Origin of the sequence: Capnocytophaga sp. oral taxon 338 str. F0234, from assembly GCF_000192225.1 — a bacterium.
Classification (GTDB): domain Bacteria; phylum Bacteroidota; class Bacteroidia; order Flavobacteriales; family Flavobacteriaceae; genus Capnocytophaga.
This window is the reverse complement of record NZ_GL872413.1, coordinates 1,205,627-1,263,297: the sequence shown is the minus strand read 5'-3', so window position 1 is coordinate 1,263,297 and position 57,671 is coordinate 1,205,627. Positions and strand designations below refer to the sequence as shown.

Annotated in this window: 52 protein-coding genes and 2 tRNA genes (2 of these 54 running past the window's edge); 38 read left to right on the top strand and 16 right to left on the bottom strand. The window is 33.4% G+C overall.

The window, feature by feature from the left end:
• The 4 genes from lpdA to HMPREF9071_RS05765 form a co-directional block, all read left to right on the top strand.
• On the top strand, positions 1-1,157 hold the 3' portion of the coding sequence (lpdA, locus tag HMPREF9071_RS05780) for a dihydrolipoyl dehydrogenase (RefSeq protein ID WP_009745657.1). Its footprint begins 241 nt before the window's first position; 1,157 of the gene's 1,398 nt are visible here — the last part of the coding sequence; the start codon falls outside the window, past its left edge; the stop codon is at positions 1,155-1,157.
• A gap of 123 nt (positions 1,158-1,280) precedes the next feature.
• Entirely contained in the window at positions 1,281-2,159 is an 879-nt protein-coding gene (gene folD / locus HMPREF9071_RS05775) for a bifunctional methylenetetrahydrofolate dehydrogenase/methenyltetrahydrofolate cyclohydrolase FolD (RefSeq protein ID WP_009745656.1), read from the top strand.
• A 4-nt stretch (positions 2,160-2,163) separates the two neighbouring features.
• Positions 2,164-2,616, top strand: coding sequence for a 6-carboxytetrahydropterin synthase (locus tag HMPREF9071_RS05770; protein WP_040358358.1), 453 nt, complete (start codon positions 2,164-2,166; stop codon positions 2,614-2,616).
• A 17-nt stretch (positions 2,617-2,633) separates the two neighbouring features.
• Complete coding sequence (locus tag HMPREF9071_RS05765) at positions 2,634-3,395, top strand: type III pantothenate kinase (RefSeq protein ID WP_009745654.1); 762 nt, start codon at positions 2,634-2,636, stop codon at positions 3,393-3,395.
• Positions 3,396-3,478: 83 nt separating this feature from the next.
• Here HMPREF9071_RS05765 and uvrC read toward each other — a convergent pair whose 3' ends face one another.
• The gene (gene uvrC / locus HMPREF9071_RS05760) at positions 3,479-5,284 is read right to left on the bottom strand and encodes an excinuclease ABC subunit UvrC (RefSeq protein ID WP_040358044.1); all 1,806 of its coding nucleotides are present in this window, start codon (positions 5,282-5,284) and stop codon (positions 3,479-3,481) included.
• A 136-nt stretch (positions 5,285-5,420) separates the two neighbouring features.
• On the opposite strand from uvrC, the gene bioD reads away from it, so the two are divergent.
• From bioD to rpsT, 6 genes are all read left to right on the top strand, one after another.
• Positions 5,421-6,035: a dethiobiotin synthase gene (bioD, locus tag HMPREF9071_RS05755; RefSeq protein ID WP_040358043.1), complete on the top strand. Its 615-nt coding sequence runs from the start codon at positions 5,421-5,423 to the stop codon at positions 6,033-6,035.
• 238 nt (positions 6,036-6,273) lie between these two features.
• Positions 6,274-7,767, top strand: coding sequence for a LysM peptidoglycan-binding domain-containing protein (locus tag HMPREF9071_RS05750; RefSeq protein ID WP_009745651.1), 1,494 nt, complete (start codon positions 6,274-6,276; stop codon positions 7,765-7,767).
• A gap of 54 nt (positions 7,768-7,821) precedes the next feature.
• On the top strand, positions 7,822-9,456 hold the full coding sequence (locus HMPREF9071_RS05745) for an MBOAT family protein (RefSeq protein WP_173301496.1): 1,635 nt from the start codon (positions 7,822-7,824) through the stop codon (positions 9,454-9,456).
• Positions 9,457-9,612: 156 nt separating this feature from the next.
• Positions 9,613-9,684: transfer RNA gene (locus tag HMPREF9071_RS05740), tRNA-Glu, on the top strand.
• A gap of 22 nt (positions 9,685-9,706) precedes the next feature.
• Positions 9,707-9,778, top strand: a tRNA-Glu gene (locus HMPREF9071_RS05735).
• 42 nt (positions 9,779-9,820) lie between these two features.
• The gene (gene rpsT, locus HMPREF9071_RS05730) at positions 9,821-10,078 is read left to right on the top strand and encodes a 30S ribosomal protein S20 (protein ID WP_009745649.1); all 258 of its coding nucleotides are present in this window, start codon (positions 9,821-9,823) and stop codon (positions 10,076-10,078) included.
• A 91-nt stretch (positions 10,079-10,169) separates the two neighbouring features.
• Here rpsT and ppk1 read toward each other — a convergent pair whose 3' ends face one another.
• The 7 genes from ppk1 to HMPREF9071_RS05695 all read right to left on the bottom strand — a co-directional run bounded on the left by ppk1 (position 10,170) and on the right by HMPREF9071_RS05695 (position 18,206).
• On the bottom strand, positions 10,170-12,191 hold the full coding sequence (ppk1, locus tag HMPREF9071_RS05725; RefSeq protein ID WP_009745648.1) for a polyphosphate kinase 1: 2,022 nt from the start codon (positions 12,189-12,191) through the stop codon (positions 10,170-10,172).
• 9 nt (positions 12,192-12,200) lie between these two features.
• Positions 12,201-14,030 carry a BatD family protein gene (locus tag HMPREF9071_RS05720; RefSeq protein ID WP_009745647.1) on the bottom strand — a complete coding sequence of 610 codons (1,830 nt, stop codon included), beginning with the start codon at positions 14,028-14,030 and terminating at the stop codon, positions 12,201-12,203.
• A gap of 52 nt (positions 14,031-14,082) precedes the next feature.
• The gene (locus HMPREF9071_RS05715) at positions 14,083-15,054 is read right to left on the bottom strand and encodes a tetratricopeptide repeat protein (RefSeq protein WP_009745646.1); all 972 of its coding nucleotides are present in this window, start codon (positions 15,052-15,054) and stop codon (positions 14,083-14,085) included.
• 215 nt (positions 15,055-15,269) lie between these two features.
• Entirely contained in the window at positions 15,270-16,139 is an 870-nt protein-coding gene (locus HMPREF9071_RS05710) for a hypothetical protein (protein WP_009745645.1), read from the bottom strand.
• 332 nt (positions 16,140-16,471) lie between these two features.
• Positions 16,472-16,816: a preprotein translocase subunit SecG gene (gene secG / locus HMPREF9071_RS05705; protein ID WP_009745644.1), complete on the bottom strand. Its 345-nt coding sequence runs from the start codon at positions 16,814-16,816 to the stop codon at positions 16,472-16,474.
• An 11-nt stretch (positions 16,817-16,827) separates the two neighbouring features.
• Entirely contained in the window at positions 16,828-17,712 is an 885-nt protein-coding gene (locus HMPREF9071_RS05700; RefSeq protein WP_009745643.1) for a hypothetical protein, read from the bottom strand.
• Entirely contained in the window at positions 17,712-18,206 is a 495-nt protein-coding gene (locus tag HMPREF9071_RS05695) for an LptE family protein (protein ID WP_009745642.1), read from the bottom strand. The genes HMPREF9071_RS05700 and HMPREF9071_RS05695 overlap by 1 nt, the downstream gene beginning before the upstream one ends.
• An 86-nt stretch (positions 18,207-18,292) precedes the next feature.
• On the opposite strand from HMPREF9071_RS05695, the gene HMPREF9071_RS05690 reads away from it, so the two are divergent.
• From HMPREF9071_RS05690 to uvrB, 22 genes are all read left to right on the top strand, one after another.
• Positions 18,293-18,994 carry a hypothetical protein gene (locus HMPREF9071_RS05690; protein ID WP_009745641.1) on the top strand — a complete coding sequence of 234 codons (702 nt, stop codon included), beginning with the start codon at positions 18,293-18,295 and terminating at the stop codon, positions 18,992-18,994.
• 14 nt (positions 18,995-19,008) lie between these two features.
• Entirely contained in the window at positions 19,009-20,256 is a 1,248-nt protein-coding gene (gene mtr / locus HMPREF9071_RS05685) for a tryptophan permease (RefSeq protein ID WP_040358042.1), read from the top strand.
• 54 nt (positions 20,257-20,310) lie between these two features.
• Positions 20,311-21,027, top strand: a complete 717-nt coding sequence (locus tag HMPREF9071_RS05680; RefSeq protein WP_009745639.1) for an aromatic amino acid transport family protein — start codon at positions 20,311-20,313, stop codon at positions 21,025-21,027.
• 226 nt (positions 21,028-21,253) lie between these two features.
• On the top strand, positions 21,254-21,715 hold the full coding sequence (locus HMPREF9071_RS05675) for a hypothetical protein (protein WP_009745638.1): 462 nt from the start codon (positions 21,254-21,256) through the stop codon (positions 21,713-21,715).
• A gap of 503 nt (positions 21,716-22,218) precedes the next feature.
• The gene (locus HMPREF9071_RS05665; protein ID WP_009745636.1) at positions 22,219-22,725 is read left to right on the top strand and encodes a hypothetical protein; all 507 of its coding nucleotides are present in this window, start codon (positions 22,219-22,221) and stop codon (positions 22,723-22,725) included.
• A gap of 411 nt (positions 22,726-23,136) precedes the next feature.
• On the top strand, positions 23,137-23,847 hold the full coding sequence (locus tag HMPREF9071_RS05655; RefSeq protein ID WP_009745634.1) for a DUF6261 family protein: 711 nt from the start codon (positions 23,137-23,139) through the stop codon (positions 23,845-23,847).
• A gap of 42 nt (positions 23,848-23,889) precedes the next feature.
• Positions 23,890-25,650, top strand: coding sequence for an ABC transporter ATP-binding protein (locus tag HMPREF9071_RS05650; RefSeq protein ID WP_009745633.1), 1,761 nt, complete (start codon positions 23,890-23,892; stop codon positions 25,648-25,650).
• Positions 25,651-25,761: 111 nt separating this feature from the next.
• The gene (pfkA, locus tag HMPREF9071_RS05645; protein WP_009745632.1) at positions 25,762-26,748 is read left to right on the top strand and encodes a 6-phosphofructokinase; all 987 of its coding nucleotides are present in this window, start codon (positions 25,762-25,764) and stop codon (positions 26,746-26,748) included.
• 82 nt (positions 26,749-26,830) lie between these two features.
• Positions 26,831-28,150, top strand: a complete 1,320-nt coding sequence (locus tag HMPREF9071_RS05640; RefSeq protein ID WP_009745631.1) for a UDP-glucose/GDP-mannose dehydrogenase family protein — start codon at positions 26,831-26,833, stop codon at positions 28,148-28,150.
• Between the two features lie 15 nt (positions 28,151-28,165).
• Positions 28,166-29,023, top strand: coding sequence for an NAD-dependent epimerase/dehydratase family protein (locus HMPREF9071_RS05635; RefSeq protein WP_009745630.1), 858 nt, complete (start codon positions 28,166-28,168; stop codon positions 29,021-29,023).
• Positions 29,023-30,126: a UDP-galactopyranose mutase gene (glf, locus tag HMPREF9071_RS05630; RefSeq protein ID WP_009745629.1), complete on the top strand. Its 1,104-nt coding sequence runs from the start codon at positions 29,023-29,025 to the stop codon at positions 30,124-30,126. Before HMPREF9071_RS05635 ends, glf begins: the two co-directional genes overlap by 1 nt.
• A gap of 4 nt (positions 30,127-30,130) precedes the next feature.
• Positions 30,131-31,360, top strand: coding sequence for an oligosaccharide flippase family protein (locus HMPREF9071_RS05625; RefSeq protein WP_009745628.1), 1,230 nt, complete (start codon positions 30,131-30,133; stop codon positions 31,358-31,360).
• Entirely contained in the window at positions 31,357-32,367 is a 1,011-nt protein-coding gene (locus HMPREF9071_RS05620; RefSeq protein WP_009745627.1) for a glycosyltransferase family 2 protein, read from the top strand. The genes HMPREF9071_RS05625 and HMPREF9071_RS05620 overlap by 4 nt, the downstream gene beginning before the upstream one ends.
• A 2-nt stretch (positions 32,368-32,369) precedes the next feature.
• The gene (gene wzy, locus HMPREF9071_RS05615) at positions 32,370-33,563 is read left to right on the top strand and encodes an oligosaccharide repeat unit polymerase (RefSeq protein WP_009745626.1); all 1,194 of its coding nucleotides are present in this window, start codon (positions 32,370-32,372) and stop codon (positions 33,561-33,563) included.
• Positions 33,560-34,720 (top strand): glycosyltransferase family 1 protein, encoded by a 1,161-nt coding sequence (locus HMPREF9071_RS05610; protein ID WP_009745625.1) that lies wholly within the window; start codon positions 33,560-33,562, stop codon positions 34,718-34,720. Before wzy ends, HMPREF9071_RS05610 begins: the two co-directional genes overlap by 4 nt.
• A 5-nt stretch (positions 34,721-34,725) precedes the next feature.
• A complete protein-coding gene (locus HMPREF9071_RS05605; protein WP_009745624.1) occupies positions 34,726-35,703 on the top strand; it encodes a glycosyltransferase family 2 protein in 978 nt (325 codons plus the stop codon).
• 16 nt (positions 35,704-35,719) lie between these two features.
• Complete coding sequence (locus HMPREF9071_RS05600; RefSeq protein WP_009745623.1) at positions 35,720-36,478, top strand: glycosyltransferase family 2 protein; 759 nt, start codon at positions 35,720-35,722, stop codon at positions 36,476-36,478.
• A 1-nt stretch (position 36,479) separates the two neighbouring features.
• The gene (locus tag HMPREF9071_RS05595; RefSeq protein ID WP_009745622.1) at positions 36,480-37,724 is read left to right on the top strand and encodes an NAD(P)/FAD-dependent oxidoreductase; all 1,245 of its coding nucleotides are present in this window, start codon (positions 36,480-36,482) and stop codon (positions 37,722-37,724) included.
• A 33-nt stretch (positions 37,725-37,757) separates the two neighbouring features.
• Positions 37,758-38,303, top strand: coding sequence for a hypothetical protein (locus tag HMPREF9071_RS05590; protein ID WP_009745621.1), 546 nt, complete (start codon positions 37,758-37,760; stop codon positions 38,301-38,303).
• Between the two features lie 25 nt (positions 38,304-38,328).
• The gene (locus HMPREF9071_RS05585; protein ID WP_009745620.1) at positions 38,329-39,498 is read left to right on the top strand and encodes a metallophosphoesterase; all 1,170 of its coding nucleotides are present in this window, start codon (positions 38,329-38,331) and stop codon (positions 39,496-39,498) included.
• Between the two features lie 88 nt (positions 39,499-39,586).
• Positions 39,587-40,660, top strand: a complete 1,074-nt coding sequence (locus HMPREF9071_RS05580) for a GDP-L-fucose synthase (protein WP_009745619.1) — start codon at positions 39,587-39,589, stop codon at positions 40,658-40,660.
• Positions 40,657-42,660, top strand: a complete 2,004-nt coding sequence (uvrB, locus tag HMPREF9071_RS05575) for an excinuclease ABC subunit UvrB (RefSeq protein ID WP_009745618.1) — start codon at positions 40,657-40,659, stop codon at positions 42,658-42,660. The genes HMPREF9071_RS05580 and uvrB overlap by 4 nt, the downstream gene beginning before the upstream one ends.
• On the opposite strand, the gene aroC is transcribed toward uvrB, so the two are convergent.
• The 8 genes from aroC to prmA form a co-directional block, all read right to left on the bottom strand.
• Complete coding sequence (aroC, locus tag HMPREF9071_RS05570) at positions 42,642-43,715, bottom strand: chorismate synthase (RefSeq protein ID WP_009745617.1); 1,074 nt, start codon at positions 43,713-43,715, stop codon at positions 42,642-42,644. The genes uvrB and aroC overlap by 19 nt on opposite strands.
• A gap of 4 nt (positions 43,716-43,719) precedes the next feature.
• Positions 43,720-44,328 carry a YigZ family protein gene (locus HMPREF9071_RS05565; protein ID WP_009745616.1) on the bottom strand — a complete coding sequence of 203 codons (609 nt, stop codon included), beginning with the start codon at positions 44,326-44,328 and terminating at the stop codon, positions 43,720-43,722.
• Positions 44,329-44,396: 68 nt separating this feature from the next.
• A complete protein-coding gene (mnmE, locus tag HMPREF9071_RS05560; protein ID WP_009745615.1) occupies positions 44,397-45,824 on the bottom strand; it encodes a tRNA uridine-5-carboxymethylaminomethyl(34) synthesis GTPase MnmE in 1,428 nt (475 codons plus the stop codon).
• Between the two features lie 23 nt (positions 45,825-45,847).
• The gene (locus HMPREF9071_RS05555) at positions 45,848-47,077 is read right to left on the bottom strand and encodes a hypothetical protein (protein ID WP_009745614.1); all 1,230 of its coding nucleotides are present in this window, start codon (positions 47,075-47,077) and stop codon (positions 45,848-45,850) included.
• A gap of 690 nt (positions 47,078-47,767) precedes the next feature.
• Entirely contained in the window at positions 47,768-48,022 is a 255-nt protein-coding gene (locus HMPREF9071_RS05540; RefSeq protein ID WP_009745611.1) for a hypothetical protein, read from the bottom strand.
• A 5-nt stretch (positions 48,023-48,027) separates the two neighbouring features.
• On the bottom strand, positions 48,028-49,269 hold the full coding sequence (locus HMPREF9071_RS05535; protein WP_040358039.1) for a hypothetical protein: 1,242 nt from the start codon (positions 49,267-49,269) through the stop codon (positions 48,028-48,030).
• A gap of 52 nt (positions 49,270-49,321) precedes the next feature.
• Entirely contained in the window at positions 49,322-50,404 is a 1,083-nt protein-coding gene (ribD, locus tag HMPREF9071_RS05530) for a bifunctional diaminohydroxyphosphoribosylaminopyrimidine deaminase/5-amino-6-(5-phosphoribosylamino)uracil reductase RibD (RefSeq protein ID WP_009745609.1), read from the bottom strand.
• Complete coding sequence (gene prmA / locus HMPREF9071_RS05525; protein ID WP_040358347.1) at positions 50,401-51,231, bottom strand: 50S ribosomal protein L11 methyltransferase; 831 nt, start codon at positions 51,229-51,231, stop codon at positions 50,401-50,403. The genes ribD and prmA overlap by 4 nt, the downstream gene beginning before the upstream one ends.
• Positions 51,232-51,635: 404 nt before the next feature.
• On the opposite strand from prmA, the gene HMPREF9071_RS05520 reads away from it, so the two are divergent.
• The 6 genes in view from HMPREF9071_RS05520 to HMPREF9071_RS05495 are tightly spaced (at most 52 nt apart) and all read left to right on the top strand, a layout consistent with a single transcriptional unit that may run on beyond the window.
• On the top strand, positions 51,636-52,103 hold the full coding sequence (locus HMPREF9071_RS05520) for a hypothetical protein (RefSeq protein ID WP_009745607.1): 468 nt from the start codon (positions 51,636-51,638) through the stop codon (positions 52,101-52,103).
• Between the two features lie 25 nt (positions 52,104-52,128).
• The gene (gene rpoN, locus HMPREF9071_RS05515) at positions 52,129-53,598 is read left to right on the top strand and encodes an RNA polymerase factor sigma-54 (RefSeq protein WP_009745606.1); all 1,470 of its coding nucleotides are present in this window, start codon (positions 52,129-52,131) and stop codon (positions 53,596-53,598) included.
• Positions 53,599-53,650: 52 nt separating this feature from the next.
• Positions 53,651-55,396 carry an ABC transporter ATP-binding protein gene (locus tag HMPREF9071_RS05510; protein ID WP_009745605.1) on the top strand — a complete coding sequence of 582 codons (1,746 nt, stop codon included), beginning with the start codon at positions 53,651-53,653 and terminating at the stop codon, positions 55,394-55,396.
• 27 nt (positions 55,397-55,423) lie between these two features.
• Positions 55,424-55,972: a hypothetical protein gene (locus tag HMPREF9071_RS05505; protein WP_009745604.1), complete on the top strand. Its 549-nt coding sequence runs from the start codon at positions 55,424-55,426 to the stop codon at positions 55,970-55,972.
• Between the two features lie 20 nt (positions 55,973-55,992).
• Complete coding sequence (locus HMPREF9071_RS05500; protein WP_009745603.1) at positions 55,993-56,460, top strand: hypothetical protein; 468 nt, start codon at positions 55,993-55,995, stop codon at positions 56,458-56,460.
• A 47-nt stretch (positions 56,461-56,507) separates the two neighbouring features.
• Positions 56,508-57,671: the 5' portion of a glycoside hydrolase family 97 protein gene (locus HMPREF9071_RS05495; protein ID WP_009745602.1), read on the top strand. 954 nt of this gene lie beyond the right edge of the window; the window shows 1,164 of its 2,118 coding nt (coding positions 1-1,164); its start codon is at positions 56,508-56,510; the stop codon falls past the right edge of the window.

Below are 57,671 nucleotides of genomic sequence, written 5' to 3'. Positions count from 1 at the left end.
TCTCTGCCATTGTAAAGCGTAGCCGCGATGTAGCCGGCACTATGAGCAAAGGAGTACAATTCCTTATGAAAAAAAATAAAATTGAAGTCATCAATGGATATGGTACCCTAAAACCTGGCAAGAAGGTAGAAGTGAAGGACAAGGATGGCAAAGTAACTGAATATAGTGCAGACCATATTATTATTGCCACTGGTGCACGCTCTCGTGAATTACCGGCTCTTCCTCAAGATGGTAAGAAAATTATTGGCTACCGCCAAGCTCTTACCCTCCCTGAACAACCTAAGAAAATGATTATTGTAGGAAGTGGTGCTATAGGAATCGAATTTGCATATTTCTACCATTCTATAGGCACAGAAGTGACTGTAGTAGAGTTCATGCCTAATATTGTTCCTGTGGAAGATGAAGAAATCTCTAAACAATTAGAAAAGAGTTTCAAAAAACTTGGTATTAATATCATGACTTCCTCTGAAGTAACTAAAGTAGATACCAAAGGAAAAGGGGTTAAGGCATTTGTAAAAACCGCTAAAGGAGAAGAGGTGCTTGAAGCAGATATTCTTCTCTCCGCTGTAGGTATCAAAACCAATATTGAAAATATCGGATTAGAAGCTGTAGGTATTAAAACTGACCGTGATAAAATCCAAGTAAATGAGTTCTACCAAACCAATGTTCCTGGCTATTATGCCATCGGGGATGTAGTCCCTGGACAAGCCTTAGCTCACGTAGCTTCTGCCGAAGGTATCCTCTGTGTAGAAAAGATCAAAGGCTTACATGTAGAACCTATTAACTATGGTAACATTCCTGGCTGTACTTATTGTACTCCTGAAATTGCTTCTGTAGGACTTACCGAAAAACAAGCTAAAGAAAAAGGCTATGATATTAAAGTAGGTAAGTTCCCATTCACTGCCTCTGGTAAAGCCAATGCTGCTGGAGCTACAGAAGGATTTATAAAAGTCATTTTCGATGCTAAATATGGTGAATGGCTCGGCTGTCACATGATTGGTGCAGGAGTTACCGATATGATTGCAGAAGCTGTAGTCGCTCGTAAGTTGGAGACTACTGCTCATGAAATCCTTAAGGCAGTACACCCTCACCCTACCATGAGTGAAGGTGTAAAAGAGGCTGTAGCAGCTGCTTATGGAGAAGCTATTGACATTTAATCTTTACTAAGACAATGTTTTGTTTTAGTCAATAACTTGTTATACAAATGTAGGGATGAATATCCATTCGTTCCTACATTGCTTATATAAAAAATATCTTCTACACTCAATCTTAAAAACCCAATGATATTATTAGATGGTAAAAAGACCTCTTCGCTTGTACAAGAAACCATTGCCAAAGAAGTAAATATTCTCAAAAAGAAGGGCTATAGAGTTCCACACTTAGCCGCTATCTTAGTAGGGGATAATGGAGCAAGCATGACTTATGTGAATAATAAGGTTACTGCCTGTCAGAAAGTAGGTTTCACATCTTCTGTATTGGAGATGCCTAAGAATATATCTCAAGAAGAACTTCTCAAACAAATCCATAGGCTCAATGAAGATGATTCTGTAGATGGTTTTATTGTGCAACTCCCATTACCTAAGCATATTCATGAGCAGGAAATACTCTTAGCTATAAATCCTGACAAGGATGCCGATGGTTTCCATCCTACTAATTTTGGTCGTATGGCTTTAGGATTAAAATCTTTCATTCCAGCTACTCCTTACGGTATCTTAGAACTTCTTAGCCAATACCATATCCCTACTGATGGAAAAGATGTAGTAATAATAGGTCGTTCGGACATTGTAGGGCGCCCTATAAGTATCCTTCTTTCACAAAAGCCTTGGAATGCTACTGTAACCCTTACCCATAGTCATACCCAGAACTTATCTGAACTTACTAAGAAAGCGGATATCATCATTGCTGCCTTAGGAATACCCAAATTCTTAAAGGCAGACATGGTCAAAGAAGGAGCCGCTATTATTGATGTAGGCATTACTCGTATAGCTGATACAACCACTAAAAAAGGGTTTCGTATTGTGGGTGATGTTGATTTTGAATACGTAAAGGAAAAAGTAAGCTATATTACTCCTGTCCCTGGAGGAGTAGGTCCCATGACCATTGCTATGCTTATGAAGAATACCCTCAATGCTTACAAAAGAAAATATAAAATTCAATAACACTATGACTAAAATTTGTATCACAAAGAAATTTGAATTTGAAGCTGGACATGCTCTCTATGGTTATGATGGTAAGTGCAAGAATATTCATGGACATAGTTATAAACTGTGGGTTACAGTGATTGGAAGTCCTATAGAGAACCCTGAACATGTAAAAAATGGTATGGTTATTGATTTTGGAGATATTAAGGATATTGTCAATGAATATATTATCAAAGAATCTGACCATACAATCTTCTTCAACGGAAATAGTCCACACCACAAATTAGCCGAAGAACTAAAAGCAGAAGGACATAGGGTAGTACTTCTCCCCTATCAGCCTACTAGCGAAATGCTTATTATAGATTTTGCCAAACGCTTGCAAGTTCACCTACCTAACTATATATCACTCTATAGCCTTCGTTTACAAGAAACCGAAAGCTCCTTCGCTGAGTGGTATGCATCTGATAATCCCTAATTCACTAAATTTGTAACATGTTATTAGCTGTCAATATTGGTAATTCTAACATCCGTTTTGCGGTAGTTGAGAGTAAAGAAATACATCTTTCTTGGACAATTGCTACCAAGCCTTATCGTACTGCAGGAGAGTTCTATATGAGTTTCCAAACCTATAAAGAACAGTACAAGAATGCTTTTGGAAAAATTAACAAAATTGTAATAGGTTCCGTAGTTCCTCAGCAAACGCAAGTCATTGCAAAAATGCTTCAGAAAACCTTTTCTATAAAACCTTTTATCGTTAATCGTGATACTCCCAGTGCCGTTAGCCATCATTCCAACCAAATGGGGACTGACCTTTATGCCAATGCAGTAGCCGCTCATTACCTGTACACAGAAAAGAAGAAAATTATCATAGATTTTGGTACTGCCCTCACCCTCACAGGAGTTAACGAAAGTGGGGAAATGTTAGGAGTAATCATTGCTCCTGGGGTAGTTACTTCCTTACAATCTCTAGTTAATAATACCGCTCAACTTCCTTATATAGAACTTAATGAACCTAAATCCGTTCTAGGTATGGATACGGAAACCTGTATGCAAAGCGGAATCATTTATGGCTATACTGCTATGGTAGAGGGACTCATTGAACGAATTAAACATACCTATGAAAGTGATTTCTTAGTTATCTCTACAGGAGGAGTAGGACATGTATTCAGTAGGCTAACTTCCAAAATCCAAATAGACGATAAATATCACACTATCAAAGGATTATCCATACTTTACAATCTGCACAAAAAATAATCCTCTCCCAGTTTCTCCCCGAAGGAGAAGAACTATTTAAGGACGAATTACTCACTCAGAGAACAATTATATCACATACTCCATTATTGTAGACTTTGCCCTGCGGGGTGGAAATACTCCCAGACTTTTTGAGTTCTTGACAGACCTATACAGGCAATTATTTCCTCTTTTGGAGCTTCTTTGAGACGCTTTACCGACTTAAAGTGTTTTAGTAATGCTTCTTGTGTCTGTTTACCTACTCCGCTAATCTGTTCCAATTCGGAATGAATAGCACTAGCACTACGCTTTTGCCTATGAAAAGTAATCCCAAAACGATGTGCCTCATTACGCAAGTGCTGAATTACCTTAAGTGTTTCTGATTTTTTGTCCAAATACAGAGGAACAGAGTCACCTGGATAAAAGATTTCTTCCAAGCGCTTAGCTATTCCCACAATGGCTATTTTACCTCTTAAGTCCAAAAGTTCAAGAGCCTTAAGAGCAGCACTTAATTGTCCCTTCCCTCCATCTATAATAATAAGTTGAGGCAAAGGTTCTTCCTCATCCAACAAACGACGATAACGACGATAGACCACCTCCTCCATAGAAGCAAAGTCATTAGGTCCTTCTACAGTCTTTATATTGAAATGGCGATAATCCTTTTTGCTAGGTTTAGCATTCTTGAACACCACACATGCCGCTACTGGATTAGTTCCCTGAATATTAGAATTATCAAAACATTCTATATGAGCTGGGGGCTCAGAAAGGTGCAAATCCCGTTGCATTTGAGTAAGTAAGCGATTCGTATGCCTTTCAGGGTCAGTAATTTTTACCTGCTTAAACTTTTCCTGACGGTAGGCTTGTGCATTTCGTTCAGAAAGTTGTAGAAGTTGAAATTTTTCCCCTGCCTTAGGTATAGTAAGTTGTTCAGAAAGTTCCATACTCAGAGGAAAAGGTACAATAAGTTCCTTTGAATTGGACTTAAAACGTTCTCTGAGCTCTACAATTCCTAATTCGAGTAGTTCTTGATCGGTTTCTTCTAATTTTTTCTTCACTTCTAAGGTATGTCCACGTACAATAGCCCCATGGGCAACCTGTAAAAAATTAATATAAGCATATTCCTCATCTGAAACAATGGAAAATACATCTACATTATGGATTTTAGTACTCACTATCGTGGATTTTGATTGGTAATTTTCCAAACTCTCCAATTTAAGTTTAATCTCCTGTGCCTCTTCAAAACGAAATGCTTGAGCATGCTTAAGCATCTCTTCCTTAAAATAAGTAATAACTTCTTTAAGATTTCCCTTAAGTATCTCTTTGATTTGTTGAATATTATGATTATACTCTTCTTCTGTTTGTAAACCCTCACAGGGTCCTTTACAGTTTTTGATATGATATTCAAGACAAACCTTGTACTTTCCTTTGTCTATATTCTCTTGAGAGAGATCTAATCTACAATTGCGCAAAGGATATAGGTCTTTGATTAAGTCCAAAAGAGTACGTACTATTTTTAAATTTGTATAAGGTCCATAATAAGTACCTCCATCCTTATATACTTTTCGAGTAAAAAATACTCGGGGAAAACGCTCATTGGAAATGCATATCCATGGATAACTCTTTCCATCCTTGAGAAGAATATTATAACGTGGTTGATACTTCTTAATTAAATTATTTTCTAACAATAAAGCATCATTCTCAGTAGCTACTACAATATGTTCTATACGTACAATTTTGCTTACCAATACCCGTGTTTTAGGAGAATCATGTTCTTTATTGAAATAAGAAGATACACGTTTTTTAAGATTCTTTGCCTTACCTACATAAATAATAGTATCCGTATTATCAAAAAATTGATATACACCAGGATTATCAGGGAGCGTTTGCACTTGAAGGCTTATATCAGTCATCATCAGTTATTACTTTTTCAAAATGCAAAGATAAAAATTTTACACGGGTGGAAAGATAATTTTTTCAACTTATTTGGTGGCCTTAAAAAGATATTTTTGTAATTTTGCAGACTGGAAGAGTTGTTTCAAAAATACAAAAATGAATCACACTTATTTTATCACAGGTATCTCTACTGAAGTAGGAAAAACTATCACTTCAGCCATAGTAGTGGAAGCCCTTGAGGCAGATTATTGGAAACCTATACAATCGGGTGATAAACATGCATCCGATACTATGAAAGTACAGTCCTTAATTTCCAACTCACAAACACATTTTTTCCCTTCCAGCTATGAATTTGAGTACCCTGCTAGCCCACATCTCTCAGCACAAATGGAAGGAGTTACCATTAAAATGGAAAACATTATTCGCCCCACAACTTCTCATTCTTTAGTAATAGAAGCAGCGGGAGGACTTTTTGTTCCTCTTAATGACCATAATATTATGATGGACTTGATTAAGCCTTCCGATAGAGTAATCCTAGTCTCTCGCCACTATTTAGGAAGTATTAACCATACTCTTCTCTCTTTAGAAGCTTTAAAAAGCAGAGGACTCTCTGTATATGGAATTATTTTCAGTGGAAATGAGAATCCTTCTACTGAATCATGGATAGCCTCCTATGCAAATACACCTATCTTGGGAAGAATAGAGGAAGAACCTAATTTTGATAAAGAAACTATAAAAAAATATGCCCAATTATTCAAACCTGAACTTTAAAAGAATGAAGATGTTATAAACAATAGAAAGATTATTGTTAGTAACTATTTTTAAGCTAAATAAGTGTAACACTATCTCTTTGATTAAAAAATAATTAGACTCTGTATTTATCAATAGTGAGAAATACAAACTAAATCTTAAAAAGAACATTACATAGTTAAATAAAGTATAAAAATCATATATTTGCACAATTTTTGCGAGTAGAATAATCTTTGACTACAACAACAACACTAAAATAATGAAAAGAAAAACAAAACTTTTAAGAGCTATTGGTCTTACAATGGCATTGGTTACTACCATGTTATTGCATTCTAAAATGAGCCATTTCTCTATAGATTCTTCTATGAATACTCCTAATGAGAAGAACATTGATGCTAAGGAAGAGGAAGCTCCTAAAGAATATGAGAATATATACAACCCAAAAGCACTAGAACCTTTCTTTGAGAAATTAAATGCCTTAGATATACGCAAGGATAGAAAGCTAAATATTGTCCATATTGGAGATTCACATATTCAAGGCGATGCAATGACCAATCAAGTACGCCAACGCTTCCAGTCTCAATTTGGGAATGGTGGTTTGGGGATTGTTTTCCCTTATTCACTGATGCGCACTAATGGAGAACACAATGTCCGCTTCTCCTCAAATATCACTTGGGATAGCCAAAAGAATACTAGTAAAACAGATACTGATGCTATAGGAATTACAGGGTATTCTTTGCTTACTAATAATAAAAACTTTGTTATAGAACTTAATTTAAAAAACAAGGATTATTCCTTCAATACTTTAAGAATACTTACCCCAAATAATAAACATTTGTTTGATTTGGCTACCAGTAGAACAGGTATTTCTATAAAGCCTATAAAAACACCCCCTACACAAATAACCCACAAAACACTCTCTCATAAAGTACAAAAGGGAGAAACGCTCTATGCTTTATCTAGAAAATATAAAACTACAGAGAGTAAAATACAATCTCTCAACCACCTAAAAGGGACAACTATCCGTGAAGGAGCTATATTGAAAATTCCTACTGAAGAGAAAATAGTGAGTAACTATCCTACCTCTCAACCCGTAAACTTAGACAGTTTTGATATTCTCTCCAATAGTGAATCCTCTTATGGATATACATATAATAATTTAGAAGGGCTTAATAAAATATATTTAACTCCTAATACAGAGAACAATACATTTGCTCTTAATGGCATTATTCTAGAGAATGATCAAAATGGAGTTATCTATCATACTATTGGAGTGAATGGCGCTCGCTTCTCTGATTATAACAGATGTAATCTGTTCTTTGAACAAATACAAGCTTTACATCCTGATTTAATCATTGTTTCCTTAGGTACTAATGAGACTTTTGGAAAACTCTCTGCTGAGAATTACGATAAGCAGGTGGAGATTTTTATTGAGCAAATTCGTTCCCATTATGGTGATTGTCCTATTTTACTAACCTCACCTCCTCCTTCCTTATTTAAAAAGAAATTACCTAATCCCTTATGTGAGCAATATACTAATATTCTAATTGATAATTCTGTAAAAGTAAACTATGGAGTATTTGATCTCTATAACTTACTTGGAGGAAGTCAAGCTATGTCTCAGCTTATTGCTCAAAATCTAATCGCTAATGACCGTGTACACTATACTCATGAAGGATATATAGAACAAGGAGGAATGCTTTTTGATGCCCTTATGAGTAACTACTTAAAATATAAAAATCAGCAAAAATAACCTATTCCTTTGAAGATAGAAGATTTGTACCTTTGGGTACTTGAGAATTGCTCCATGGAGCATATTAAAAATTGGTTTATTTATGATAAAAATCATCCTTTGCTATTTAATAGCAGTCTATTTTTGGGGATGTTTTTGGTCTTTTACCTAGTATATATCCTTACCAAAAAGCATACTCACTTCCGCACAGTGTATGTAGTACTATTTTCTCTTTTCTTCTATTATAAGGCTGGAGGGAATTACTTTATATTATTACTCATTTCTTCCCTATTGAATTACTTTTTCGCAGGACAAATACATAAAAGTAATCATAAGGGAACACAAAGATTCTTTTTAATACTTAGCTCTGTTGTGAATCTTGGTATATTAGGGTACTTCAAATACACTAATTTTCTTATAGATAGCTTTAATAATCTTTTTCATGGTAGCTTTGCCTTCAAGGATATAGTTCTGCCTATAGGTATCTCCTTCTATACTTTTCAAACTATGAGCTACACTATAGATGTATATAGGAAAGAAATAGAACCCGCTAAATCTCTCTTAGATTTTACTTTCTTTGTAAGTTTTTTTCCTCAATTGGTAGCTGGTCCTATTGTGAGAGCTAAGGATTTTATTCCTCAAATTTATAAAAAAATAACTCTCACTAAGGAAGAGACTTCTCTTGCTTTATTCCTCATTATTGGAGGGCTTCTCAAGAAAGCCATTATCTCGGATTATATATCCATCAACTTTGTTGATAGGATATTTGATGCTCCTAATAGTTATACATCCTTTGAGAATTTAATGGCTGTATATGGGTATTCTTTACAGATTTATTGTGATTTTTCTGGGTACTCGGACATGGCAATTGGACTGGCTCTTCTGATGGGATTCACCCTTCCTGTGAATTTCCGTACCCCTTATCAGTCAAAGAATATTACTGAATTCTGGCGTCGTTGGCATATTTCACTTTCCACATGGCTTAAGGACTACTTATACATTCCTTTAGGAGGAAATCGCAAGGGTTCCTTTTGGGGATATTTTTTCTCCTCCTTATTTTTCATAGCTACAATTTATTGGGCTTTTCTTCATGGGGAAGAAAGTCTTATTCCTTTATTAGCTGTCTTAGGAATCATCATTCTTTTTGAACTTTCCATTTTACTTTCTCCAGATAAGGCAAAATCCTTAAGAAGTCATTTTAATCAGTTAACCACTATGCTCTTAGGAGGGCTCTGGCATGGAGCCAATTTACGCTTTATTATATGGGGTGCTTTGCATGGATTAGCATTATCTTTTCATAAATCTTTTAAAGAAATCTTTCCTGAAAAAGAATCTGAAAAGAAAACCGTAATCAAACGATTATTCTCCATTATATCTATCATTATTACCTTCCATTTTGTTGCTTTCTGTTGGATATTCTTCCGTGCGAAGGATTTTTCTATTGCCATGACTATCATTGAAAATATCAAGCATCTTACTTTTGTTCCTCAACAATGGCTAACAATTATTGAAGGATATCAGAATATATTCATACTATTAGTTATAGGTTTTGTATGGCATTTTTTTCCTGAAAAATGGAATCTTTTTATGCGAAAAACTTTTCAAAAATCCCCTTTACTTTTTAAGGCTCTCATTCTTGCTTTTGTCTTTTGGATAGTATTTGCTACTGCATCTGCGGGTCCTCAGCCCTTTATCTACTTCCAATTCTAGGAAAACAAAAATTGTTTTTACTTGTAAAATATTTGTAATCATACAATTGTATTTTTTCACATAAAAAAAATATATATTTTTGTGCAAACCTATTGCAGATTAAAAAATTTATTGTACTTTTGCACTCGCAATTGAGCAATATTTTAAAGGTTCAATGGTCCGTTCGTCTAGGGGTTAGGACGCAAGGTTTTCATCCTTGTAACAGGGGTTCGATTCCCCTACGGACTACTTAATTATGTTTTCATTTGCAGGTCCGTTCGTCTAGGGGTTAGGACGCAAGGTTTTCATCCTTGTAACAGGGGTTCGATTCCCCTACGGACTACTCTATTTTTTACTAAATACCACTTTTTAATTAAGATAAGAAATGGCAAATCATAAGTCAGCAATTAAGAGAATCAGAAGAAATGAGGCTGCACGCCTTAGAAATCGTTATCAACATAAAACAACTCGTAACGCTATTAAACGCTTGCGTACTACTACTGATGTAGCTGTTGCAAGAGAATTGTTACCTACTGTAGTTTCTATGATTGATAAATTGGCAAAAAGAAATATTATCCACAAAAATAAAGCGGGTAATCTTAAAAGTAGCCTAATGAAGCATGTGAATTCATTAGTAGCTTAAGATAGGAATCATTTGCTCATAGTGAAATATTTAAAATTACTACTATTTAAAGAGGCTCTCACAGAAGCCTCTTTAATGCTTTAGTATATTCTCAAATCCCCTTATAATAAGAGTATATTTTTTCCTGTGAAGATTTTTCATTCTTACAGCGTGAGCGATAAGTATTATTCTGTTCCTTATCAATAATACGCGCTTTGACACTCTCCTCCCATGCCAAGTGAAAAGTATCCCATAATTGCTTTTGAATATTTTTCTGATAAATAGGACAAGAGACCTCTACCCTATTATTAAGGTTCCGAGACATCCAATCTGCTGAAGAAATATAATAAATAGGTTGTCCATTATTTCCAAAAATATATAGTCGAGAGTGTTCTAAAAATCTATCAACAATACTAATTACTTCTATATTTTCACTTAATCCCTTTACCTTAGGAAGTAAACAACATACTCCACGAACAATCATTTGTATTTTCACCCCAGCCTGACTGGCTTCATAAAGCTTTTCTATCATCTCAAAACTAGTAATTCCATTCATTTTCAACTTCAAAAAAGCTTCCTTTCCTTCTTTAGCTAATCTAATCTCTTGATCTATAAGATTCAAGAAAGAATTCTTTGTATAATGTGGAGAAACTAATAAATGCTTATATTGAAATACTTGAAAAGGAGTGTCAAAAAACTCAAATACCCGATTTACATCTGCTAATATTTCTTGATTAGCAGTGAAAAGAGTATAATCCGTATATATCTTTGCTGAAGTTTCATTAAAATTTCCTGTACTAATAAAACCATAACGATAAATCTCTCCATTTTCTTCTCTTTCTATTACTCCTATTTTACTATGTACTTTTAACCCCCGTATTCCAAATATTATCTGTACACCTTCTCTCTGTAGTAATTCAGCATATTGTATATTAGCTGTTTCATCAAATCTTGCTTGAAGTTCTATTTGAACTGTTACTTGTTTCCCATTCTTCACAGCATTAATCAAGGAACTAATTACTTGTGATTGTTTTGCTAATCGATAAATAGTAATCTTAATTGATTTCACTTTGGGATCAAGGGCAGCTTCTCTTAAAAAGCGAATAAGGTATGAAAAACTATGATAAGGTGTATTTTGCAAATAATCCCGCTCAGCTATTTGAGATAAAAGACTTTTTTCCACTCTAAAATTTTTAATAGGACAAGCTGTGAAAGGAAGATATAAAAGATCTTTATGACCGCAATCAGGAAAGTTCATATAATCACGGCGATTATGATAACGTCCTCCTGCAATAACACTATCTGTAGGCTGTATTCCCATCCTTTCTTTTAAGAACTGTAGCATGTTATTATCTATAAGCTTATCATAGATAAAGCGTACAGGTTCTGCCCTTTTACGTCCCTCTACACTATTAGAAATTTTTTCAACAAAACTCTTATTAAGGTCGGTATCCAAATCTAACTCTGCATTACGTGTAATCTTGATCATATAAGCAGAAATATCCTTACAAGGGAAAATATAGAAATGAGTAGTTAAACAAAATCGTATAACATCATCTAGCAATATGATATAAGTACATTCATTAATAGAAGGCAATACAATGAAGCGTTCTAATGTTTTAGGAAGTTCTATAAGAGCATATTGTTTCTTAAGTTTATCCATACCTTCTGAAGGAAGCAACATGCGAACCGCCAAGTAAGCTACATCATCCTTAAGGGTAGGAATAGCCTCTACCTCATTAAGAATAATAGTAAAGAGAGCAGGACTGATTGTATTAATAAAATAATCTCTCACATAATCAATATGCTCAGGTAAGATTTCCTTCTCATTAATTATATAAATATTTTCTTTTTTCAACTCTTGAGTAATGGATTCAAGAATATCAAGACTCTTTTGTTGAAGTATATTTACTTGATTATTAATCTGCTCTAAAAGAATACTTCTTTCATTATGCTTAATAACGGCATAACGTACTCTAAAGAATTCATCTAAATTGTTAGAAAAAATTCCCACAAACCGCAAACGTTCTATCAAAGGATTCCTATGGTCGGCTGCTTCCTGCAATACACGTTCATTAAAAGAAAGCCAACTAAGATCTCTGTTAAGCATAAAAGAATTTCTTTTCCGTTTCATTTTATATCTTTATAATTGTTTGTCTAATAAGGCAATAATACTTACTGCTTGCTCATAATCATTATTTATATCTGCTTGTGTATAAGGTGAATACCTTGCTTTTTCACAATTAGATAGTAATTGTAAGAAATCTTCTACTATCTTATCATCTACCTCTCTATCCATTAATAGATCCTGAATTTTATCCTTACTAAGCTCTGTTGTTTCTATATGTAACTTAGCCTTAAGATAAGTATGCAATCCCCTTTCCAGTGCTTCATAGAAGGCATCTTTATCATGTAGATTTCTTTTTGCTGCGGAAAGATATTTCTTAGCCAAACGATTAGTCTTACGAATTCTATTCTCTTGAGAATCCATATTCCGCTTATGATAAATATAGCTAAACAAAATTGCCAATGGTATCAAAAGTAAAGGTAAAAGCCAAAGTAAATAGAATGATATAGAACCAAAGAAAATGTGTTTAGCTATGGGAAGTAATTTTGTATTCGTCATCAAAGGTTGGAACTGTCCTTGCTGTATTTGACCATACATACTTCCCTCCTCCTGAGCTTTGTATTCTTCTCCATTGAGTACTTCAATAGTAAAGCCATCAGCCGTAACTGTTTCATATTTTTGTGTATCAGGATTAAAAAAGGTAAAACTCAATGGAGGTATGGGGAATTTTCCTTTGTACTGAGGTACAATTGTATAACTATGAGTTATATCCCCACTCATTCCTGATAAGGAATTATTTAAATGTTCTATTTCTTTTGGTTCATATACTTCTAAGGCAGGAGGAAAAGCCAATTTAGGCATATCAAAAAGCCTGAAATTTCCCTTCCCTGATATAATAACCTCTCCTATAGAAGTTTCTTTAGCATTCATTTTTTGAGTAGGAAAATTTATTGATAAAGAAAATTTTCCTACAGCTCCTGAAAAGTTAGCAGGCTTTCCTTCTTCTGGTAAAGGGAGAACATTTATTTTTGTAGAAACTGTTTGAAGAGTCCTACTACGAGTTACATAGGAACGATTCCCAAAAAAATCTACCTGATTGGAAGGAAGTTGTAGTACGAATGAAATAGAGAGAGGATCTATTGTTTGCTCTCCTGCTTGCTGAGGATATAATAATACTTGTTTTAGCGTCACACAGCGATAATGCTTTCCATTACGTACAACTTCAGTTACTTGCAATTTATCTAAAAGTTGTTGATTCCAAAAGTTTGCATAACGTGGCTCCTCTATATTTTCAAATCCTGCTATACCAAACTGAGAAGCTATATATAATTTATAAGTAATAGTAATTGGCTCATTAACATAAACTTGTCTTTTTGAGACTTCTGCTGTCATAAAAAGTTGTTCAGAAGTAGGTTCTATCACTTCTGCTGGCTGCGTATCTTCTGTTCCAAAGGGATCAAATCCAAAAGGGAAATTACCAAAAGGATTATTACCAAAAGGAGAAGTAGGAGGCGTTGTTTGTGCATTACGAGGATTAGCTACGGCATTAGTTACCTCTATAGTAATAGGCTTTGTCTTGTATTCCTTGCCATCAATAATCACAGATGCCGCTCCTATAGTAAGTCTTCCTTTCTTTTTAGGAAGAAGCATATATGTATAAGTCTTTGAAAAACTACGAACCCCATTTATCCAAGAATTGGATATCGATTGTGTAGGTCCTGTAACCTCAAAATTTTCAAAAGAAGGAGCTACAAAATTATCCCCTTCTTTATTCATTGTAAAATCTATGCGAAGACGTTCATTTTCTCCTAATGATTTACGAGAAGGTTCTGCCTTAAATGAGACTTCCTGCGCAAAAAATACCGTAGTTGAAAAAAATAATATATAAAATAAGAAATTACGCATAAATAACTAATTCTAAATGACATAAAGATCGGTCAGATAATTATCCAATTACTTACCAATCTTTTTTATTTGTACGAATAGGAGTTCCTTTTATCTTCTTAGCATTAAGTTTTTCTTGTGTTTTTTTCTCTTCATTATTTATAGCATTAAGAATACGATTTATTTGTTCTGAAGAAAGTTCTCCTTCTTGTTTACCATTATTAGATTGTGGTTGCCTATTATCCTGAGGAGTATCCTCATTTTTTGGATTATCTTGTGAATTATTCTTATCCTGTTCTGGACTTCCTTGATTTTTATCGTCCTTATCTTGGTTCTTATTATCTTTATTTTGATCCTTATTATCCTTATTTTGATTCTTATTATCTTTATTTTGATCCTTATTATCTTTATTTTGATCCTTATTATCTTTATTTTGATCCTTATTATCTTTATTTTGATCCTTATTATCTTTATTTTGATCCTTATTATCTTTATTTTGATCCTTATTATCTTTATTTTGATCCTTATTATCCTTGTTGTCCTTATTTTGGTTTTGCTGCTTTTTCAACATTTCTTTAGCAAGAGCAAAATTATATCGAGTCTCATCATCTGTAGAATCATTACGCAAAGCTTCCTTATAGTATTGTACAGCATCTTCATACCTCTTATCCTTCATAGCAAGATTTCCTAAATTATGAAAAGCCTTGTGCTTTTCTTCTTTATTTGCTTTTTTATTCACAGAGACTTCTCTATAATAATTAGCCGCTTCCTTATATGCTTCTTGAGAAAAAAGCACATCTCCCATGTTATATTGTGCTAATGCATTATTTTTATCTTTGGAAATTGACTTTCGGTAATCTACCTCTGATTGTAGCACTTTATGCGCCTTATGTGCCTTGTAGGCATCATAAGCATATTCTTGTGATTGTATTTCTGCTTTTCGAATTTTCTTTAATTCTTCTTTTGAGAACTCTTCAGAAGCATTTTTTTGAGCAAATACAAGTAGAGGTAAAAATATAAATATCTGTAAGTGTGCTTTTTTCATATCAAAAATAAATATTTAGTTCTTTGGCACAAAAGTACAACATTATTCTTACAAAAATTCTTTTTTGTCTTTATTTTAAGAATTTGAGTAGATATATACTACACATATTATTAAATAATTTTTTATTTTCTATTATTTTATGCAAAAGAGGCTACCCTCTTCGGACAGCCTCCCTTAAAATTCAAATATTATATCAAGTAAAATAATTTATACTTTTATGGATAATAAGTAATCTCTCTCTCTAAAAAACTCTTAGGAAATTGGTTGATATATTCTATACGTTCAATCCAGTTCCCATTATCATCAAATTTATATTCATAATATCGTTCTTCCAAAAACACTCCTTTTCCATCATAATATTTTATTTCTTTTTCATTTCCCTTATCATCATAAGTAATAACACTTTTTCGGGTAGGGATATTATTGCTATTATAAATTTCTATCTCGGAGATACGCCCCAACTTATCATACTTATAAGTGGTACAATTATCTACCTGAGTTTCAGAGCTAGTATATTGGCACATTTTAGCTAACTTTCCTGTTTTAGCATCATAGTCATAGGTATACTTAGAACCAAAAGATTTATCTTTCTTAATCCAAGTTTCATCAAGCATACGTCCTTTTGCATCATTTTTGTAAAGATAGGAATCATTGAGTTCTCCTGTAGGGCTATAGCTATTATATGCTGTCTTAAATCCTTTATTGTCATATACATAAAGGAATTTCATCTGCAACTTTCCATAAGAATTATAGAGATCTCGAGAAGTACGTTTACCTTTCTCATCATATCTATAGATGACTTTTTGACTAAGTTGTCCTACCTTATTGTAAGTATTATTTTCCTTTTTATATCCTTGTTCATCAAAAACAATAACTACATCTCCTTTCCAAAAATCTTGCTTATTTCCTTTAGTTATTTTACCAAAATAATCTACCAACTTATAGGGTGTGATTTTAAAAGTCTTTACTTTTCCATAAAGATTCATATCTTTTAAGTGATTTTGACTTTGTCGCAAAGATGTCGTTTGTGCAAATACACACTGTAATCCACCTATTATAAGTAATAGAAAAATTTTTACTTTCATTTTGTCTTCGTTTAATGGTATTAATTTCTTTGCAAAAATATATAATTTTTATTCGTTCATTAAAAATATTTTAGAAAAGTTATGAATATTCCATCAAATATTTTATTTATGATTTATTTATGAAAATAAATAAATTCTTTAATTATCATTAATATTAACAGAATACCCTTTGATAAGAAATTTTTCTAAAAGAGAAATCTTTTTTAACTAATAAAAACTACTAAATTTATATATTATTTTCTTTAATCAATCATAACTGAACAGACTATTTAAGAAAATAATATATTCACAATTAAAGAAATCTTTAATTATATTTATATCCAAATTAACATTTATTTCTTCTGTGTATCATTTTGTTGTTGCACTGGAGTAGTAGGAACTTGTTGTTGAGTAGGTACTGGTGCTTTCACATCATCAAAAATACTTGAACCTTGTGATTGATGGTTACCACTAAGAATTAAATTACTAATAAGCGAAAGAACAATTAGAGCTACTCCTAATGTCCACGTACTTGTATTTAAGAAATCTCCTGTCTTTTTTACCCCACCTATCACTTGTGCATTCCCACCAAAAGAAGAAGAGAGTCCTCCACTTTTAGGTTGTTGTACCATAATAACAAGTACTAATAAAAAGGATACCAATAAGATAACCCCCAAAACGATGTTAAATGTTAGCATAATTCTATAATTTATTTATTCTGTAATTTTCTAATAATTGCTATTTGATCAGCAAAATATGTACTCTTAGCTGGATTCTTTAGCATTAATATCTGATAGGCTTGAATAGCTTCCGCATATTTTCCTTGTTCCAGATATACTTTAGCCAAAGTCTCTGTCATGAATTGTCGTCCGATATCTTTCTTCTCCACAATTTCTATTGTAGGCTCGTAATCTTTACTTACTTCTATTTTCGGATTACTCTCTAGGAATTTATCTATTAAATCAAATTTTTTAGCTCTCGCATCCCCTTCTTCAAATACATTCTTATCCACAAAAGGTAATTCTATAGAAGCTGTCTTAGTGGCTTTCCTATCAATAGGTTTATATCGTGTAACCTCTAACCATTTAGCAAAAGAATGCTTATCTGTCCTCTGAAAATCAATAGGCTTTCCTAAATGGAGTGCTTCTTCCTGTGCTCGTGTTTGCTCGGAGGTAGGTATATATTCTCCTTCTATATCATTCTTAAACCTATCCTTGTCCTGCGGCGGAGGAATTGGATAAAATTCCTTTTTCTCAAACACATCCTCACTTACATAAGTGGTAAATTCTGATGGAATAACCTCATCCGCATAAGCCTTAGGCATATTACTTTTTTTGAAAAAATCTTTCTTCTCCTTGAAAGAAGAAGAGGTGATAAAATCAAATAACAATGTCCTATTCCCTATATGAGCAGCCGTAATCTTCAACTCTTTATTATATCGATAGCTCTCTTGAGCATATAATATTTTTAAATAAATTGCCTTTACTACCTGAAAATAAGGATACTCATGTATAATATTCTCCAGTTCATACACCTGCGAGAGTGTAATTTGGTTAGGATGTTTAAGTATATATGATAATTCTGTTGCTTTCATTACCAATTTGCCAAAGAGGCATTAAAAATATCCTGACCTATTCTCTCAAAAATAGCCTCAAAAGCACTACTTTTCACTGCGCTAAGCTGCGTGTTGGCAGGAAAATCATAGTAATGAGAGAACGACTTCTCAAAGTCTTTATCGGACTCCTTATTATTTGTAAAACGTACATTAATAGTCACCGTTAATCTGTTTTGGGCAGCTCTCTGTTCTGCATTGGCTGCCATAGGTGCAATAGTAAAGTTAATAATCTCCCCTTCATATACCAAATCTCCATTACTATTGGTCAGAGACAGATTCGTTTGATTATTTATTAGATCTTGTAAATAAAACGTAAAATCTCTATCCATCCCTGGTTCAATCAAAGGTGCTCTATTCTGAAAAAAATTCACCTGGAAAGTCTTTGCACTACCCGTACTCCCTCCTGTGAAATTATAGATCCCACAAGAAGAAAAATAAAAAAATAAACAGAGAATTACAATAATTCTTTTCAAAAGAAATTTTTCGGCAAAATTACAACTAAATTTTAAATAAAAAAAATTTTTTATATCTTTGCACTCAGAAATTATTCCTGATAAGCATGTCCAACAGTAAAATAGAAAATAATACTTCTGATATTGAACTCACACCTGAACTTAAGCGATTACAAAACACTTCTAACCCCTTAAAAATATTTAAGGAAATGAGCCTATTAGGAATTAACTCTGGAGTAAAATCTGTAAAAAATATATTATTCTTTACAACATTAAATCTCATTTTCTTTTTTGCAGGAATATATCTACTTTTTAATGGTTCTTTTACATATAAAAAACTATTTTTTTTACTTCTCATTGTAGGAATAGGCACTTTATTTGTATTTATTGCCTTCAAAAAGGTATTTGATTTGCTCAAGATAGAATATGCTTCTTATCTTTTTAATCAATTCCAATCTTATATTCACAGAATATTTGAAGGTGTTTTTCAAAAAGCAGAAAGTACTACTGAAAAAATTATCAGTAAAAAACAGATCAATGATACTTTTCAACACTTTCTACCTGAAATCCCTAAAGTTTTCCAAAAACCACTACTCTTTGTATTATCCTTTACTCCTATGGTAGGCTTTGTAGCAGATATATATGCCACTCCCACGCTTAATTCTCACCAGAGGAAAAGTGATGCCCTATATGAAAAAGTACAACTCTATATGCAAAACAGTGTAGAGGAAGAACGTCGTGGATATTGGGTTATTTGGGGACTGCTTATCAATGCACTCCTACAAGGACTTCTATTATATTGGTTATAATAAATCAGACTGAAATGACACAAAAAAAACTTCCCTCACTATTAGGTGGGGCTATGATTATTGCCGGTACTGCTATTGGAGCTGGGATGCTTGCCAATCCTACCTCCACTGCCGGAATATGGTTTGTAGGCTCAGTAATTATCCTTTTTTATACTTGGTTCTGTATGACCACTTCCGGACTTATGCTCTTGGAAGCCAATCTCCATTACCCCACAGGAGCAAGTTTTGATACCATTGTTACCGATTTACTTGGAAAGCGATGGAATTTTCTCAACGGACTTTCCGTGGCTTTTGTACTCTATATCTTAACGTATGCTTATATTACCTCTGGAGGAAGTATTACTGAAAATGCTATCAATAGCCTACAGAAAGAAATACAAATCTCTAAAAGTACAGGCTCTTTGCTTTTCTGCCTCGTATTAGCCCTTTTCGTATGGCTTTCTACGAAGGCTGTAGATAGGTTAAGTACTATTCTTATCGGAGGTATGATTATCGCTTTCTTCCTTTCAACGACCGGACTACTCTCTTCGGTAAATGGAAGCACATTATTGGATACTCAAAATGAAAATGCCCCTGCACATCTCCCTTACTTCCTTACAGCACTACCTGTATGTTTAGTTTCTTTCGGCTTTCACGGAAATGTCCCCAGCTTGGTCAAATACTATAACCGAAATAGTCGTCGAGTGATACAATCCATCTTTATTGGTACACTTTTAGCACTCTTTATCTATATACTATGGCAAATGGCTGTACAAGGAAATTTACCAAGAGAAAAATTTGCTCCTGTAATCGCCAAAGATGGTGATGTAGCAACTCTCTTAGAGGTCTTAGATAAATACATATCCATTCAATATATAGGTATCGCTCTGAGTTTCTTCGCTTATATGGCTATTGCCAGTTCTTTCTTAGGGGTTACTTTAGGACTCTTTGATTATATAGCTGATTTGCTGAAGTTCTCAGATACTCCTTGGGGGAGAACTAAGACAGCTTTGCTTACCTTTCTTCCCCCCTTATTGCTGAGTTTACAATTTCCCTATGGTTTTGTCATTGCCATTGGATATGCAGGATTAGCAGCTACGCTTTGGGCTGTTATTGTCCCCGCCTTATTAGCACGTGCCAGTCGTAAGAAGTTCCCAAAATCCTCCTATAGGGTATATGGTGGAAAGGGAATGATCTATTTTATTATTCTCTTTGGACTTATCAATATATTTGCTCAAATAGGTATACAAATGGGGATAATTCCTGTTTTCACAGGTAATTAGAAAAAGTTAAAATATCCTAATTCTTAAATTCTATAATCCCTAAATTTTAAATAAATGAAAAAACAAAAACTCCCCTCACTATTGGGTGGATCAATGATTATCGCAGGAACAGCTATTGGGGCAGGGATGCTTGCCAATCCAACTTCTATGTCAGGAATATGGTTTGTAGGATCGGTTGTCATGCTACTCTTCACATGGTTCTATACGGTAGTAGCGGGGCTTATGATCTTGGAAGCCAATCTTCACTTCCCTGAAGGAGCTAATTTCAATACAATGGTCTCTCATCTCTTAGGAAAAGGTTGGAATATAGCCAATGGACTTGCAGTAACTTTCACTCTCTATATACTCACGTATGCATATATTACCTCTGGAGGCGGAATTACTGAAAACTTTTTACATTGGGTAGCACCACAACTTGATATCAACCATAAGGAAAGTTCCCTTCTTTTCTGCTTTGCATTAGCTTTATTTGTTAGTATTTCCACCAAAGCTGTAAGCCGATTGAGTACGATTCTCATCACAGGTATGATCATCGCTTTCTTTCTCACGACAACGGGCTTGCTAAGCTCGTCAAAGAGAGCGGTAAGTTTTTGGATGATTATCATACCTGCACTTTTAGCACGTTCCAGCAGAAAGAAGTTCCCAAATAGCAATTATAAAATATTCGGTGGTAATTGGATGATTTATGTAGTAATACTTTTTGGTTTCCTTAATATATTTTGCTATATAGCTTCTCAGATGAATTGGATACCTACTTTCAAAGGAGAATAATATAAATTATAAATTCAATCACACAATCGCTAAAAACATTTTCTTACAGTAAGAAGTGGTATGCAAAATATTTTTCAATACATTTTATTGTCAGACGCATTGAAATTTTTATAAATAAAAAATTTTACTATCAGAAACTATTAAAATGTTTTTTATCACACCATCATAACTTTATGACAGTGATTTATAAAAATAAAAAACAAAATAATAAATAAGAATAATAGATATGAAAAAAATATTTTTAAAATTGACAAAATACTTTATTTATAGTATTTTAGTTGTCATCATTAGTAAATTCATTTTCCATATACCTATATTTTATAATATAAATATGGATAATTTTAAAGAGATAGTACGATTAGAAAGAACAGATGTTATTGCATTAATTGTATTCTTTGCTTTGCTTTTGCTATGTGAAAAGAAAAAAAAGGATACCTATAAGTTTTATACGCTGTTTTATATTTGTTTTCATCTTTTATCCGCTATATTATTTGTAATATACCAATGTATAGAATTTTACATAGGAAGAGATGAACATTTTGAATACCATTTTTGGGATGAATTATTCTCACACAGAGAAGAAATAATTCAATTATTTTTTAACAGATTCTTTGACGCTGGCATCATTTCTGTTTATATAGTTTCCTCTTTTTTTATCTTAAAAAAATATGCAACTCATAAAATATAATTTTGAAGACTAATCCTTTATTAAAAAATATCATTATGAAATCACTCTTATTATCACTAAAAAAATATGCAATTTATAGCTTGTTATTCTTGCTATTTATTGAATGTATGATGCTTGTTTCTTGTTTAGGATTTAAAAACAAACAAGAAGTATTTATTCAATTTATAATTTATCAATTCAATTATCTTTATTTAGGGCTCATATTTTTTATATTACTCATTCTTTTTAGAAAAATAAAGAAAGATACTTATTCATTTTACATTCTATTCTACAGTTGTCTTATTTTTATAACTACCATCGTTGATATTATTTGTCATTATGGAGATAAAATTCTCAATGATGAAACTATATCTATTTACTCAAACGAAGAGGTCACAAAAGCAACCTATATTATGGAATTGCTTTATTTTAGACTTTCTCTTACTAGTTATTTTTGTATCATTATTGTCTCTTCCTATATAATACTAAAAAAATATATAAACGATAAGCAAAAATAATGAGATATGAAAAAAGAAGCTCTTTTCCTTAATAAATTAAAGATATCCTTTATTTTAAGCGTTCTATTCTTTATTATCTCAATGATACCTTTTGCTCTTGCGAACAAAGAAGAAGTAATAGACTCTTATAAGATGGAACCTTTTTTGAATCTTATTATTCCTTTTTTTGCAAGTTTTACTTTTCTTATTACCTTAGTTTTATCAAAAGAGTATAAAAAGAAGGGAATTAGTTTCTATGTTATATTTTATCTGAAATGGCTTTTGGGTACTTTTATTTCATATATCCTTTCAGAACTTATTCTATTGAGAATCTCAATAACAAATTCACCCTCACTTAAGGAAATGATCATTTTTCATAAATGCTCTAAGGAATATGTTATTTCTATTTTTAGTTGCATTTTTAATCTCACCAACATAATGATAGGAATAATATGTACCCTTCCCCTACTCTATGTATATAGAAGAATAATAATAGAAAAAACTATACACACTAATAAAAACAATTCATTTTAAATAACTCATAAACTATGGGAATATGTGAACATTTTTACTTATTATCTCCTACTGTGTTGCTTTACTTAATAAGCCTATTGATTACTTTTTTGTTTGTCAAAAAGAATAAGTTTTTATACTTTTGCCTTATCAATTGGTTACTCTGTACGATAAGCTACATTTTCTTTTTCGGGGAAATATACGTGAATATTCGAATGTCTCCTTCTGATTATAGCGATCGTATGTTTGACATCTCAGAAGGATTTCCGCCAATAATGATGGAACCTCTTCATCATTTGTTATTCTTAATAGCTATATTTCTGATTATTAGAAAAATATTTATTAAAAAGAAAAAATAATTTTAAAAACAATCTTTCTGGGACGATTTTTAATATAGAAAAAGCTATTCCTTTTTAAATTACTACATAAGATATGAAAAAATATTCATTAGTTAGGCTTGACCTTTTCCGTGTAAAAAATGCAGAGTTCAAGCAATTTCTCACTCGCCTCTTTGAAGATTTTCAAGGTTCTGGGCTTTCCTTGGACACCGATGAGGTTCTCAAAAATCTTTTCAAATCTCTTAAAAGCAAATCCGACACTTATGCTAAGGCACTCGAACAGGTAAGAGCTAAAGAAGAATCCAAAAAGATAAGCGAACTGAACAAGGTACGCAACGCTGATTTCCAAGCACTCAAAGATAGTATCAGACCTTATAAAAATGCTAAAACGGAAAACCAACAAAAAGCCTACCACGCACTGAAGCTCGTTTTTGACAACTACAAAGGAGTCGTTCAAGATAGTTATGAAGGCAGAACCAGCCGCCTACATACACTTATCAGTCAATTACGCTCCAATGAATACAGTGATGATGTAGATACCTTATATATAGTTGGCTTTGTAAACGAACTGGAGAAATCCAATACAGCTTTCAATGAGATTTTCAACAAGCGTTCCCTACAATCTCTACAAAAAGAGACTCTCAGCGTAAAAGAAATTCGCAAAGAACTTACAGATATTTATCAAAATACTGCCAATTACATATTAGCTGTTACCAATGTAAAAGAGGATCCCTTCTATACCAAAACCTTAGAAGTACTCAATAATAGCCGCAAATACTATTCGGATATGTTGGCTCGCAGATAAGCAAAGTATTCAATAACTTTCCTTGATAATCATACAAACAAAATGTCCCAACAAAAAACTAAAAACAACGATACAGATATATTGAAAAAACTCTTTGGACATACCAAGCCTTACAAATGGATGTTTGGCTTGGTGTCATTTTTGGCAATATTTATCTCTGGAGCAAGTTCTCTAAGAGCTTATATATCCAAAGAAATTATTAATAATTATATTGTTCCCAAGGATTATGACGGCTTATTATATGCTAGTTTGCTCCTGATAGGAATTCTATTATCGGAAATCATCTCTCAGATTTCCTTTGCTTACTATTCAGGATGGATAGGTCAAGCGGTCATTTATGACATCCGAAAAAAGTTATTTTCGCTCATGCTTCGCTTCAATATGAAATACCACAACCAATCTTCAGTTGGGGTACTTATTACGCGTGCTGTAAATGATTTAGAGCGTATTGGAGAGATTTTTAGTGCAGGACTCTTTGAGATTATCTCAGATATACTCAAAATGCTTCTCATTATGTCATTGATGCTACTAACCGATTGGAAATTATCGCTACTTACCTTCCTGACTTTACCAATTATTATTTACGCTACACATCTCTTCCAAAAAGCAAGCAAAGCAGCCTTTACAGACATTCGTAGGGAGGTAGCCAACTTAAATTCTTTTGTTCAGGAGCGCATCAGTGGTATCAAGGTAGTACAACTATTCAATCGTGAAGAGCAGGAGTATAAGGCTTTCCAAGAAATCAACGAAAAACATAAAAAAGCGTGGCTTCGCAACATCCTCCAGAACTCTATTTATTTCCCTATCGCTGAAGTATTGAGCTCTTTAGCGATCGCTTTGGTCATCTGGTATGGAGGCTTACAAGTTGTCAAGCATGAAATGGCGAGTTTAGGGGTAATTTTCATGTTTGTTCAATTAGTACAGGAACTCTATCGTCCATTACGCCATATTGCGGACAAATTTACTGTATTACAAATGGGAATGGTCGCTTCCGGACGTGTTTTTGATATTATGGAAGAAGACAACGAAAACATAGAAGATTTTAGTAGGGGTATTTGCCGAGACATAGAAGGAAACATTCGTTTCGATAAGGTTACCTTTGGTTATAAGAAAGATGAAGAAATACTTCATGGTATTAGCTTCTCAGCAACTCAAGGAGAAACTATTGCCATCGTAGGGGCTACTGGAGCAGGTAAATCCACAGTCATACAACTTCTCTCACGTTTTTACAAAGCTAATTCGGGAAAAATACTCATTGATGGAATTGATTGCAACGATTATAATTTAGAGAACTATCGCAAACAGATAGGTGTTGTTCTTCAAGATGTATTTCTTTTTGCAGATAGCATCTTCTATAATATTACTTTGGGAGATGAGCATATTACTTTAGAGCAAGTAAAGGAAGCTGCCAGAGAGATTGGTATCCATGATTTTATAGAACAGCTCCCCAATGGCTACCTCTTTGATGTGAAAGAACGAGGTGCCGTTCTATCTGTTGGACAGCGCCAATTAATTTCTTTCCTTCGCGCATACGTACACAAACCTAAAATCCTTATCTTAGATGAGGCAACTGCTTCAGTGGATTCACATTCTGAAAAACTCTTGCAGCAAGCCACAGAGAAAATTACTCAAGGACGAACTTCTATTGTAATCGCCCACCGCCTTTCCACTATACGTAAAGCTGACAAAATTATTGTAATGGACAAAGGAAACATTGTAGAAGAAGGCACTCATGAACAACTCCTTAAAATCTCTAACGGATACTATAAGAACTTGTATGACATGCAGTTTGCTACTGAATAGTGCCTTAAGAAATATGAATAAAAATAAATTATAGAAAAAACTTTCTTTTTAGGAGGTACTATTGATTTTTTCCGTAATTTTGCCTCCAAAAAACACTAATTAATAAAGATTATGACAGACATCAAAAAAATAGCTGTTCTTACCTCAGGAGGAGATGCACCAGGAATGAATGCTGCTATACGTTCTGTAGTACGTACATGCGCTTACTACCAAGTAGAAGTATTAGGAGTATATCGAGGTTATCAAGGAATGATTGAAAATGATTTTACTCCTTTGGATGCCCGTAGTGTACGTAACCTCATCAATCGTGGGGGTACTTTCCTTAAGTCAGCGCGGTCAAAGGATTTTCAAACTTCTGAAGGACGCAGAAAGGCTCACGAAAATCTTATTGCAGCAGGAGTAGATGCTCTTGTAGTTATTGGAGGAGATGGCTCCTTTACAGGGGCTTTGCGTTTCAATCAAGAATTTGGTTTTCCTGTCATGGGGATACCCGGTACTATTGATAATGACATTTATGGAACTACCTGTACACTTGGCTATGATACGGCACTCAATACTGTAGTGGAAGCCATTGACAAAATTCGTGATACAGCAAGTTCTCATAACCGAATGTTCTTCATTGAAGTAATGGGACGTGATGCAGGTTTCATTGCCCTAAACTCAGGTATTGGAGGAGGAGCAGAGAAAATTCTTATCCCTGAACAACATAATACCTTAGAAGAATTGGTTAATGAAATAGATATCAATCGTAACAAAGGAAAAATGTCCAATATTATTGTAGTCGCTGAAGGAGATACTACAGGAAAAAATGTATTTGAACTTAAAAAATATGTAGAGGAACGAAATCCCGACTATGATATCCGTGTAACTGTACTGGGACATATCCAGCGCGGAGGAGCACCTTCTTGTTTTGATCGTGTACTAGCAAGTCGTATGGGAGTAAAAGCAGTAGAATCTCTCTTGGAAGGAAAATCAAACTATATGGTGGGGATCAATAATGATAAAATAGACCTCACCCCCTTGGAAAAGGCTATCAAAGGAGGAGATAGCAAGCTCGATCCTGACCTTATCCGTATTGCGGAGATTATGAGTGTATAGCCTTGAAAGTTTTGAGTGAAAATATCAAGAGAAAGATCTTTTATTAAATTATTTTTGTAACTTTGCCAAAAATATCATTAATATGAAAATAGTTGTTATTGGTACGGGGTACGTCGGTTTAGTATCAGGTACTTGTTTTGCTGAAATGGGAAATAAAGTTACCTGTGTAGATGTCAATAAAGAAAAAATAGAAAACCTTAAAAAAGGGATTATTCCTATCTATGAACCAGGTTTGGAGACCATGGTACTTAGCAATGTAGCCAATAAGAATTTGTTCTTTACTACAGAAATAAGTGAAGCTATCAAAGATGCAGAGATAGCCTTTATAGCAGTAGGCACTCCTATGGGAGATGATGGTTCTGCTGACTTACAATATGTACTTTCTGTAGCACAATCCATTGGAGAGACTATGGAGGGAAAGCTCATCATTGTAGACAAATCTACGGTTCCTGTAGGTACTGCTGATAAGGTTCGTACTACCGTGCAAAGAGCCTTAGATAAGCGAGGTGTTTCTTATGAATTCCATGTAGTATCCAACCCAGAGTTTCTCAAAGAAGGAAAAGCCATTCAGGACTTTATGAAACCTGACCGAGTAGTAGTGGGGGTTGATAATGACTATGCTTTAAGCCAAATGAAGGCACTCTATGCCCCTTTCTTTATGCAGCATGATGGTTTTATTCCTATGGATATTCGTTCAGCTGAAATGACCAAATATGCTGCTAATTCCATGTTGGCTACTAAAATATCGTTTATGAATGAAATTGCCAATATCTGTGAGCGTGTAGAAGCCGATGTAAATAAAGTACGTATAGGGATAGGATCTGATAGTCGTATTGGCTACAGTTTTATCTATCCTGGTTGTGGATACGGAGGGTCTTGTTTTCCAAAGGATGTGTTAGCCCTTAAAAAATTAGCTGAAGAAGTCAATTACAAAGCTGAGCTTATAGAATCTGTAGACAATGTTAATAATCGGCAAAAATATGTGATTGCTCAAAAGGTAGTAAAAAAATATGGAGAAGATCTCTCTGGAAGAACCTTTGCTGTATGGGGATTATCCTTCAAACCAGAAACAGATGATATGCGAGAAGCTCCTGCTATCTATATCATCAAGGAATTAGTAAAACGAGGCGCTAAGATACAAGCATACGACCCTAAGGCAGTACATGAAGCCAAAGTGTGCTATCTAAAAGGTGTAGCTGTAACATACGTAGACAGCAAGTATGATGCCCTCAAAGGATCTGATGCCCTTTTACTCCTTACTGAATGGAAAGAATTCCGTGTACCTGACTTTGAGGAAATTGGTAAATTATTAAAAGAGAAAGTAATCTTTGATGGACGTAATCAATACAATGCTTTTGATTTATCCAACAAAGGATTTGAATATATACAAATAGGCGTTTAAGTTTAGGTAACAGATATGAAAATATTAGTAACTGGAGGGGCAGGCTTTGTAGGTTCCAACCTTTGTGAAGCCTTAGCTAAAGACTCTAAAAATCAAGTATATTCATTAGATAACTACTTCACTGGAAGTCGAGAGAATCATGTAGAAGGGGTCGCTTATATAGAAGGGAGTACCGAACATATCTTTGAACTGATTGACTTTACCCCTGACCTTGTCTATCACTTAGGAGAATACTCACGAGTAGAACAAAGTTTTGATGATATTGACAAGGTATTGTTATTTAACAAAATAGGAACACTAAAAGTATTAGAATTCTGCCGCAAACACCATTGCAAACTCGTATATGCAGGCAGTAGTACTAAGTTTGGGGATGGAGGTATAGGTAAAGATCAAAGTCCTTATGCTTGGAGTAAATCATCCAACACAGAGTTAGTGAAAAATTATGGTAATTGGTATGGTTTAGAGTATGCTATTGTTTATTTTTACAATGTTTATGGTAAGCGTGAGATCCATACTGGTAAGTATGCCACTCTTATAGCACTCTTTACTGAGAAGATGAAAAAAGGAGAACCTCTCACTGTAGTAAGCCCTGGCACACAACAACGCAACTTTACTCATATTGAGGATATAGTATCTGGATTACTTATCGTAGGAGAAAAAGGTAATGGTGATGGTTTTGGTATAGGAAGCCCCGAAACTTATACTGTCTTAGAGATAGCTAAATTATTTGGGGGAGAGATCCGAATGCTTCCTGAGCGTAAGGGAAATCGCATGACAGCTGAGGTGGTTACTCAAAAGACAGAAGCACTGGGTTGGAAAGCCAAAAGACATATTAAAGAGTTTATAGAAGAATTGAGAAATAATAACTGGTAATGAAAGAATATGATTATTTAGTTGTAGGAGCTGGGCTTTTTGGTTCCGTATTTGCTTGTGAAATGACTAAGAAAGGAAAAAAGTGCTTAGTTATAGATAAAAGGGAGCATTTAGGGGGAAATATATATTGCAGAGAGATAGAAGGAATACAAGTTCACCAATATGGCCCTCATATTTTCCATACTAATGATAAAGATATTTGGAATTATGTAAATCAGTTTGCAGAGTTTAATCATTTTATATATAGCCCTGTAGCAAACTATAAAGGTAAATTGTATAACCTACCTTTCAATATGAATACCTTTTATCAATTATGGGGGGTTACTACACCCAATGAAGCACAACAAATCATAGAAAAACAGATTAAAGAAAGTGGTATAACCTCCGTTCAAAACTTAGAGGAGCAAGCACTGTCATTGGTGGGACGTGATGTGTATGAAACTCTTATCAAGGGATATACAGAAAAACAATGGGGACGTCCTGCGACAGAGTTACCGGCCTTTATTATCAAGCGACTTCCTATCAGATATATTTTTGATAATAATTACTTTAATGATCGTTACCAAGGAATTCCTATAGGAGGTTATAATATCATTATAGAAAATATGCTTAAGGGTATTGAAACAAGAACAGGAGTTGATTATCTTGAAAATAAGAACCATTATGATAGTTTGGCTCATACTGTAGTATATACAGGTAAGATAGATGAATATTTTGAATATTGTTTTGGGGAATTAGAATACCGCTCCTTACGATTTGAGACAGATGTTTTAGAGATGGAAAACTTCCAAGGATGTGCAGGAATGAATTATACAGATGCTGAGACTCCTTATACTCGTATAGTAGAACATAAGCACTTTGAGTTTGGAAAACAGAAACATACCGTTATCACCAAAGAATACTCACAGACTTGGAATAAAGAAAAAGAGGCTTATTACCCTGTAAACAATACAGCTAATCAAGAATTATATAATAAGTATAAAGAAAAGGCTTCTACTCTAACCAATGTCATCTTTGGAGGGCGATTGGCTGAATATAGATATTATGACATGCATCAGGTAATAGCTTCAGCCTTACAAAGAGTTAAAACTATAAATAGCTGATAGGATGATATTTGACAAACTAAAGCAACATAAAAAGATTATTGAAAATTTCTCTTATTTATCTGTTTTGCAAATACTCTCATTAATTACTCCTTTAATTACTTATCCTTATTTAGTAAGAACTTTAGGAGAGATAATGTATGGAACCGTTGTATTCGCTCAGGCTGTAGTAGCCTATTTCAATATCTTAGTTGTTTTTGGTTTTAATTTCACAGCAGCAAGAGATATTAGCTTGCATAGAGATAACCCTAAGAAATTATGTGAAATTGTTAGTGCAGTAACTATTATCAAGACATTATTTCTAATAATTTCATTATTATTAATATCATGTTATATGTTTTATACTTCCAAAATGGATTATAGCTTATACTATTTGTCCTTTTGGATATGTCTCAATGAAATTCTATTTCCTACTTGGTTTTTTCAAGGAATAGAAGAAATGAAATATATTACTTTTATCAATTTTGGAATACGTGTTTTGTTTATAGGAATGATTTTTGTATTTATAAAATCACCTAATGACTATTTATTTTTCCCTTTACTGAATGGAATAGGGTCTCTTTTGGCGGGAATTATTAGTTTCTCTTTATTATATGGAAGATACAAATTACAATTAATAAAAGTTCCTTTAAAAACACTTATTGAATATATAAAATCATCTTATCATTTATTTATATCTAATGTTTCTATTCAGATATATGTAAATGCCAATAAGATTATTATTGGTCACTTTTTAGGTATGCGAGAGGTTACTTATTATGACTTAGCTGAGAAAATAACTAATATGGGGAAAGTTCCTCAAAGCATGATTAATCAGGTTTTATATCCTAAGATATCCTTAGAAAAAAATAAAGCCTTTTTAAAGAAAGTTCTCAAAGGTACAATTCTTATGAATGTTGTTTTGTACTTAATAGTTTTCCTATTTTCTCATCAAATAGTAACTTTTTTTGGAGGAAATGAAACTGTTTTAAGAATTTTATTCTTAACAGTACCTATTATAGGAATAAGTAATGTATTAATGATATTAACCTTATTACCTTTTGGGTATAATAAAGCATTTACAAGGATTGTCTTTTTATCAGCCTTTTTTTATTTATTAATTGTTTCAATGCTCTATGGATTTGATTCTATATCTCTATATACACTTACTGCTACCAATGTAGTAGTAGAATCATTAGTTTCTATAATAGCATATATCTATGTTAGAAGAAGAAAAATAATAATATATTTATGAACGATAAATTACTTACTATAACTGTTCCTGTATACAATACAGAAGAATACTTACCTAAATGTCTAAATTCATTAACCATTGATGAATATATGGAGATATTAGAGGTCTTAATAGTCATTGATGGGAGTCCTGATAACTCTATATCTATAGCTCAGGAATATGCTCAGAGATACCCTAATACATTTATTGTAATTAATAAAGAGAATGGTGGACATAGTTCTGCTATAAATAAGGGATTAGAACTCGCTACAGGAAAATATTTTAAACTTTTAGACTCTGATGATTGGTTTAATAAAGATTCTTTCAAAGTTTTTTTGGAAAGATTATCAAACTTAGATGTAGATTTAATACTAACAAATTACACAAAAGAATTTATTTTTGAAAACAGAACAGAATCTTATAAGCTCCATTCTTTACCTTCTAACAAATTATATGATATTAAAACTATAGATAGATCTTTCCTTTCTGATAGGAGTCTCTTAGAGATGCATCGTACTACATTTAAAACATCTTTCTTTAAAAGTTTAGAAATTAAACTACCTGAAAGGGCTTTTTATACAGATACTATATTAGCTATTATTCCTATGTTATTAGTAAAAAGCATATATTATTGTGATGTTAACTTGTATTGCTATTTTATAGGAAGAGAAGGACAAAGTGTTTCTATAGAGAATTATATTAAGAATAGAGAACAATTAAAGAGAGTATTAGAGTATACTTATGACAAAATCATAACATATGAAAAAAATACCGAATCTATTCAGTTATATTGTATTTTATCTAAACTAAAAGATTTATTTAATCTATATTATATTATATTAAGTAATTTAAGCTACCTAAAAGCAAAATCAGAGTTGGATAAATGGAATTTATTTGTAAAAAACACTAAATATTATCGCTTTTTCAACAATAAAAATACTATTACTTTATATAATTTATTTCCTTTTTTCATTTTTTGGAATGCGATATTTTTCTATAGAACAATAAAGAAAGTTATTAAACATTAGAAATGCAAAAAACTGAAAATTATAAAGCTATTAGGCTCATTTTTTTTATAAATATCCTTTATGTAACAATAAGCTATATATATGTTCTTACCACACAGGAGTATAATGGTGATTTTTTAAATGTACCTACTAGACTTAACACAACTATTCTAAGCATTATATTTATACTTTGTCTTATCCCTTATTGGATTCAGTGGAAAATCTATAAATATTTTAAGAACAAAAGGAATATTCTAAAAAAAGTCTACATAAACACAAAACTAATAGAGCCTTTTGTTATTATAATACTACTGTCTCATATTTTTATTATTATTGTATTTGGGGTAAACAGAGTAGGAGCTCCACCTTATCAGGCTTCCCCATTTATAAAGTTGTTTATACAAATACTTTTACGGTTTGATATAGTATTATGGGGAGGTTTTTTAATATTGTTTCTTCCCAAAGAAAAATTGAAAACTTCCTTATTAATAGCTTTCCTAATGGCACTAATAGGGATGTTAAAAGGTTCCTTTGGTGTTATAAATACTATTGCTTTATTGTTTATTATAAAGTATTATAGTATTATTATCTCTTTTATAAAGAAAAGAATTCCTATAGCTATTATTATGGCTTTTCTATTTCCTGCTCTTGTAGAATTTGCCTATACACAAAGAGACCTTATAAGAAATGTACAATATGAGGAAGAAAAATTAGACCCCGGAAGGTTAATAACAGGGAAATTAGTGGGTAGATTATCAAGTTTCTCTAATGCTGCTTTTCTAATAGATGATGCACCCAAATATATATTATTAGCTCAATATTTTGATCCTGATTTTTATCAAAAATCTATGTTAATTGCTATAAATACAGCTTATGCAAAAGATGATAGATATACACCTGAAAGACACTTAAAACCTAATACTCCTATTGGTACTTCTTTCATGTTAGGAACTACAGGCATCCTTATTTTTTCCTTATATAAATCTCCTTTAGTTCTTGTAAATAATATGATAACTATATTCATTATATCTTTGTTAATATATTTAATATTTCGAAGAGTAAATTTTGATTATAATACAGAACTTTCTTATCTCTTATTGCTTTATCCTACCTTAAGTGGAGTATCAAGTGAATATTTCTTTGTTTTAATAACAGTTATTATGTTTTTTATAACATTACTTTTTTTTAATACTTTAAATAAACTCTATACAAGATGAAAGTAAAATATATAGATACTGTTTGTACCAATACACAACATATTATTTTTAATGCTTCCTTATTAGCTATGTTAGGTAATTTCTATTCAAATATCATTTTTTATGGTGAAAAGAATAATATGAATGAAGTACTTGATGTGTTAGCCCAAAATCATACTAACTCTTCCTCTTTAAGAACAAAAAAACTCCCTCTTCCTATAGCTTCTTCTGGTATTCGTTCTTTTTTTGTATTTATATTTAGTTTTTTTTATAATTTATATTTTATCACCTTTGCTAGTAAAAAAGAGCTTTTAGTATTTAACTATAATAATCTAATGGCTGTAAGAAGTATGAATTTTATAAATAAACTATTTAATAGAAATATACTTATTTTCTGTCATGGAGAAATGGAGTTCTTAATTTCAGATATAAAACAATATGGGCTATTGAATAGTTTGTTGTGGAAATTTGCTCATCATTTTTTCTTAAATAAAAACATCCAAGTACATCCCAAAATAAAGTTTGTTGTAATGGGGGATGCAATATTACAACATATGAGAGAAACAGTCCCTAATAATATTGGAAAAGCATTTATCTCTGTAGACCACTCCTATTTTTTTAATAATACTCATTATTCATATACCCCAAACAAACAATTAAAAGTAGGTACTGTAGGTGTATTTTCTAAAATAAAAGGGGGAGATGATTTTTGTAAATTATATCACTTAGTAGATAAATCCAAAGTAAGATTCTCTATTACTGGAAGAATTTTCTATGACATGAATATCATTAATAGTATGGATATAGACCTCCCTAATAACAAGGGAATTAATGCTATTGATAGAGAAGAATTAGAAAAGCGAACACAAGAATTAGATATTATCTTATTCTTTTATCCTAAGAATTCTTACAAACTTATAGCCAGTGGTGCTATTATGGACGCTATAAGCATGAAAAAACCTATTATTGCTATCAGAAATAGTTATTTTAGTTATATCTTTGAAAAATTTGGAACTTTTGGTTTTTTAGTAGATTCTGTAGAAGAAATGGCAAAAATCATAGAAACTCTAAAAAAAGAAGATTTAGTTTTTGATTTTGATACTATCCAGAAAAAAATGAATATTTCTTCTATTTCTGAACAACTTAAAGAACAACTTATAAAAATGAATTTACTTTAGCTATTATGGAAAAACATTATAAAGTATCTATTATTATCCCTATTTATAAAGTGGAGTCTTTTATAGAACGTTGCACTATGGCTCTACTAAACCAAGATTTTGATTCTATTGAGTATATTTTTATAAATGATGCTACTCCTGATAATAGTTTCAAAATATTAAAGACCATAATCGAAAAAAGTCCTCGCAAAGAAGATGTTAGATTATTAGAAAATGAACAGAATATAGGACTTGCAAAAACTCGACTTAGGGGTATGCTTGAAGCTCAAGGAGATTTTGTACTTAATACTGATTCGGATGATTGGGTAGAACCCAATATAGTAAGTACTCTTTTTGAAAAAATTAATGAAGAAAATACAGATGTTGCTGTTTCTGATTATTTTATTACTTTTTCTAATAAAGAATACTACACAAAAGAAATATTCAAGAAAGATATAGATTATAATATAAAAAGTATATTGCTTGGGAGAATACGTCCCAGTATGTGTCGTACCCTTATTCGTAGGGAGTTTTATCTAAAACATCAACTTCTTCCAAGAGAAATAAATATGGGGGAAGATTATGATTATTTATTACGTTTATTTCTACTTACTGCTAAAATATCTTATGTACCAAAAGCTCTTTTTCATTATGTGCAATATAACTCACAGTCTATTACTAAACAGATGAATGATTCTCATATGAAAGATGCCATAAAGGCCTTACAAATATTCGAAGATATACTAAAATCAAGCAATAAAAAATACACTAATGAGTTTAGAACAATGGTTATATTTTGGAAAAAAATGTTTGTTCTAGATAGTTCTTATACAAAATATTTCTATACTATATATCCTGAAACAAATAAATTTAAATATATTTTTAATGATAATGGATATGGTATATTCCAAAAAATAACATTAAGCTTTATGTTATTACGAATGCCCTTTATCACAAGATTTATTTACAAATCTTACAGATGGTTTAAAAAAAATTATAAATAATTTAAAATCTATTCTCATGGAACAAAATTTAGTGTCTATTATTACCCCAATGTATAATGCAGAAAAATATGTAGGGCTAACCATTGATTCAGTGATATCTCAAACATATAAGAATTGGGAAATGATTATTGTAAATGATGGCTCAAAAGATAATTGTGCTGAGATTGTAAAAGAATATACTCAAAAGGACAAACGAATAAAACTAATCAATCAACCCAATGCTGGATCAGCTGCCGCAAGAAATAATGCTCTTAGGAACACTGTCGGGCAGTATATTTGTTTTCTTGATACAGATGATTTGTGGGATAATAATTTCTTAGAAAAGCAAATTGACTTTTTAAAAGAGAAAAATGCAGCCTTAGTATTCTCTTCTTATAGACGAATAGACGAAAAGGGAGAAAAGAAACTAAATCCTTTTATTGTGCCAAGATCTGTAATTTACACTGATTTATTAAAGACATGTTCTATCTCTTGTCTCACGGCTTTATATGATAAAACACAAGTAGGAGAACAGTATTTTAAAGAAGAACTTAAAAGTTTAAGAGATGATTTTGTATTTTGGCTACAAGCACTCAAGAAAATAAAAATAGCTTATGGAAATACAGATATTTTAGCATCCTATCGTGTTTTTGCGAGCAGTACTACAGGAAATAAAAAGAAGGTAATTAAACCTCAGTTCATGGTTTATTACAAAGTTGAAAAATTAGGTTTAATAAAAAGTTTATACTATTTAAGCTGCTGGGCTATAAATGGTTTCTTAAAATATAGAAAATAATATGGATTTAATTATAGGTGCCGGTGTATCTGGTATTTCGTATGCTACATTTACCAATAATCATTATTGCATAGTAGAAGCTACCAATGAGATTGGTGGATATTGTAAAACTGTAAAAAGAGGAGAGTTTGTTTGGGACTATTCAGGTCATTTTTTCCATTTTAGGGATGAAAAATTAAAGGAATTGATATGTAAGTACATAGATCCTAAAACACTTAAAAAGGTAAAGAAAAATACAAAAATTCTATATAAAGGTAAATATATTGATTTTCCTTTTCAAAAAAACATACATCAACTTGAAAAAGAGGAATTTATAGATTGTTTATATGACTTATTTAAAGCAGACGAATATGGGGATATAAAATCTTTCAAAGACATGGTATATGCCAAATTAGGCAGAAGTATTGCTGAAAAATTTCTCATTCCATACAATGAAAAACTTTATGCTTGTGATCTAAATAGTTTAGATGCTGATGCCATGGGTAGGTTCTTCCCTAAAGCTAATAAAGAAGAAATTATTTTAAATTTCAAAGAACAAGCAAATACATCTTATAATGAGTACTTTGTATATCCTACAGGAGGAGCTATTGAATATATTAATTCACTTTATAAGAATGTTGATGATACTAAAGTTTCTTTGAATGAAAAAGTGGTAAAGATAGATACTTATAACAAAATTGCTTACACAAACAAACGAGAAATAAAGTATGATAACCTAATTTCTACTATACCTTTCCCTTTATTATTAGAACTTTGTGATATTTCTTATACTAAGGAATATTTTACTTGGAACAAAGTATTAGTCTTCAATTTAGGTTTCAATAAAAAAGGAACTGATACAAAAAGTAGTTGGGTGTACATTCCTAATAAAGATGTTTGTTTCTATCGTATGGGGTACTATGATAATATCTTAGGAACTCCAAAGATGTCTCTGTATATAGAAATGGGATTTCCAAACGACTTTATCATAGAAAATGAACAAAAATATTTGCTAAAAGTTCTTGATGATTTAAAAAAAATAGGTGTAGTAAAAGATGAAGAACTTATAGATTATCACTCTGTTGTTATGGATCCTGCCTATGTTCATATTAATCAAAAAGGAATACAAAGTGTAGAAAAATATAAAAAACAGCTGGCCCAAGATAATATCTATTCTATTGGACGCTATGGAAGTTGGACTTATTGTTCGATTGAAGATAATATTATAGAAGCAAAAGATTTAGCTAAAAAATTATTAATATCATAAATAATTCGTACCTTTGCCTCAAAATCTATCCTTATGCAACTCACACAAAAGCTAAGATATCTCTTCATAAGTGATTTGGAAAAATACTCTCCTATCTTAGAGGAAGATTTGAAAAATCTACTTACAAGCACTTCTATTCCTTATTTCAAAGGAAAAGAAGGGACTGATGTGGTGGCTTTTTGCTTTGAATACGACCATAAAGAACTAACTATTTTCTTCTATGCTTTAGGGAAAGGGAGCAAAATGATTTCAGATATTCTATTTCTCCCTACTCAAAGAATAGAAAAGCATTTTCCCTCGGATAAGTTTGTCATAGAGGAAGAGGATTTGGAAGACCTATTGTACGAAACAGAGCTAGAGGAAAACGAAATTGAAGACCTACTTATTGAATACCAACAAGAGAAACAGTCTATCTTTACCAACTGGTTTATAGCCCGTTGGAAAAATGTTACCGAACAACTTAATGTTACTATTGATGCCTACTTTTCTAAGCTCAACTCCTTTTATAAAACAGACTTGAATAGTTTAGAACCTATTAACATTGAGGAAATAGAAGAAAAATATAACAATATAGTATAATAAAACACAAATTCATATTAATCTTATGAGAAGATTTAATTTTATGTATGCTGTCACTATGGGGTTACTTACCTTAGGCAGCAACTTATTTGTAAATGCTCAAACAAAAGTGCATTTTTCTGAAAAAAGGTTGAAAACTGACACCTCAAAAGCAGGTTATGACGGACCTTACATCTTCTATACGGAGACGGAAGCAGTCGTAAAACAAATTCTTGAAAAAGACAATAAAGCCTATGTTAAAGTAGAGACTTTCAAAAACTCTATTGCCGGGAGAAAACTTAAATGTTATGTAGATGATAAAGATCATTTTACTTTTAAGGTACAAGAATTATTGCAGAATCAACCCTCTGTATACCCTATGCCTGAAAAACTCATTGCCATCTCCGATATAGAAGGACGCTTCCATGAGTTCAAACAATTCCTTATAAACAATAAAGTAATGGATAAGAATTACAAATGGACTTTTGGTAAGGGGCACTTGGTGACTGTAGGAGATTTCTTTGATCGTGGTTTGTTAGTCAGTCAGACACTCTGGCTTATCTACTCCTTGGAAGAACAAGCTGAAAAGGTTGGGGGTAAAGTGCATTTCGTTTTAGGAAATCATGACCTTATGAATATGAAAAATGATTTTCGTTATACTCGTAAGAAATACCTTGAAGATGCCAAGCTCATGGGAGAAGAGTACTATAATTTATATAAACCCAATACAGAGTTAGGACGATGGTTAGCTACTAAAAATATCTTAGAAAAAATAGGAGACTATATCTTTATTCATGCAGGTATTTCAAAAGAAGTGAGTGATCTCAACCTCGGGGTAGAGGGAATTAATAAGTTTGCCAGAGGCTATTATTTCAGTAATGTAGAGGAAAAAGCAGGAGTTGATCCTATGCGTGCTATTGTTTATATGCGTGGAAAAAGCCCAATGTGGTATCGTGGTTACGGGAAGGAAAGTATAGATAAAAATGAGTTTGCTGCCATCGCTAAGAATATGGGAGCTAAAAAGTTTGTTATTGGTCACACACTTCATGAATCAGTAACTTACCTCATGGATAAGCAAGTGATTGATCTTGATGTACTTCATGCCCAAGGGACTACCCAAGGATTACTTATCGAAAATGGACAAGAATATATGGTAGATATTAATGGACAAAAATCTGCAATAAAAGAACGTGCTAAGGAAGTTGATGATGATTAACCATTTATAAATTATAACTAACAATTATGAAAATCAATTTGGGATACTTTCTTTGTTATTCTAAATTGATTTTTTAATTATCTCTATTATGAACAAAAATGCAAAAATCTATGTAGCAGGACACCGAGGCTTGGTGGGATCTGCTATTTGGAAAAACCTTAAAAACAAGGGGTATACGCACCTTATAGGTCGTACTCATACTGAATTAGACCTACGTAACACAGAAGCAGTCAATGCTTTCTTTGATAAGGAAAAGCCTGAATATGTGTTCTTAGCAGCTGCTAAAGTAGGAGGTATCATGGCTAATAATACTTATCGTGCCGATTTTATCTACGAGAACTTAATGATTCAGAATAATGTAATTCATGCCGCTTATGAGAATGAGGTGAAAAAACTTCTTTTCTTAGGTAGCACATGCATTTACCCTAAAGAGGCTCCCCAGCCTATGTCTGAAAACTGCTTACTCACCTCTCCACTGGAATATACCAATGAGCCTTATGCTATTGCCAAAATTGCGGGTATCAAGATGTGTGAAAGTTATAACCTACAATATGGTACCAATTTTATTTCAGTGATGCCTACTAATCTCTACGGACCTAATGATAATTTTGATTTGGAACGTTCTCATGTACTCCCCGCTATGATTCGCAAAATTCATTTAGCTAAAGCTCTTTTGGAGGACGATTGGCAGGCTATCAAAAAAGATCTTAACAAACGTCCTATTGAAGGATATATCACCGGAGAAAGCAAGAAAGAAGATATCATTGATATTCTTTCCAAATATGGAATACTAAGAGATAAGGTGATACTTTGGGGTACAGGTACACCACTTAGAGAATTTCTATGGAGTGAGGATATGGCAGATGCTTGTGTCTTTATCATGGAACACATCAACTTCAAGGATACTTATGCAGCCGATAGCAAAGAGGTACGCAACACACATATCAATATAGGTACTGGATCCGATCTAAGTGTTAAAGCACTTTCTGATCTCATTCGTGAAACAATCGGTTACAAAGGTGTGATAGCTTTTGATAATTCCAAACCCGATGGTACCATGAAGAAACTCACTGACCCTACTAAACTAAACAACTTGGGGTGGAAACATACTATTTCCTTAGAAAAGGGCGTTAAGATGATGTATGAACATTACCTGAAATGAAATTCCAATTAATATCCGATTTTAAGCCTATGGGCGACCAGCCCGGTGCAATTGCTTCTTTGGTCAGTGGCATCAATGATCAAGAGAAATATCAAACACTCTTAGGGGTTACTGGCTCTGGGAAAACCTTTACCATCGCCAATGTAGTGGAGCAAGTACAGGTGCCTACCTTGGTCTTGGCACATAATAAGACCCTTGCCGCTCAGCTCTATAATGAGTTTAAGGCTTTCTTCCCTAACAATGCAGTAGAATACTTCGTCTCTTATTATGATTACTATCAGCCAGAAGCATATATACCCGTTACGGGAGTGTATATAGAAAAAGACTTGTCCATCAATGAGGATATTGAGCGTATGCGCCTGAGTACCACCTCTGCCCTACTCTCAGGGCGAAGGGATGTGCTGGTAGTAGCCTCCGTGTCCTGCCTGTATGGCATTGGGAATCCCTTGGAGTTCCAGAAGAATGTTATCTCTATAGGGGAGGGACAGACTCTTACACGTACCAAGTTTATGCACCAACTCGTACAGAGCCTCTATGCACGTACTACAGCCGACTTCCTACATGGTAATTTCAGGGTAAAGGGCGATGTGATTGATGTCTTTCCCGGTTATAGCGAAACACCTCTTAGGGTGCATTTCTTCGGCAATGAAATCGAACTAATAGAGACCTTTGACCGTGAGACGAATAAGACCATAGAACGGTTGGAGAAAATCAACATCTATCCAGCCAATATGTTTGTAACTTCTCCCGATGTGTTACAAGCAGCTATCAAGGATATTCAGGACGATTTGGTCAAGCAAATTGAGTTTTTCCAATCGGCAGGGAAAACCTTAGAAGCAAAGCGGCTGGAGGAACGTACTAATTTTGATCTGGAGATGATACGTGAATTAGGTTATTGCTCTGGCATAGAGAATTATTCCCGCTACTTGGACAGGCGCCCTCCTGGAAGTCGCCCGTTCTGCTTAATAGACTATTTTCCAAAGGATTTTCTTATGGTCATTGATGAGAGCCACGCCACCATACCACAAGTACGTGCGATGTATGGAGGCGATAGGAGTAGAAAAGAAAACCTTGTAGAATATGGATTCCGACTTCCCGCGGCCATGGACAACCGTCCACTCAAGTTTGAGGAGTTCGAAGCCTTGCAAAATCAGGTAATCTATGTGAGTGCAACCCCCACAGATTATGAATTACAGAAGAGCGGAGGGATATATGTGGAACAAGTCATTCGTCCTACTGGCTTGTTAGACCCTAAGATAGAGGTACGCCCCAGCAAAAACCAGATAGACGATCTTTTGGAAGAGATACAGAAGTGTGTAGAGGAAGATCAGCGCGTATTAGTCACCACCCTAACCAAACGCATGGCCGAGGAGCTGACTAAGTACCTAACCAAGATGGAGGTACGTTGCCGCTATGTGCATAGTGATGTGGATACGCTGGAGCGTATTGAGATTATGCAAGACCTTAGAAAAGGGCTTTTTGACGTACTTATAGGAGTGAACCTGCTCAGGGAAGGATTAGACCTCCCAGAAGTATCCTTGGTAGCTATCTTGGATGCTGATAAGGAAGGCTTCTTGCGTTCGGCTCGTTCGATGACCCAGACCGTAGGACGTGCTGCACGTAATATTAATGGGCGTGCCATTATGTATGCCGACAAAATCACCGATAGTATGCGTGTGACCATTGAGGAAACCGCCTACCGAAGGGAAAAACAAATGAACTATAACCTTACCCACGGCATCACCCCCCAACCACTCCATAAAAGGATTGAAAACGCACTCAGCAAAAGCCCTATTACGGAATTTCACTACGAGAATACACCAAAAAAGAAAGAAACTACCTCTACCAAGCCAATGAGTCGTGAGGAACTCGAAAAGGAAATACAGCAAACTCGCAAGCTGATGGAAGCAGCTTCCAAAGAATTGGACTTCATTCAAGCGGCGCACTATCGAGACCTACTCAAGGAACTTCAGGAAAAGCTTCAAGCAAGCTCCTTATAGGCATTGTGTATCAAAAGATAATCAGCAAGCACCAAGGCAGACATCGCCTCTACGATGGGTACCGCACGAGGTACTACACAGGGGTCATGTCTGCCTTTTCCTTGGAACTGCACCACCTCCCCTGCCCTATTGATCGTCTCTTGCTCCTGCATAAGCGTTGCCACCGGCTTGAAGGCTACACGGAAATAGATATCCATTCCATTGGAAATGCCCCCTTGTATGCCCCCTGAGTAGTTGGTACGAGTCGTGCCATCAGGTAGGAATATATCGTTGTTTTGGCTTCCTCTTTTTCTAGTAGAAGCGAATCCCCCTCCGTAGTCAAAACCTTTTACGGCATTGATAGAAAGCATGGCCTTACCCAACTCACCATGTAAGCGGTCAAAAACGGGTTCGCCCAATCCTACAGGCACGCCTTGTATTACACAAGAAACAATACCTCCAACTGTATCTCCGTCCTTGCGTACCTCCCTGATATAAGCCTCCATTTGCGCTGCTAATACAGGGTCTGGACAGCGTACAGGATTCTTTTCTATTTGAGAAAAATCAAGCTGACTATAATCCTCTTCAGGTAATGATAGCTCCCCTACGGCTGATACATAGGCTGTAATTTTTATGCCTTTCAGGAACTGCTTGGCGATAGCTCCTGCCACTACGCGAACGGCTGTTTCCCGTGCAGAACTACGTCCGCCTCCACGATGGTCGCGCAAGCCGTATTTCTGTTCATACACATAATCCGCGTGAGAGGGACGATATAAGTCCTTCAAATGATCATAGTCTTGGGAATGTTGTTGGGTATTGGCTATGATAAACCCAATAGGTACCCCTGTGGTCTTTCCCTCAAAGATACCCGAAAGAAACTGTACCTTATCAGCTTCCTTACGTTGGGTTACGATAGCCGACTGCCCAGGCCGACGCCTATCAAGCTCTCTCTGTATTTGCTCAAAGTCCAATGCGATTCCCGTAGGGCAACCATCAATCACTCCTCCTATAGCGGATCCGTGTGATTCACCAAAGGTAGTGAGTCTAAACAAATGTCCAAATGTATTTCCTGCCATAGTCCTAATCTTCTAATTTTTCAATAGTAACTTCATAAAGCTGCTCAAAAAGCTGTTCTACATAGCTGGCTTCAGCCTTACGTACCTCTACAAGGAGCGTACAGTTCATCTCCATAGTCTGTGAAACAATGGTGAGATTCCTATCCTTGATGATTTTCATCACCTTATTCATATCCTTGTAATCAAAGACAATTTGGTAGGTAAGGTCAATGGTGCGTTCCTCTATTTCAGCCTCTTGAAGAGTGAGCTGAGCAGTGGTTTTGTAGGCAGTAATAAGGCCACTTACCCCCAACTTGATCCCACCAAAGTAGCGCACTATGATCAGTAGTACATTGGTCAGCTCAAAGGACTGTATCTGCCTGTAGATAGGTAGCCCTGCTGTACCACTGGGTTCTCCATCGTCATTCGCTCTATAGGTAAAGTGCTCTTTGCCCAACTGATAGGCATAGCACCAGTGCCGTGCTGAAAAGTGTTCTTTCTTAACCGCCTCCAAGTACTTTTTTACCTCCTTTTCGGTAGTAACAGGGTACAAATAACCTATAAACTTACTGCTCTTATCCTTATAGATAATATCGGTAACAGGTTTTATAATAGTTCTATAAGTATCTTTCATTTCTTATATAGAGAATTATAGGTCTTTACAAAATTTTCATAATCTATTATCCTTTCCTTAATTACATTTCATTTTCCAATACAGAATCGTGAAAATATATTCCCTAACACCTCATCATTGCTTACCGCTCCTGTGATACTGCCTAAGTGATAGAGCATCTCACGTATATCTATAGCCAACAAATCTCCTGAGAGCTGTGTAGCAAGTCCTTCCTCTACCCTATCAAGAGCTACAAGAGTTTGCTGAAGCGCTTCCAAATGACGAATATTAGTAATAATGGTAGCACTTTCTGTTGTGGTGAGTTCTTTGGCATAGGAAGAAAGGATCTCTTTGAGTGCCTCTATATTGATTTTTTCTTTAGCCGATATTCTTAGCTGACCATAACCATATTTCCGTTCCTTGGAGTTTAGTTTTTCTTCTATTTCTTCATCAAAATCAGACAACCCTATATATTCACTATCTGTTTTGTTATGTAAGAGCAATATTTTTAATCCTTTTCGGTAATTCTCTTGTACAAATTGGACTACTTCATCGGTGGTATTCTCTTTTTCGTTATACAAATAAAGTACTATTTGTGCCTTTTTTATTTTCTCTTTTGCTTTTTCTACTCCTATAGCTTCTATTTTATCTTGGGTATCACGAATGCCTGCGGTATCAATAAAGCGAAAGGTAATTCCATCTATATGAAGAGTTTCTTCTATCGTATCGCGGGTCGTCCCTGCTATATCAGATACAATAGCACGTTCCTCGTTCAGCAGTGTATTAAGCAAGGTTGACTTGCCTGCATTGGGTTTGCCTACAATAGCAACAGGTATCCCATTCTTGATCGCATTGCCTGCGGAGAAAGATTGCACAAGTCTTTGCAGAATTGTTCTTATTCTTTGCAAAAGTTGTTCCAACTGCTCTCTATCGGCAAAGGCTACATCTTCCTCTGAAAAATCTAATTCCAATTCTATCAGCGAGGCAAAGTTAAGCAATTCTTGTCTAAGTCCTTCTATCTTGGAAGTAAAACCACCACGCATCTGCTGCAAGGCTACTTGATGAGAAGCCTTGCTATCTGATGCAATCAGGTCGGCTACTGCTTCGGCTTGGTTGAGGGCTAATTTTCTATTGAGGAAAGCACGCTTGGTAAATTCCCCTGCCTGAGCAAGTCTTGCCCCATTTGTCAAACACAATTTGATCACTTCTTGAATGATATAAGGACTCCCGTGGCAGGAAAACTCCACCACAGGTTCGCCTGTGTAGGATTTCTTTCCCTTGAAAATCGTTGCCAAACACTCATCTATTACTTGGTTTTCGTTTTTGATCGTTCCCAAATGGACGGTATGAGAAGGTGCCTCGGATAAGGTTTTCCCACTTAGTGTTTTAAATACTTTGTCCGCAAGTGCAATAGCTTCTTTTCCAGACAAGCGAATAATAGCAATAGCTCCTACCCCTGTAGCAGTAGCTAAAGCAACAATAGTATCGTTAGTATAAGGTATTTTTTCGTGATTCATAGATAAAATATTCTTTTTTACAGCTATCCTTTTTTGTTTTTAATGATAAATAATCTGTAAACATTAGAGAATCTGTAATTTTTATAAGCAAACAACGCATAATTCCACTTAGGATGGGTGTATACTTGATAGTTTTCGTATTGTTCTAAGGTTCCTCCTGAGATTGTACGATAAATTGTGCTGCTCTTTAATAGGTTTTCTTCATCGAACATAGTCATTCCTTTTTTCAGATGAAAGGTTTTTCCATTTACCTCAATAGAAAGGAAAAGAATACCTTCTTCCCAAGTGGTACGATAAGAGATTGATCCGCCTCCAATTCCTGAACTGGTATTACTTCCTGAACTTTCCACTTTGAAATATTGAGGAATAATTTTCTCACGTCTTTGGCTCTCTTCTTTAGGAATATTTTCATCTTTGTAAGAGAATAAGTCCATTCTTTTTCCTTTTAACATCTTATCATCATCAATGATATTCTCTTTTTCATAATCAGAAAGCTGTTCCATAGACTGAAAAGACTTATTACCATCTATTGCCCAAGAGCAATAACGTTTTCCTTTGAAATCCATAAGATAATCTCCATAAAATCCATCAAAAAGATTATCTATTCCATCTACTTTTTCTATTTTCAATGTATCAATTCTGTTTCCTTGCGTATCATATTTGGATAAATAACCTAAAGGTTCATCATCACTTATAATAAGTTCATTTTTCTGATTGACAAAAGCAAATTCTATTAATTTGTTTTCTCCTTCAGGAAGCATCTTCATCGTATTTCCTTCATAAGAAACGGTATTTCCACTAAGTGCTACATATTTTTCATATTTAGAAGGAAGTGTCATATTCGAAAATGTTTTTGCTATATAGTTATAAAGAGAATTATAACCAAAGAAACTTGCTATTAATGGAATGGCAAAAAATCCTGAAATAAAAAGTCCTATTTTGGCTATTTTCCTTACTTTTTCTGATTTGTAAAAGAAAGAAAAATAGATAAGAACTCCAACCACTAAGGTAAGTGTTATAGAAAGATATAGCATAGCAATTATGATAAAGAAAAATAACATATATTTTGCTATATCATAATAAAATGCATAGTAAGTCAAAATTCCTAATACTAAGAAAGCAGGACTTATAAGCAGAAAAAATAGTTTGTTATCTATAGAAGTATCTATAGTATCTATAATCCCAAAATATAGAATATATAATAAGAAACTAACAACAAATACCCTTCCAAAGTGTGGTTTTTTATTTTCCATAAGTGTAAAATTATTTTTAAGAGATGAATTATATACTTATTGATATATTCACATAGAGATATATAGCCGAAACCATATTATAGACATTGCAAGTAAAATACTTGTTATCCAAAGTCCTTTCTTTGCCCATCTGTAGAAAAAACTATAAAATAAAAAGAATAATAAAGCTATAAATAAAGGAACTGCTATAAGATTCATATAGAAATACATCATCGAAACTCTGAAATTACTAAAATCAAGATAATCCAAATCGGTAATATGTGCCATTATAGCGTAATAGAAATTGATAAGTAAGAGAATCAAACTTATAATGATGCCTACTGAGATACTTGGTTTCTTTTTCATAAACTAATGAGAGTATAAAATCTTATCCTATAAATAAAATAAAGCAGCCATTAATTACGTAATAACCAATCCTATTCTCGCCCATTTATAGAAGAAACTATAAAATAGAAAGAATAATAGATTGACCCCAAGGATAAAAGGGAATATATAGAACAGAAAAAGATAAATGAAAAATTCCAAACTATTATAATTAAATTCGAAACCATTTCTTTCTATATAATATATAAACATATAAACAATAGATAACACAGTAAGTGCTATGTTTATAATAATTCCTATTTTTATATTCGGTTTTTTCTTCATTTAATTAATTTTTAATTAGTAAAACGGTTATATTTTAAACATTTATACTGTATAATACACAAAAACAAGACTATATAATAGAATAACCAACCAATGATAGCGCTTGACATAAGAGAGCACATTAGCAAGTGAGACAAGCCAAGCAATCATCCCTACTGAAATATAGATAAAAAGCTTAATAGGTACATCAATATTAATATCTGATGAATATTTTATCTTTGCTAAAACAATAAAAATTACTATCGGAAGCCAAGCCAATATAGGGAATCCCTTTTTATTTTTCGTATATTCTTTCATAATCTTCAAGATTTGTTTTTTATTAGGTAATATTTGTATTCTGTGCCGAGCAAAGCATAGGATAAGTGTCTGTTAGTATATAATCGTATATCATTGTATATTTCCAGTGTTTCATTCTGATTCTGATAATAGCGAATATCATCGGTATGGCCAAAAGGAAAAAGATTTTGATAATAGAAAGTCTTTAGGTGTAGCTGCTGTTCATTCAAGAGCAACTTGAAATATACATTGCCTCGATATTCTTCTTCTTTAAAAGATTCTCTTTCTCCAAGTAACTGAAGTCCAGAATTATAGGTTTGTTTTTTCAAATAATACACAGGTTTTATATGGCGCTCTTTTGGGGCTTCTCCTATTTCAGGAGTAGGATTTTTGAAAGTAGTAAACAAATAAAAATGAGCTGGAAAAGAAAAATCTATATCTTTTGAAGAGAAAAAAACTTTTATTTTGGAATAATACAATTCATTTTCTTTTTTGATAATAACAATTTGGTTCTCTTCACCATATATGTGTATAATAGTTATCAAGTCGGTAGGATCATCAAATAAATAGGCTTCTATATCTTTTTCTGAGAGTTGAGCTTCCCCTTTTAGTTCTTTCATAGGGAGAAAATCCTTCTTGCCATCTATCATAAAAGAAGAATAGGATTTTTCTACAAAATCTATCAAATAGCCCTCTTTAAGTGCGATGTTTCTCTTCTCTTTCTGATTATTTTCCAAATATAAGGTATCCGAAAGGTTTCCCTCTTTATCATATTTCAATATACAATCCACGGGCGCATTGGCATCTTCTGCATCATATTTGTAATACACTAACAGATTATCATTTTGGTCAAAGAACAAATCAGTATAAGCATATATTTCACTTTGAGGAATAGGCATAATTATTTTTCCTGCTTGCCTTACCTCTTTATCGTCTAACAAATCATATCCTCTTAATTCCTTAGGCATTTCTATATAAGAAATAAGATATTTGTAATAGGAATATACCACAGACGAATGCTTAGCAAGAGAAAACACAAGCATACAAATAGGAAATATACGTATAAAACGCTTAGTTACGCTATTCTTTTGATAGTAATAATAGGAAAATACACCTATAAAGAAAGATAATACATACAAAGTATATAATAATATTTCTTTTTTTATAAATGCAGTTCCGTAATTTCCTGACAATATCAGAAAATATACTAACAAAAAAATAATTCCTGTAAGAAAAGCAAAAAATAAGTGCAATAATTTCTTTTTCACAGCCCTAAATTTATTTTATAAGATAGAAACTTCCTTTTTATTGTATCCATATTTATTGAGAGATATACCTAAAACCATATTTTAGATTTATGAAGTTTGAATTATATACAAACAAGCTATCTCCCTGTATATCTTGCCTTTCTACTAAATTACCATCCTGTAATAGAGGGGCTTTTACACCTTCTGAAAACCGCTTATTTCCTATAAATATTCGAGCTTCGTCCCATAATCTTTCATTTATAAATTGCTGAAGTACTTGGGTGCCTCCTTCTACTATAAGGCTTTGTACATTCTTTTCATACAGATAGTTACAAACTTGTTTTGGCATAGAAAAAGAAGGATTAAAAGGGACAAAAGATACATTAAAAGTATCAGTCATCTCTTTTGAAGTGAAAACAACAGTAGGCATCTTCTGAAAAACTGCTAAGGAATCAGGTAACGAATGACTAGCATCTATCACTATGCGCAAAGGAGTATTTCCTACCCAATATCGTGTGGTAAGTGAAGGATTATCTTGTACTACAGTACTTTTCCCGACTAAGATAGCTCCTTCCTGAGCCCTCCATAAGTGGGTTAGTTGTTGGGAAAAATCATTGGTAATCCATACGGGAGCTTTGTTTTTCCTCTGTTGTGGAGCAATGAAGCCATCTCTGGTTTGTGCCCACTTAAGGATAATATAGGGGCGCTTCTGGGAATGAAAGGTGAAAAAACGAATATTCAGTGCTTGGCTTTCCTGTTCTAAGACGTCTAAAACTACTTCTCTTCCTGCTTGCTGCAAGCGCTGAATACCTTTACCTGCAACTTTAGAATAGATATCAGTACAACCAATAACAATTCTGGGAATTCCCTTTTCAATAATCAAATCTGCACAAGGAGGCGTTTTCCCAAAATGTACACAGGGTTCTAAGTTCACATACAAAGTACTCTCTTTCAATAGACTTTTATCCCTCACTGAGGTTATTGCATTAACTTCGGCATGGGGTTCACCCGCCTTGGTATGCCACCCCTCTCCTATGATTTTTCCCTGATGAACAATCACACTACCTACTAAAGGATTGGGATAAGTATAGCCCATCGCCTTACGAGCTAAAAACAGACAACGCTGCATATATTTTTCGTCTATTATCATAATCATTTCTGTTGGAATTTAGCTGAGACCCAATGATTACGCTCTATATGGCTAAGGAAGGAAAGTCCCACTTCTTGGCATTTCTCCTTTATGACAGGCAAATCCTCTATATAAAAACCACTTACAAGAAGTAAGCCCGCAGGAGACAATGCTTTGGCATAAGCGGGAATATCCGAAAGCAAGATATTTCTATTGATATTAGCAAGGATTAGCTGAAATTGCTCTCCAATAATTGTAGAAATATTTCCTTCCATTACTTTAATAAATGGACAATTATTCTGTTGCACATTCTCAGTAGCATTCTCCACACACCAAGGGTCTATATCAATAGCAGTAATATCACGAGCTCCTCGTAAGGATGCCATAATAGCCAAGATACCTGTGCCACAACCCATATCCAGAACCTTTACATTCTCAAGAGATAAGAGAATGAGCTGCTGGAGCATCATATAGGTTGTCTCATGATGTCCTGTCCCAAAACTCATTTTAGGAGTAATCATAATATCATAACGAGTAGTCGGTGTAGGGTGAAAGGTTGCCCGAACAGTGCAGATATCCTCTACTACAATAGGCGAGAAATTCTTTTCCCATTCCTCATTCCAATTAACCTGCTCTATTTCCTTTATTTGGTAAGAAATAATAAACTCATTACTTCTTAGAATAAAAATGTTCTGCAAAATATCTTTCTTCCAAAGGTCTTTAGGAATATAAGCTTTAATTCCAGTAGGTGTATCTACAAAACTTTCAAAGCCCACTTCTCCAAGTTCGGCAACAAGAATTTCTGATCCAGGCTCCTTAGGGGAAACTGTAAAATTATACTCTATATAATTCATTTGTGCAAATAAGTTATTGATCATTTTAAAAGCACAAAAATATAGAAATTAGGTTTGAAAAACAAATATTATTTTATCATAGATATATACATTCATTCTTTTCATTATTAAATAAGAAATTGTCTGTTATATGATTTAAAAACTATAAATGTGTTTAAACTTTTTTGAGGAACTTGGATATAAATTCCAATAGAAGCATTCCAATCCAAGTTATATTTAAATATCCATACCTAATTATAAATTCTTTATGCTCGCCAAGCCAACTTTTACTTTATTTGAAAAGTTTAAACAGCCTCTATATAAAATTATTCGCTTTTATTAAATTAATGTTAAATATTAAATTGAATTAATATTTTTGAAGAAAAATCATTACCTTGCACTGCCTAAATATAAAATGTTAATCTATGAAAATATTTTTTACCCTATTAAGTATTTGTTGTTGTGTATTTTTTTCAAGAGCACAGCAAACACAAAAAGAAGTTGTTGAACAATTTATCACTTCTATCCTGCAAACAGAAGAAGGAGATTATCCAGGACTTTGGAAAATGCTTAAAATAACTCAAACTATACCTGAGGAAGAAGGAGGAATGGAAAAAATAAATCAAGTATTTGCACTTTTAAAGAATCAAATTCAAAAACGTGAATATATAATAGTTTCCTCTGAGGAAGCTCTGCAAATTATGGAAACAGAGAATGATAAACGAAGTTCTGATATCTTATTCTCTGACAAAGGAACTGTATTTTATGTATATTTAACCTATTTTAAACGTTTTTTAATACGTTCCCCCATTGTAGTAAATGATAAAAATGAAATTATTGCTATTTTTATAGACTATTGTAAGGATAATAAAATTTGTATAAAATATTTATAAGCATTTTGTTTACTAAAAGTACTTTATGTTAAAACAACAATTACAACTTAAACTTGCTCAGAAACTATCTCCTCAGCAAATCCAATTAATGAAATTAGTGCAACTTCCTACTATTGCTTTTGAACAACGTGTAAAAGAGGAGTTAGAGGAAAATCCCGCTTTGGAGGTATCTAATGAAGATTCTTGGGAGGATGAAGATAACTTTGATGACTCTTATGATACTACTGAGGATGAATATGAAGATAATCAAATCATTGAAGCTGAGGATATCAATGTAGACGAATATCTTAGTGATGATGAGATTCCTGATTATCGGCTTTATGCTAATAATTATAATGAAGAGGAATATTCTCAGCCTTATAGAGAAGAAGTTTCTTTTCATCAATATTTGTTGGATCAGCTCAGCACTTTTCGATTGGATGATAAGCAAAGAGAGATTGCTGAATTTCTGGTGGGAAGTATCAATGATAATGGTTATATTCGCCGTAGTATGAGAGATATAGCAGATGATTTAGCTTTCACTCAAAACATTCATACCAATGAGAAAGAGGTAGAGAAAATACTCAAATCAGTTATTTTTCAGCTAGAACCTGCAGGCATAGGAGCTCGTAACTTACAGGAGAGTCTTATTATTCAACTGCAACATAAGCCACATACATCCATCATTGAGATAGCCACTACAATACTTAACGAAAATTTTGAACTATTTAGTAAGAAACATTATGAGAAACTAGCACAAAAATATAATCTCTCAGAGAATACTCTTAGAGAAGTAGTGCAAGAGATTGAAAAATTAAATCCTAAACCAGGAAGTTCTTATTCTGAGGGAGGAAAACTTACCGAGCAAATAGTCCCCGATTTTACAATACACATCAATGATGGACAGTTAGAACTCTCTCTTAATGGACGAAATACTCCAGAGTTACATGTATCTCAAGAATATACAGAGATGTTTAAGACATATCGAGACTCTGCTGAAAAGGACAAACAAAAACAAAAAGAAGCAGTTGAATTTATCAAACAAAAATTGGATGCTGCTAAATGGTTTATAGATGCTATTAAGCAACGACAGAACACACTCCTTATTACTATGAATGCTATTATGCAACATCAGAAAGAATATTTTCTCACAGGAGATGAGACTAAGATAAAACCTCTTATTCTCAAGGATGTAGCTGAGAGTATAGGAATGGATATCTCCACCATATCACGTGTTGCTAATAGTAAATTTGTTAGTACTCCTTATGGTACCAAGCCAGTGAAAGCTTTCTTTTCAGAAGGTATCAAAAATGAGGAAGGAGAGGATATTTCTACTCATGAAATAAAGAAGATATTACAATCTGTAATAGAAATGGAGGATAAAAATAAACCTTATACAGATGATAAACTTATGGAACTCCTCAGAAAGAAAGGTTATCCTATAGCTAGACGTACTATCGCTAAATATCGTGAACAATTGGATATTCCCGTAGCACGATTAAGAAAAGAATTATGATGGTCTTGGTATTTCGTAATTATTTTCTACCTTTGTGCCCTATTTTATTACAATGAAACACTTAGCCTACGTAAATAAATATTTCTATAAATACCGAAAAAAACTTATTTTAGGAGTATTCATTACCATTGTGGCACGGCTTTTTTCCTTAGTGATGCCTAAGAGTGTACAATATGCCATAAAAGTAGTAGAAGATTATTTGAAAAATCCTAATCCTCAAGGAGGATTAGGAAGAGAACTTTTCTTCTTCTGTTTGATTATTATTGGTTCAGCCTTACTTTCTGGCTTTTTCACTTTTTGGATGCGACAACTGATTATCAATGTTTCCCGTTATATAGAATTTGATATGAAAAATGAAATTTATCAAAAGTATCAAGTTCTTTCTCAGCGTTTTTATAAACAAAATCGCACGGGAGATTTAATGAATCGTATTAGTGAAGATGTGGGTAAAGTTCGTATGTATACAGGACCTGCACTGATGTACAGTGTACAGACAATTACTCTTTTTGTCTGTAGTATTCCTTTAATGTTCTATACGTCCCCTACATTAGCTACCTATGCACTGTTTCCATTACCTATTTTAGCGATACTTGTTTATTTTATAAGTAAAAAAATAAATCTTAAAACTATTGAAGTACAACGATTTCTTTCTGATATTTCTTCCTTCTCACAGGAGACTTTCTCAGGTATTCATACTATAAAGGCTTTTGTTATGGAAAAAGAAATACAAAAAAATATGGAAATTCTTAGTCAAAAAGGACGTGAGAAAAACTTAGAATTACTACGGATAGAGGCTTGGTTCTTTCCTATTATGGTATTCCTCATTGGTATTAGCGTTATTTTTGTTATCTTTATTGGTGGGTATTTATATATTAACAATGAAATTGATTCCATTGGAGTAATTACGGAATTTACTATCTATGTAATGATGCTTACATGGCCTGTGGCTACAGTAGGTTGGGTAAGTAATATAGTCCAACAAGCAGAAGCTTCTCAAGGACGCATTAATGAATTTTTGCATGAGAAAAATGATATTGAAACGCCTACCTTAAAACATACCCCTATCAGGGGAGATATTCGTTTTGAAGGAGTAACTTTTACTTATCCTGATACCCAAATTACAGCTTTGAAGAATATTTCTTTTCATATTCCAAAGGGGAAAAGCATTGCTATTATTGGAAGGACTGGATCCGGAAAGTCCACTATTTTAGACCTAATCACTCGTATATATGATACGCAGGAAGGACATATATTTATAGATAATCAAGATATAAGGACGCTTAACTTGAATGATTTGCGAAAATCTATCTCAGTTATTCCACAGGATTCTTTTCTCTTTTCAGACACTATTGAGAATAATATTAAGTTTGGTAAAGAAAATGCTACTGAAGAAGAAATCATTGCTGTGGCTAAACTTGCCCAAGTACATGATAATATTATAGATTTTAAGAACGGATATAAGACTATATTAGGAGAACGAGGTATTTCTCTCAGTGGAGGACAGCGTCAACGAGTATCTATTGCTAGAGCTTTAATTAAAGATGCTCAGATATATCTTTTTGATGATTGCCTCTCTGCTGTGGATACTGATACTGAAGAAAAAATCCTACATAACCTTTCTCAGGTAGCACAACAAAGTACTCGTATTATTGTTAGTCACCGTGTATCAGTAGCTAGAAATGCTGATTTTATTCTCTTCTTGGACAAGGGAAAACTTATAGGAAAAGGAACACACACAGAGCTCTATACTCAAAATGAAAGTTATCGTAATTATTATGATACCCAAGTTATTGAATAAACATAATAAATTAAAAATGAAATTTTTATGAAAAAATATTTTTTTATTATTTTAGGAAGTCTTCTAATTCTTATAGCTTGTTCTGATGGAAAACTATCCTCTTCTCAAGCAAAAATATTAGTAGAAGAATCCTTGCAGGCAAAACCTATGTATGAAACTGCTCACTTCACTTTGGGAGAAGTAAAGTATCGTACCCAAAAAGATGGAGAAAAAATCAAACAACTTAAAAAGTTAGAAGAAGATGATTATATCTCTATAGAAGAGATCAAAGTAAAGAAGAAATGGCTCTCGAATGATAGCGTATGGGTAGTGAATATCAAGTGTACAGATAAGGCGCTCCCTTATGTAACAGAACTTAAAGAGACACGTGCCAAAGTCAAAACTCTTGAATATGTTTTAGCTGATGAAATAAATGTAGAACAAAAAAATGAAAAAAATGCTACCATTACTGCTACCCTGCAGAAAAAAGAAACTCCCTTCAGTTTTCTAAGTAAGAAAATAGGTGGACAGGATTTTATCCAGAAGAAATTTAAAGCTAGATATCAAGAAAAAGAAGGGTGGATACTTTCTAAATAATCTCTTAATTTAAAAATTATATGAAAAAAAATACTTCTCTCCTCCTTTTCCAATCTCTCTTATCAGTAATCTCGGGTATTCTCATTACTCAGATGTCTTTCTTAGGACGCATTGGGATTCATACTATGTACCGACAATTTATGGTTTTTCGTTCTTGGTGGAAAACAGCTCTGTTATTCTTTTTTATACAGTGCTTACTCTTTGGTGTGCTCTACACTATTCGATCAATTGTGTCCCTTGCTATTGCTAAAAAAATTGCTTGGCTATTACTTCTTGTAGGCATAGGAGGCTTTATAGCTACTTATTGGGATTTTACTACTACTATGCATAGAGTGATGAAAATAAGGTTCCATTTTGGCTTCTATTTGTTTTGGATAGGATGGGCAATAAATTGTTTGTATTTTATTGTTGCTAAAGACGATATGTCTAAATCTATTCTGCAAGAACAGGAAAAAGAGAATGTTGATGCTCTTCAAAAAGAAGAATAAATTATTATACCACAGAAATTTCTCAAATTAATTTTTATACTTATCACATGAAACAATTGTTAATCACTTTATTTATGTCTCTTTTTACCAATATTACTGCCTCTACTCAGGCACAAACACAAATCTCTCCTGACGGAAAGATCATGCTTTCCTTCTCTCTTAATGAAAAAGGAACTCCTTCTTATAAGGTAACTTATAAAAATAAATCAGTTATTGAGGAAAGCACATTAGGCTTTTTGATTAAAAAATCTGAACCTCTTACCCAACACTTCAAAGTAGTTGATACGAAAAAGTCTACTTTTAAAGAAATATGGACACCTATATGGGGAGAGGAGAAAGAAATCTTAAACCATTATAATGAACTTTTAGTGTCTCTTGAGCAGACAACTACCCAGCGGAAAATGAATATTCGATTTCGAGTATATAATGAAGGAATAGGTTTCCGTTATGAATTTCCACAGCAAAAAGAGCTAACTTATTTTGTTATTGAGGAAGAACTTAGTCAATTTGCTATGTCAGGAGACCACACAGCATGGTGGATTCCTGGTGATTATGATACACAGGAGTATGATTATACTGAATGCAAACTCTCTCAAATCCGCTCACAGATGCCTAAAGCTGTCATCAAAAATGTGTGTCAGACACCTTTTTCGCCTACGGGAGTACAAACCTCTCTAATGATGAAAAGTCAAGATGGTTTATATATTAATCTGCATGAAGCAGCATTAGTAAACTATGCTTGTATGAGTTTGAATTTGGATGATAAAAACTTTATATTTCAATCTTGGCTTACTCCTGATGCTCAAGGAAATAAAGGCTATCTATATACCCCTTGCCATACTCCTTGGCGTACAGTGATGGTTAGTGATGATGCTCGTGATATTTTAGCATCTCGGCTGATACTAAATCTTAACGATCCTTGTGTTTTAACAGATACTTCTTGGATAAAACCTGTAAAATATATAGGTATATGGTGGGAGATGATTACAGGCAAGTCTTCTTGGGCTTATACTAATGATTTACCTACTATTGACTTGGATAGTGTGGATTATACTAAAACACGTCCTAATGGAACTCATGCTGCTAATAATGAAAAGGTACGTCATTATATTGATTTTGCAGCTAAGCATGGTTTTGATCAAGTATTAGTGGAAGGTTGGAATATAGGATGGGAGGATTGGTTTGACAATTCTAAGGACTATGTATTTGAT

Coding starts and splice junctions, on each gene's coding strand:
- HMPREF9071_RS05520 (WP_009745607.1), top strand. CDS start 51,636: ATGAAAATATTTTTTACCCTATTAAGTATTTGTTGTTGTGTATTTTTT.
- HMPREF9071_RS05590 (WP_009745621.1), top strand. CDS start 37,758: ATGCAACTCACACAAAAGCTAAGATATCTCTTCATAAGTGATTTGGAA.
- glf (WP_009745629.1), top strand. CDS start 29,023: ATGAAAGAATATGATTATTTAGTTGTAGGAGCTGGGCTTTTTGGTTCC.
- ppk1 (WP_009745648.1), bottom strand. CDS start 12,191: ATGAAACGGAAAAGAAATTCTTTTATGCTTAACAGAGATCTTAGTTGG.
- bioD (WP_040358043.1), top strand. CDS start 5,421: ATGAATCACACTTATTTTATCACAGGTATCTCTACTGAAGTAGGAAAA.
- HMPREF9071_RS05580 (WP_009745619.1), top strand. CDS start 39,587: ATGAACAAAAATGCAAAAATCTATGTAGCAGGACACCGAGGCTTGGTG.
- folD (WP_009745656.1), top strand. CDS start 1,281: ATGATATTATTAGATGGTAAAAAGACCTCTTCGCTTGTACAAGAAACC.
- HMPREF9071_RS05620 (WP_009745627.1), top strand. CDS start 31,357: ATGAACGATAAATTACTTACTATAACTGTTCCTGTATACAATACAGAA.
- HMPREF9071_RS05585 (WP_009745620.1), top strand. CDS start 38,329: ATGAGAAGATTTAATTTTATGTATGCTGTCACTATGGGGTTACTTACC.
- pfkA (WP_009745632.1), top strand. CDS start 25,762: ATGACAGACATCAAAAAAATAGCTGTTCTTACCTCAGGAGGAGATGCA.
- HMPREF9071_RS05710 (WP_009745645.1), bottom strand. CDS start 16,139: ATGAAAGTAAAAATTTTTCTATTACTTATAATAGGTGGATTACAGTGT.
- HMPREF9071_RS05715 (WP_009745646.1), bottom strand. CDS start 15,054: ATGAAAAAAGCACACTTACAGATATTTATATTTTTACCTCTACTTGTA.
- HMPREF9071_RS05610 (WP_009745625.1), top strand. CDS start 33,560: ATGAAAGTAAAATATATAGATACTGTTTGTACCAATACACAACATATT.
- mnmE (WP_009745615.1), bottom strand. CDS start 45,824: ATGAATCACGAAAAAATACCTTATACTAACGATACTATTGTTGCTTTA.
- rpoN (WP_009745606.1), top strand. CDS start 52,129: ATGTTAAAACAACAATTACAACTTAAACTTGCTCAGAAACTATCTCCT.
- mtr (WP_040358042.1), top strand. CDS start 19,009: ATGACACAAAAAAAACTTCCCTCACTATTAGGTGGGGCTATGATTATT.
- HMPREF9071_RS05765 (WP_009745654.1), top strand. CDS start 2,634: ATGTTATTAGCTGTCAATATTGGTAATTCTAACATCCGTTTTGCGGTA.
- HMPREF9071_RS05655 (WP_009745634.1), top strand. CDS start 23,137: ATGAAAAAATATTCATTAGTTAGGCTTGACCTTTTCCGTGTAAAAAAT.
- rpsT (WP_009745649.1), top strand. CDS start 9,821: ATGGCAAATCATAAGTCAGCAATTAAGAGAATCAGAAGAAATGAGGCT.
- prmA (WP_040358347.1), bottom strand. CDS start 51,231: ATGAATTATATAGAGTATAATTTTACAGTTTCCCCTAAGGAGCCTGGA.
- HMPREF9071_RS05625 (WP_009745628.1), top strand. CDS start 30,131: ATGATATTTGACAAACTAAAGCAACATAAAAAGATTATTGAAAATTTC.
- uvrB (WP_009745618.1), top strand. CDS start 40,657: ATGAAATTCCAATTAATATCCGATTTTAAGCCTATGGGCGACCAGCCC.
- HMPREF9071_RS05635 (WP_009745630.1), top strand. CDS start 28,166: ATGAAAATATTAGTAACTGGAGGGGCAGGCTTTGTAGGTTCCAACCTT.
- wzy (WP_009745626.1), top strand. CDS start 32,370: ATGCAAAAAACTGAAAATTATAAAGCTATTAGGCTCATTTTTTTTATA.
- HMPREF9071_RS05690 (WP_009745641.1), top strand. CDS start 18,293: ATGTCCAACAGTAAAATAGAAAATAATACTTCTGATATTGAACTCACA.
- HMPREF9071_RS05510 (WP_009745605.1), top strand. CDS start 53,651: ATGAAACACTTAGCCTACGTAAATAAATATTTCTATAAATACCGAAAA.
- HMPREF9071_RS05565 (WP_009745616.1), bottom strand. CDS start 44,328: ATGAAAGATACTTATAGAACTATTATAAAACCTGTTACCGATATTATC.
- HMPREF9071_RS05500 (WP_009745603.1), top strand. CDS start 55,993: ATGAAAAAAAATACTTCTCTCCTCCTTTTCCAATCTCTCTTATCAGTA.
- HMPREF9071_RS05595 (WP_009745622.1), top strand. CDS start 36,480: ATGGATTTAATTATAGGTGCCGGTGTATCTGGTATTTCGTATGCTACA.
- HMPREF9071_RS05505 (WP_009745604.1), top strand. CDS start 55,424: ATGAAAAAATATTTTTTTATTATTTTAGGAAGTCTTCTAATTCTTATA.
- HMPREF9071_RS05600 (WP_009745623.1), top strand. CDS start 35,720: ATGGAACAAAATTTAGTGTCTATTATTACCCCAATGTATAATGCAGAA.
- HMPREF9071_RS05745 (WP_173301496.1), top strand. CDS start 7,822: ATGGAGCATATTAAAAATTGGTTTATTTATGATAAAAATCATCCTTTG.
- ribD (WP_009745609.1), bottom strand. CDS start 50,404: ATGATTATGATAATAGACGAAAAATATATGCAGCGTTGTCTGTTTTTA.
- HMPREF9071_RS05540 (WP_009745611.1), bottom strand. CDS start 48,022: ATGAAAGAATATACGAAAAATAAAAAGGGATTCCCTATATTGGCTTGG.
- HMPREF9071_RS05605 (WP_009745624.1), top strand. CDS start 34,726: ATGGAAAAACATTATAAAGTATCTATTATTATCCCTATTTATAAAGTG.
- HMPREF9071_RS05700 (WP_009745643.1), bottom strand. CDS start 17,712: ATGAAAGCAACAGAATTATCATATATACTTAAACATCCTAACCAAATT.
- uvrC (WP_040358044.1), bottom strand. CDS start 5,284: ATGATGACTGATATAAGCCTTCAAGTGCAAACGCTCCCTGATAATCCT.
- HMPREF9071_RS05640 (WP_009745631.1), top strand. CDS start 26,831: ATGAAAATAGTTGTTATTGGTACGGGGTACGTCGGTTTAGTATCAGGT.
- HMPREF9071_RS05720 (WP_009745647.1), bottom strand. CDS start 14,030: ATGCGTAATTTCTTATTTTATATATTATTTTTTTCAACTACGGTATTT.
- HMPREF9071_RS05750 (WP_009745651.1), top strand. CDS start 6,274: ATGAAAAGAAAAACAAAACTTTTAAGAGCTATTGGTCTTACAATGGCA.
- HMPREF9071_RS05675 (WP_009745638.1), top strand. CDS start 21,254: ATGAAAAAAATATTTTTAAAATTGACAAAATACTTTATTTATAGTATT.
- aroC (WP_009745617.1), bottom strand. CDS start 43,715: ATGGCAGGAAATACATTTGGACATTTGTTTAGACTCACTACCTTTGGT.
- HMPREF9071_RS05650 (WP_009745633.1), top strand. CDS start 23,890: ATGTCCCAACAAAAAACTAAAAACAACGATACAGATATATTGAAAAAA.
- HMPREF9071_RS05680 (WP_009745639.1), top strand. CDS start 20,311: ATGAAAAAACAAAAACTCCCCTCACTATTGGGTGGATCAATGATTATC.
- HMPREF9071_RS05665 (WP_009745636.1), top strand. CDS start 22,219: ATGAAAAAAGAAGCTCTTTTCCTTAATAAATTAAAGATATCCTTTATT.
- HMPREF9071_RS05770 (WP_040358358.1), top strand. CDS start 2,164: ATGACTAAAATTTGTATCACAAAGAAATTTGAATTTGAAGCTGGACAT.
- secG (WP_009745644.1), bottom strand. CDS start 16,816: ATGCTAACATTTAACATCGTTTTGGGGGTTATCTTATTGGTATCCTTT.
- HMPREF9071_RS05555 (WP_009745614.1), bottom strand. CDS start 47,077: ATGGAAAATAAAAAACCACACTTTGGAAGGGTATTTGTTGTTAGTTTC.